Below are 56,929 nucleotides of genomic sequence, written 5' to 3'. Positions count from 1 at the left end.
GGGCCGATGCCGATAAGCCGCGCGTACTCCTGAAAACCGACCTGGGCCCGATTGTATTGGAGCTGTTCCCCGATAAGTCACCCAAAACCGTCGAGAACTTCCTGCAATACGTCAAAGATGGTTTTTATAGCGGTACCATTTTCCATCGGGTCATTCCCGGCTTTGTGGTGCAAGGGGGCGGCCTGACCTATGACTTTACCCGCAAGGAGCCGCGCGAGCCGGTCGAGAACGAATCCGACAACGGTTTAAGCAATAAACCGATGACCGTGGCCATGGCCCGCCATCGAGACCCCGACAGCGCGACGTCCCAGTTCTATATCAACCTCAACCACAACCAGAGCCTGGACGCCAAAGAGGAACAGCCGGGCTACACCGTCTTCGGCCGAGTAGTGGAGGGACACGACACGGTCATCAAGATCGTTGAAGAGCCCAAGGGCAACTACAAAAGATACCCGGATGCCCCCAAAACGCCCGTGCGAATTCTCGAGGCCAACGTGGAGCAGGAATCACCATGAGCACCACTCTACTGAGCGTCAACCTGAATAAGATCGCCCTTATCCGCAATTCCCGCGAGGGCAACTACCCCGATGTGGTTCAGCACGGCCAGATCTGCCTGGACGCGGGAGCCGACGGCCTGACCGTACACCCCCGCCCAGACCAGCGCCACATCCGACCCGACGACGTGTTGGCGTTGAGTGAACGGCTCAAAACCAAGGAGGGGGTAGAGTTCAATATCGAAGGAAACCCTCACGCCGAGGCAAACGGCCGCTACCCGGGGTTTATGGCCCTGGTGGAGCAGGCCCGGCCGGATCAATGCACTCTGGTGCCAGACAGTGACGATCAACTCACCTCCGACCACGGGTTCGACCTGACCCGCAGCAGCGAAACACTCAAGCCGATCATCGCCGAGCTGCAGGATTTCGGCTGCCGGGTAAGTCTCTTTATGGATCCGGACCTGGAGCAGATCGACCTGGCCCGCGCGGTGGGAGCCGACCGAATTGAGCTGTATACCGGCCCCTACGCCGCCGCCCATAAAGCCCACAACTCCGAGCTGGACGCCCTACTCGATCGCTATCGCCTGGCCGCCCGCCACGCCCACGAGATCGGCCTGGGCGTCAACGCCGGCCACGACCTGAATCTGGATAACCTACAAGAGTTCCTCCACATACGGGGCGTGGATGAAGTCTCCATCGGCCATGCGCTCACCGTGGACGCCCTGCAGATGGGCCTGGCCGCCGCCGTTCGCGCCTACCTGAACATTTGCCGGGGCGGCTAAGAGCCCCGGCCCCAGTCGCCATTATCGGCTATGCTTACAGTGACGCTCTCGCCCACCCGGAGGGAAACCCACCCACGGGTCTCCCTCCCGGTACGGCGAGGGCGGCCCGTATCAACAGGCCTTATCCCAAGGCCATGTTAAGGAGTCAGCAATGCATTCGATACTGGTGAGAGACTACATGCAGCGGGACACCCACGCGATCTCAGTCAATGCCAATACCGCCCAAGTGGTGGAGCGGCTGCTCAAAAGCGGCATGACCGGCGTACCGGTCATTGATGAGAGCGAGTCCGTGGTGGGTTTTGTCTCAGAGCAGGATTGCATTAAAGAGATGCTGAACGGCGCTTTCTTCTGCGACAAGCCACCGAGTGTCCGCACGGTTATGACCGCTGATGTTTTGACGGTAACGCCGAGCACCAGCATCGTGGAAATGGCGCAGACGATGCTACACCAAAAACCCAAGAACTATCCTGTGGTCAGCGACGGCAAACTGGTAGGCATCATCACCCGCCAACACATTTTACAAGCGCTGATCGACAACGACGAGGACTGCTACCTTAGCGTCTGATCCTTGTTGGATTGGCACTGAAGACACAGCTCGGCCTCGGGGCGCACCGTCAAACGCTTATAGGCGATGGGTTCATCGCACTCGCGGCAGTAACCGTAATCGTCTTCTTCCATGCGCTTCAGAGCCCGGAGCACTTGGCGCAGCTGTTGGCGGTGGGTTTCGTGCGCGGCCACCGCCATCGCCTGCTGCTGCATGGCATCCATCCGCGAAAGCCGCCCCTGCCGGCTCTGGTCCAGCTCCACCGCCTTGGTCGCGTCACCTTCGGCCAGCAAAGCCTCCAGGTCGGCCCTCAAGCTTTCCAGTTGTGCTTTGAGACGGCTCAGTTGCTCTGGGGTTAACGCTTCCGCCATTACCGCTCTCCGGCCAAAAGAATAAGTGTAGCGAGGCGGTCCCTTGACCGACAAGTTATAATACGGCCTTTGAAATCCGGCTGGCCCAACAACCATGAATAAGTCCCGAGACTCCCACCCCACCGAAGACTCCGCTGAATACCTGAACCGCAAGCGGTTTTTTGATTCGCTGCTGACCGTTTATGGCCGCAAGCCGGTGCTTGAGGCGCTGCGCGATCCGGCGGTCAAGCTCTTCCGCTTGCATTTGGCCGACAGCAACAAACCGGCGCCAGTTTTGGATGAGATCATCGCCATTGCCGGTGAGCACGGGGCGGAGGTGCTGTACCACGACCGCAAGGGGCTTTCGCGGATTTCAAAAAACAGCAAGCAGGATCAGGGGGTGGCGGCGGACCTTCAGTGCCGGGGCTATCAGACGTTGGACGCCTTTCTGGACAAACCGCCCTCTTCGCCTTTCCGCTTGATCGCACTGGACCGAGTCACCAACCCTCAGAATCTGGGCATGATCATCCGCTCGGCCTGCGCCGGCGACATCGACGGTATTCTGATTCCCCAAAAAGGCGGCGCGCAGATTGATTCGCTGGTGATTAAGGCGAGTGCGGGCACGGTGTTTCGAGCGCCTATTCTCCGGTGTCATTCGTTGCCTGAGGCGTTGTCGAGCTTGCGCGAGCGCGGCGCTGCGATCTGCGGGCTGTCGTCGCACGCTTCGCAAGCTCTGGGTGATTTCAAACCGACGAGCGACTGTGTTTATGTGTTGGGCAATGAGACGGAGGGGGTTTCCAAGGAGTCCAACCAGTACTGCAACCAGCAGCTTCGAATCCCCATGAACAATGGCGTCGAATCGTTGAACGTTGCGGTGACGGCCGCTTTGATTGCGTTTCAGGGGGTTGTTTAGAACTAGAGAGGACTTCGAATTGGAGTGCTGCGGGAGTGTAGGAGGGTCCGGGACACGCCGTAAACCCATCCATGGGGGCTCGATTACCCGCCGTCCAGGCGGGTAACGGTCCCGGACCCACCTACACTCCCTTCGCGGCTGCCAACTGAAAGCTGGTAGGAGATAGAGCCCCAACGTGATTCCACTCTCGCCTGAAGCTGCTAGAATTCAGCGAAATTCAGGTTCGTTTTAGCGCTCTGTGCTCCTACCCAATAGCCGATCCCTCAAACGCTTTTTTGAAATACTGTCTACCTCCGCCTGATCATCAGTTGGCAGCGCGGAGGGAGGGTATCCCCCTCAGAGACCGTTACCTGCCTGGACGGCAGGTAATCGAGCCCCCATGGGCCGCTCTATGGCATCCATGCCATCGCGGCATTAGTGAATCCCTTCACGTCACGGGTTTACGGCGTGTCTCTGAGGGGTATACCCTCCCGTAGCACTCCCCTACGAAGCAAGCAGAACTATATTTTGTAGCCTTCTTCTTCGTGATGGGTAATATCCAGACCAATCAGCTCTTCTTCGCGAGAAACACGCAAACCAGAAGTCACTACGCCGGTTATTTTAAGAAGAACAAACGTCACCACAGCGGTATACGCAATCGCAGCAACCACACCAATTGTCTGAATACCAAACTGCTGACCGATCGACTCCACCCCATCGGCAAAGCCCTGACCACTGAACACACCCAAGTCCGTCGACGCAAAAATACCCGCCAACAACGTCCCCAAAATGCCCCCGACACCGTGGACCGGAAACACATCCAACGAATCATCTATTTTGAAAACCCGCTTCATCGCCTGAGTGGCATAAAAACACACCACCCCGGCCGCCAGACCAATCACCAAAGCCCCGCCCGGACCGACAAACCCAGAAGCCGGCGTGATCGTGCCCAGACCGGCCACCATCCCCGTGACAATCCCCAGAACACTCGGGCGACTGAACTTGACCCACTCCATCGTCATCCAGGCCAGAGAACCGGCCGCCGCCGATATATGGGTAACCAGCATCGCCATACTCGCGTCCCCGTTGGCCGCCAGCGCACTGCCGCCATTGAAACCGAACCAGCCCACCCAGAGCATACCGGCGCCGGTGACCGTCATCGTCATATTGTGCGGAGGCATGGCCGTTTTGGGGAAGCCGTCGCGGGGCCCCAATACCAAAGCCGCCACCAACGCCGCCACACCGGCCGTGATATGCACCACGATGCCGCCGGCGAAATCCAGAACGCCCATCGCGCCCATCCAGCCGCCGCCCCAGACCCAGTGACAGATCGGAAAGTACACACCGAAAAGCCACAGCGTGGAGAAAATCAGCACCGCCGAAAATTTCATTCGCTCGGCGAAAGCACCGACAATCAATGCCGGGGTGATCACCGCAAAGGTCATCTGAAACAAGCTGAACAGACTCTCGGGAATGTCACCGGCCAGCGATTCCTTCCCCATTCCGGAAAACATGACGCGGCTGGTATCGCCAATCCACGCGTTCCCCTCACCAAAACTCAGGCTGTAACCCACCACCATCCAGATCAACGATGCCAGGCAAGCAATGGCGAAACACTGCATCAGAATTGAAAGAATGTTCTTGGAGCGAACCAAGCCTCCGTAAAACAAAGACAGGCCGGGTAAAGTCATGAACAGGACCAGTGCCGTGGCGGTCAGGATCCAGGCGGTGTTGGCACCGTTGAGCTCAGGTTGGGCCATGGCCGACAGGGGGGCAAATGCCAGCAGAAGCAGCCCCGGGGCCGCCTTTCGCTTATTCATACGCTCTTCCTCATTTGTTCTGATCGCCTTCAAAGAAGCCATCTATTGTTAGGATTTTTTGCACTCTGTCGGTGCGAATAATGGCACCGACAGAGTGCAACCCACTGAAAATGCACAAAACCTCCCATCCCTTTCGGCCGTTACCGAAAAAGAAAACGAAGGCGTTGCACAAGAGTGCAGAGCGATTTTGAAAGCACGAACCATGCCTTTTTTATTCTTCTTATTTTTCAAGGGCTTACGAATAAGAAACGCGGGAATCTCCCAATAAAGCACTATTTTTGTGCGAAAGCTGATCAGCACGCACAACAATAATGCATTAAGCGGAAGAGCTGCCCCAAGATAAAGCAATAGGTAGGGTGGGCCGCACCCTACCTATTCATTGGCGCCGGATCCGGCCCCTTTTCGGTGATCGAAAACCACTGGCCCGGGTCCTCAACTCGGCGAGCGCAGACCGATTGTCGGCATAGCTCACCAACTCATACAACTGCGCAATGTGCGCCAGGCTTCGGCCCAATGACGGCGATGTCTGCCCCACACGCTGAGCCAGCGAACGTGGGGTTTCCCCCGGCTCCCGGGTCCACCCGGCGCGATTGAGCTTACGCTCCACTCTCGCCCACTGTCGGTCAGCCGGATACGCGTACCGGGGCCGCTGGCGCCACACAATGATCAACAAAAGCCCGAGAACCAGTAAAGCCCCGGCACACATAACCGCCAACGCAATGCGCCAGAGCTCATCTCCGCCCAGCCAATCCTCCAGAAACTGCGACTGTTGGTCCTGGTCGTACCCCAACACCCAGCGGTGCCATTGGTAGTTAAACGCATCCCACCGCATCTGAAGACGCTGCACCAGCGCCAGACTGGAGCCAAAACCCCGCTCCAGCATCTGCGTATCCGTACTGGAAAGGCTCGAATCCAACCCGCGTTCAACACGCTCAGGAGCGACCGCTGCCGTCGGATCAAACCGAACCCAGCCTCGGCCGCGAAGCCAAACTTCCGCCCAAGCGTGCGCATCGCGCTGGCGAACCGACCAGTAATCCTCCACGGGGTTCTTAGTGGCCCCCAGGTAACCCACCACCACCCGGGCTGGGATGCCCGCCGCCCGCATAAAAAACACAAAGCTGCTGGCGAAGTGTTCGCAGAACCCTTCCTGAGTCTGCCAAAGGAACTCGTCCACCGTATGTTGACCCAGGGTTTGGGGTCGCAGGGTGTAGCGGAAGCGGGCGCGGTAATGGCTCATCAGGCGATCGATCAGCGCCTGCTCGGAACCCGTCTCACGCGCCCACTGCCGGGCTCGGGTCCGGGTCTGGGGGTTAAAGTCCCGGGGTAGCTGAAGTGACTGCTGTCGCTCCCAGTTTTCCAGTTCATTGGCCTGAAAGCGGTACTCGGTATGCGAGGTCACCTGGTAGGCAATCCGCTGTTGCACCGGCTCGCGCCGCAGCAAACGCATGTCGTGCCCCATCCCCAGCTGCTCCTCCCACTCGGTGGGCGCCGCCAGGGCAAACAGCCAGCGCTGCCTTGTGGGCTCCAACATAACCGAATAGCTCACCGGGGCCCCCACCGGATCGAGCAGCTGGCGCCACTGCGCTACCGAGGCGCGATCCCAATTCGCCAGCTCGGACGCGCTCTGCCGGCGACTGGGACGCCACTGACGCCCATCGAAGTAAGAGAACACCAGCCCACGCCAATAGCGGTCTTCGGGGGGTGGAACCTTGCCCTCGTCAAAAGTCACCCGAAAGGCCAGGGCATTGGATTGGGCCAGCTCTCCGATATCCCCCGGTGACATGCTATCGCTAATGCCCGTCATCGCGGCCCGCTCGTCCGAAGGCACGGACCAAAGGGCGCCGGTTCTCGGAATGGCCAGAAACAGAATCAGCATCAGCGGTACGGCCTGCGCCAGCAGCACACCGGCCTGTTTGAGACTGGGCCAAAAACGGTGGGATAGCAGCGACTGGTTCGCCGCCACCAGAGTGGCGGTCAAGGCTAGCAGAGAGAGGGTGCCATAAAGCCCTGCCAGCGGTCCCAAGTGAAACAGAAACTGAGTGGCGGCGACGAAATAGCCCAGATAGATCGTCACGAGTAAATCTCGCCGGCCCCGCAGTTCCAGCAGTTTCAGAACAAACCCGGCGAGCAACAGCCCCACCATGGCGGTCATATCAAATTTGACGCCGTAGCTGAGCAGCAACCCGCCCCCCAGCGCCGCCATCATCCCCACGCGCAGGACCAGCGAAGGGAAACCCCAGGCGCCCCTGAAAATCTGCCAGCGCCACAGTACCACCCAGAGCCATACCGCCCACAACCACAAGGGGGCATGCACCGAGTGGGGCAAGAGAATGATGACCTGGGCCACCAGCAACCAAGCCAGAGCCGTGCGGCTTACCTGTTCCCGATCAGCCACCCTACCCGCTCCTCTTGGTCATGTTGTCCGATATGCCATAAAGCGCCATCGCCTTTAGTACCCGGGCCTGATGCGGCGCCCCCGCACCCTGGCCCACCGTCACCCCCGGCAGGCGCAAGCCATATTGGGCGGAGGTCTTGCCGTAGGCCAGGGCCCAATGGCACAGCCGGCTTAACCGACTTTCCTGGTCCAGCCCGGGCAGCGCGTCCCAGTCCAGCCAGACCTGTTCACTTTGATAGCCGCTGTAGTCTTTCAGGTGCATGCCCTGCTCCCGAGCGTAATGTTTCCAAGCCACATGGGCCAAGGGGGAGCCGACCTGATACACACGAAAACCTTGAAACTCCTCCTGATTTTCCCGCGAGAGCTCGGTGCCTTCGTCCTGGGAGGTGCTGCTTTGGGGGGAGAGGTCCGTCGGCCGGGGCGCGGGGTAAACCAGCGCGGCACCATCCAACTGGACCCAGGACCAAGCTCGAAAAAATCCCAAGGGATAAACGCTTTGAATACGCAGCCGCTCCGGCAACAACCAACCTCGCCGGTGGGCTTTGTGAGAGAGACTGACACAACATTCGCCGCCGGCGGGAACATCGGTCTCGACGGTCAGGAGCCGGTCCCACCCCAGCCTTAAAGCGTCGTGACGCGAGCCGGGGGCCGCTTCCAGCAGTACATCGAATTCAGCGAATTCCCCGGCAAAGGCGGGGTGGGTGCGTACCACTGACAGGGTAAGGCCAGAGAGGTTACGAAAGGCATGAACGATGGAGACCACCATCAAGCTCAGCAACAAAAAGGCGGCACCCAGAATCAGGTTGTTTTCGTAGTTGGTCCCGAGCAACCACAGCAGAGCAATGACCAGTAAAAAGCCCCATCCCTGTGCCGTTGGCAGTACGTAAATCGACTTATGCCGCAGCTGTACGGCGGCGGCTCTGGGGGCGCGCCGGGCGATCCAGGCCCAAAACCAATTTTTTAGTATCGGTGCAACTCTCATAGCGCATCATCGTTGAGAGTGATTGGGAAGCCGCGTCAACCGCCGACCACATCGACCGCGTTCAACAGCTCGGTCACCAGGGTATGTTCGTGGCTCTCAGAGCCCGCAGAGGTGGGCGCAATCCGGTGACCGACCACCGGGGGAATGAGGGTTTGCAGGTCTTCGGCAATCACATAGCCTCGCCCGTGCATAAAGGCCCAGGTCTTGGCAACGCGCAGCAGCGCCAAGGCCCCACGGGGGGACAAGCCGGAAGGAAAATCGGGGGACTGGCGCGTGTGGTGAATAAGCCGCTGCAGGTAATCCAGCAGGCTCTCAGAGGTTTTGACTTGCCTGGCGGCCTCTTTGATTTTCGGTAGCTGAGCCGGCTTGAGCCGTGGCGTCAGCGAGGCCAAATGCGCTCGCGGGTCCCCCCCGAGTAGCATTTCCCGCTCGGCCTCGGCCGAAGGGTAACCCAGGCTGATCCGCATCAAAAAGCGGTCCAGTTGGGATTCGGGCAAGGGAAAAGTCCCCATCTGGGAGAGCGGGTTTTGAGTGGCAATGACGAAGAATGGCTCCTCCAGCTTGCGAGTTTCACCCTCGACCGTCACCTGCCGCTCCTCCATGGCCTCCAGAAGCGCGCTCTGAGTCTTTGGGGTGGTGCGGTTGATTTCGTCCGCCAACAGCAGCTGGGTGAAAACCGGGCCGGGATGAAACGAAAACTGCCCCTTGTCCCGCTCGAACACGGACACCCCAATAATATCGGCGGGCAACATATCGCTGGTGAACTGAACGCGCTGGTAGGACAGGCCCAGTACTCGCGCCAGAGCGTGGGAAAGGGTGGTCTTCCCCATGCCCGGCAGGTCTTCGATTAGCAGGTGGCCGTCGGAAAGCAAACAGGCCAGTGCCAGTTTGATTTTGTCTTCCTTGCCCAATAACACCTGGCTGATTTCATTAACAATGGCCTGAGCAAAATCCCGCATTCCGAACCGTCCTCTCGTCTATCCATCCGGTGTCTATTCGTCAGGACAGGCCCCGGGCCAGATCTTTTTTCAGGTCTTCGACATCTTCGAGCCCCACGGCCAGCCGAATCAGGTTGTCGGCAATGCCGGACTCCGCTCGTTGTTCCGGCGTCAGCCGACCATGAGTAGTGGTGGCGGGGTGGACGATGGTGCTTTTCGCATCCCCAAGGTTGGCGGTCAGCGAGAAAATACGGGTGCTGTCGATCACCTTCCAGGCGGCGGCTTTGTCACCCTTCACCTGAAATGAGAGCACCCCGCCAAAGGCCGACTGTTGTTTACGGGCCAGCTCGTGGCCTGGATGTGTGGGCAGGCCGGCGTAATACACTTGTTCCACCTCGGGCCGTTCAACCAGCCACTCCGCCAGCGCTTGAGCGTTGCGAGAGTGGGCCTCCATACGCAGGCGCAAGGTTTCCAATCCCTTTAGGAACACCCAGGCGTTAAAGGCACTGAGGGTCGGGCCGGCGCTGCGAATAAAAGCAAGCACCTCTCCCATGGTTTCCCGGTCACCGGCGACCACGCCGCCGAGACAACGGCCCTGCCCGTCGATGTATTTGGTGGCGGAGTGGATAATCAAGTCCGCGCCGAACTCTATGGGACGCTGGAGCGCCGGCGTGCAGAAGCAGTTATCCACCACAAGGCGCGCGCCCCGGCTGTGGGTCAGCTCGGCCAACTTTTTTAGGTCCACCACATCGCACAGCGGGTTGGAGGGGGTTTCCACAAACACCAGCTTGGTGTTCGCCTGGAAGCCCTGCTCCCACGCTACCATGTCCGTAGGGTCGACAAAGGTAGTGGCCACCCCGAACTTCTGCAGATACTTGGTAAAAAGCACGGTGGTGGTGCCGAAGACACTGCGGGAGCAGAGAATGTGATCACCGACCTGCAACAAGGCCATGCAGGTACTCAAAATCGCCGACATACCCGAGGCGGTGGCCACGGCACTGTCGGCTTTCTCCAGTGCGGCAATGCGCTCTTCGAAGGCCCGAACGGTGGGGTTGGTATAACGGGAATAGACATTGCCCGGTTCTTCCCCCGAAAAACGGTCCGCCGCCTCCTGAGCGTTCTCAAACACGTAGCTGGAGGTAAGAAACATCGCCTCGCTATGCTCCCCTTCCGGGGTGCGATGACAACCCGCCCTTACTGCCAAGGTGTCCAGGCCGGCCTCTCTTAAAAAATCATCCGAATCCGTCATTTCGTTCTCGTTGGAAATCTTCGTCTTGCCAATATCCGCGTGTGAAGTCTTCGCTTCAGGAATTCTCCACCACGTCGTTGTGCAGCCCGATCAACGTCGCCTCGGCCTTGCCCGCCTTTTTACTGGCCATGCTTTTGGCCCCTTCGTTGCGCTCAGCCTCCAGTTTATCCAGGTAGGCATCGTCAACGTCCCCTGTGACATACTCGCCATTGAATACCGCACAGTCAAACTCCGTGACTTGGCCGGTACCTTCGGCGGAAGCGGCAATCAGGTCGTCGAGCTCCTGGTAAATCAGCCAGTCGGCACCAATCTCCCGGCAGATTTCATCTTGCGTACGCCCGTGGGCAATTAATTCCTTCACCGTCGGCATATCAATGCCGTATACGTTGGGGTAAGTCACCGGAGGCGCTGCCGAGGCAAAATACACCTTGGCTGCTCCCGCATCCCGGGCCATTTCGATAATTTTCTGACAAGTGGTGCCACGTACGATGGAATCATCCACCAGCAGGACGTTCTTGCCCTTGAATTCGAGCTCAATGGTATTGAGCTTCTGGCGTACGGATTTTTTGCGCTGCTGCTGTCCCGGCATAATAAACGTTCGGCCGATGTAGCGGTTCTTCACCAAGCCTTCCCGAAACTTAACGCCCAAGTTGTAGGCCAGTGCCTGGCCGGCCACGCGACTGCTGTCGGGAATGGGCACCACGACATCAATATCGTGATTGGGTCGCTCGCGCAGAATTTTATCGGCCAGCTTCTCGCCCTGGCGCAAACGCGCTTTATAAACGGAAATGCCGTCCATAATGGAGTCCGGGCGAGCAAAATAAACGTGCTCGAAAATACAGGGGGTCAAGCGGGTATTCTCCGCGCATTGACGTCGATGCAGCTGCCCTTCGGCGGTGATGTAAATTGCCTCGCCCGGCGCCACGTCGGCAATCAATTCAAAGCCGAGCACATCAAGGGCCACGCTCTCCGAGGCCACCATGTACTCGGTTCCGGCTTCGGTCTCCCGCTTACCATAGACCAAGGGGCGGATGCCGTGCGGGTCCCGAAACGCAATCATGCCATAGCGGGCGATCATGGAGACCACCGCGTAGCCCCCACTGACCCGGCGGTGAACGCCGGCGATGGCCGCGAAAATATCGTCTTCGTTGGGCTGAAGTTTGCCCTGGGATTGCAGCTCGTGAGCGAACACGTTGAGCAGCACCTCGGAGTCCGAGTCGGTGTTCACATGACGCAAGTCGGTCTTAAACAGCTCTTCACTGAGCTGGTCCGCGTTGGTCAGGTTACCGTTGTGGGCCAACGCAATGCCGTAGGGCGAATTGACGTAAAACGGCTGTGCCAACGCCGGCCCCGAGCTGCCGGCGGTTGGGTAGCGAACATGACCAATGCCAATGTTACCCACCAGGCGCTGCATGTGGCGAGTGCGAAACACATCGCGCACCAGGCCGTTGGCCTTTTGCTGAGCCAGTTTGCCGCCGTCACAGGTCATAATACCCGCTGCGTCCTGGCCGCGATGCTGCAGTATGGTGAGGGCGTCATAGAGCTGAAGATTGACATCGCTCTTACCCACAATACCGACAATGCCACACATAGAATAACCACCTTTACGTCACAAAAAACAGCGCACCGTTACCGGTGCCCCACTACTCAAACCACTGAAAAAAGAACCGGGTCGTCTCTGCCGCCAGCGCGCGGGCCCAGTGCTCGAACGCCAGAAAATGCGGTATCAGGGCTGACTCCTGCCACCACTCGTCCTGATTCAAGGGGACGATGGAGGGCAAGAGAATCAACAGCGCCATGACCACCACTAAGCCCCGAGCCAGTCCGAACAACATGCCAAACAAGCGGTCCGTGCCCGAGAGCCCCGTCATCCTGACCAGCTCGCCAATGAGGTAATTTACCATGGCCCCGACTATCAGCGTTGAGGCAAACAAGATCACAAACGCCGTCATTTCGCGAATGGAGGGGGTGGGAATCAAGTCCGTGAGCAACACCGCCAGGCGATCGCCGAACAGCATGGCAATTATGAAGGCCACCACCCAGGTGACGAGAGACAAGGCCTCTTTGACGAAGCCGCGCTTGATACTAATGAGGCTGGACACCAATAATATGCCCAGAATGGCCCAATCTGCCCAATTCATTCGCTGGCCCGTCTCATTGGAAGGAAGGCTCCCCGGTTTAGGGCCGGCTACCCGGCCGTGGCGGCGCATTTTAGCAGAGGCACCGGGTATCAGATACCCCCGCTTCATTTCGGTTGACTGATTGCCTTACCCAGCCCCAAACCCGGGTTAAGGCTCGAAACGCATAATCAGGGCGTCTACTTTCAGCGCCTTATCCACCGCGGCCTTGGTCGACTCCGCCTCATCACGGCTAATTTTGGGGCCGATAAAAACCCGGCTGACCTCGCCCGCACTGGTATTGGCCGAACGAACGTAGGCTCGGTACCCCTGTTTTTGGAGTTTATCTCTCAAATCCCGGGCGCTATCGGCCGAGCGAAGGCTGGCGACCTGGATCACCCAGGCCTGGCCTTGCGCCGCTTGGCTTTGGGTGGTGTCGGGTTCCGGGGTGGGTTCCGGCCCCTCTTGCGCCGTCTCTGCGGGCGCCTGTTCCTCTGGACTTTCTTCTTGCGTCTCGTTCTGGAGCTGGGCCTCGCCCGACTCTGGTGCTGGAGAGACCTGGGCCGCGGTTTCGTCAGCCTCCTCGCGGCCTGACTCAGCGGGCGAACGCGACGCTTCTGGCATAAACATCGTCTCCGGCTCCGGTGCCGGTTCGATGTCTTCCGGGGGTTCGGGGTTTTCAAAGGTCACGGTTTCCCGGGGCGGGCGATCGGGAATCAAGGTTTTGGTGCTTACCGGCTCGACTTGCCGCTCCCTGAGAAAAGTCGGCACGAAAATCACTGCGATGGCCACCAGCACGATCGCGCCCACCAAGCGCTGTTTCAAACCGCTATTCATTCAACGACTCCGTATCTTCCGCCTCCGGCGGCTGAACCTCCGGCTCAAGACGCTCGTCGCGATCGGCCCAGGCCGCTATCGCCGCGCCCACGGTAAAAAAGGACCCCATAACCACAATGCGATCACCGGGGCGGGAGTATGAGAGCAGCCAGTCGACGGCCTGCCCCAATGTACCACAGCCGTCGGCTTCAACCCCCAGCTCCTTTAAATCCCCGGCCAACCGCCCGGGACTGGCGGCTCTGGGGACGTCCGGCAACGATGCAAGCCACCAGTGCCCCACTTCTGACACTAGCGGCGCCAAGGTCGCCACCCGATCCTTATCCACCATGATGGCGGCCAGAGCCAGCGTTCGAGGGAAGGCCTCGCGCGCCAAGCGCTCTGCAAGATGGCGGGCAGCGGCGGGATTATGGGCGACGTCCATTATGAGGGTTCGGCCCCGCCACAGGAAGCGCTGATAACGCCCCGCCAGCGTAAGGCTGGACAATCCGGCCTTCTCGGCCAGGGCATTCACTTCAAACCCCAGCTGCGCCACAGCCTGTAGCGCCGCCGCCACACTCGGCCAGGGCAGTGACGGTACCGGAAGCATCAACGACTGGGCGGTGCCGCTCTCGCCGGTCCCCCACCAGTACCAACCATCAGTCTCGATGGCAAAGCCGAAGTCGCTGCCCAGCTGCTGCAGTGCCACCCCCTGCTCCCGCGCGGTGACCAACAAGCCCTCGGGCGGTGCGGGGTCGGCACACAGAGCCGGACGGTTCGCCCGGTAGATGCCGGCTTTCTCCCGCCCGATACTGTCCCTGTCATTGCCCAGCCAGTCCTGGTGATCCAGGTCCACGCTGGTGACGATGGCCACGTCGGCATCCAGAATGTTCACCGCGTCCAATCGCCCCCCCAAGCCGACCTCCAGTACCATCACGTCCACCCGGCGGCGCTGGAAAATATCCAGGGCCGCGAGCGTGCCGAACTCAAAGTACGTCAAACTGATGTCGGGGCTGGCCTCGTCGATGCGGGCAAAGGCTTGGCACAGTTCCTCGTCGGACGCGAAGGCGCCGTCGATGACGATGCGTTCGTTGTAACGCAGCAAGTGGGGAGAGGTGTAGGTTCCGACCGAGCAACCCGCCGCCTCCAGCAGGGCACCACAGGCGGCCACGCAAGAACCTTTGCCGTTGGTGCCGGCCACGCTGATCACTCGAGCGGCGGGGGTAAGCAGATCAAGCCGCTCGGCCACCGCGCGAATGCGTGCGAGGCCGAGCTCTATTTCGGTGGGGTGGTGGCTTTCCAGCCACCGCAGCCAGTCGTCCAGACGCTCAAAGCGCATGCTTCAGACCTATCAGATTTTTTGGCTTATCAAACAGCCTCGCGCCGGGTCAATTTGGCCAACAGACGAGCGACGGTATCGCGCATGTCACGGCGGTGAATAATTAGGTCAATTGCACCTTTGTCGAGTAGAAACTCACTGCGCTGAAAGCCCTTGGGCAATTTTTGGCGAATGGTCTGCTCAATGATGTTCGGCCCGGCAAAACCGGCTCGGGCATTGGGCTCCGCCGCGTTAATATCCCCCAACAGTGCCAAACTGGCTGACACGCCGCCATAGACCGGGTCGGTCATAATGGACAAGTACGGCGTCCCCTGCATTTTCAGACGCTCAATCACGGCGCTGGTTTTGGCCATCTGCATCAGGGAGATCAGCGCCTCCTGCATACGGGCACCACCGGTGGCGGAGAAACAGACCAGCGGTATATCCTCCTCCAGGGCAAGCTTGGCGGCTCGGGCGAAACGCTCACCCACCACATAGCCCATGGAGCCGCCATGGAAGGCGAACTCAAACGCCACTGCCACAACGGGCATGCCTTTCAGTTCGCCTTTCATGGCTACCAGCGCGTCTTTCTCGCCGGTGCTTTTCTGAGCGGTACTCAGGCGATCCTTGTACTTCTTGACGTCACGGAATTTGAGCCGATCAACCGGCTCGACGTCGGTGGCCAGTTCTTCTCGGTTGCCCTCATCCAGAAACAGGTTGAGCCGCGTACGGGCGCCGATGCGCATGTGGTGATCGCACTTCGGACACACGTCCTGATTGCGCTCCAACTCTGGACGATACAGAACAGCCTGGCACTTGGGGCATTTTTTCCACAGCCCTTCAGGTACTTTGCTGCCGCGCTTGGCTTCAGAGCGCGCCATGCTCGGAACAATCTTCTCTAACCAACTCATGTCGATTCTCTCTGCGAAATCGTTGTACGGTTCAATTCAAAAATCCGGTGTCATCTCACCGGATACGCGGTGGCGTTCAGCCCGTCCTATTCATCCAGGCCGCGGCGAATATCGCCCACAATAGCGCCGACGGCGCTGGCAATCTCTTCAGGGTTCTGCTCGTGCATGCCACCCATTTTGTCCACCAGCACGCTGCCAATTACCACGCCATCCGCCAATGCGGATAATTTCTTGGCCGTCTCCGGGCCTTTAATGCCAAACCCGATACACAGTGGCAAGTCAGTCAGCTCACCGAATTCATCGAGTTTGGTTTTTACCGCGTCTACGTCCAGGTGGCCGGCACCGGTTACCCCCTTGAGGGAGACGTAATAGATAAAGCCACTGGCCAGGGAGGCCACGCGACGAGCCCGCTCCACGCTGGTGGTCGGGGCCAGCAGTAGAATGTTGTCCACATCCACCGCTTCGAGCTCGCGTTTTAAGGGCACCGCTTCTTCCGGCGGAAGGTCAACCGTCAAAAAGCCATCCACGCCCGCCTCGGCGGTCAACTGGGCAACGGTTTCATAACCCATACGCTCTATAGGGTTAGCGTAGCCCATCAGCACGACGGGCGTCTCATTATCAGTTTCACGAAAGGTTTTGACCAGCGCCAGCGTCCCGCGCAGGCTAATATTGTGCTTCAGTGCCCGCTCGTGGCCCCGTTGGATCACCGGCCCTTCGGCCATGGGGTCGGAGAACGGCACACCCAGCTCAATAATGTCCGCCCCCTGGCGCACCAGCTCGTGCATGGTGGCCAGAGTGGCCTCCGGGTAGGGATCCCCGTTGACGATGTAGGTCACCAGGGCCTTGCGCCCCTGCTCTCGCAGGGTTTGTAAACGTTTGGCAATACGACTCATGAATTCTATTTCCCGATACGGCGCTTATACTTCGATTCCGTCGATCTTGGCAACGGTGAGAATGTCTTTATCCCCGCGACCGGAGAGGTTAACCACAATATTCTGGTCCGGGCGCATGGTCGCCGCCAGCTTCTCGGCGTAGGCCAGCGCATGGCTGGACTCCAGCGCCGGCATAATACCTTCGACCAGGGTGGTCTTACGGAAGGCGCCCAAGGCCTCCTGGTCATTGATGGCCACGTAGTTCACCCGGCCCTGATCTTTCAGCCAGGCGTGCTCGGGGCCGACGCCGGGGTAATCGAGGCCGGCGGAGACCGAGTGGGTCTCGATGATCTGGCCGTTCTCATCTTCCATCAAGTAGGTCCGGTTGCCGTGCAGTACGCCGGGGATACCGGCACTGAGCGGCGCCGCATGGCGGCCGGTTTCAACGCCGTCACCACCGGCTTCAACCCCGTACATTTCCACCTCATCGTCACCGAGGAAGGGGTGGAACAGGCCGATGGCGTTGGAGCCACCGCCCACACAGGCCACCAGCGCATCCGGCAGCCGGCCGGTTTGCTCCAGGCACTGAGCCCGCGCCTCGCGGCCAATAACCGACTGAAAGTCACGCACCAGCTGCGGATAGGGGTGAGGACCGGCCACGGTACCGATGATGTAGAAGGTGTCGTCAACGTTGGTGGCCCAATCGCGCATGGCTTCGTTCATGGCGTCTTTCAGGGTGCGCGAGCCGGAGGTCACCGGAATCACTTCCGCCCCCAGCAGCTTCATCCGGTAGACGTTGAGCGACTGGCGCTGAACATCTTCCGCGCCCATATACACGCAGCACTTGAGCCCCAGCCGGGCGGCAACGGTGGCGGATGCCACGCCGTGCTGACCCGCCCCGGTTTCGGCAATCACCCGCTGTTTGCCGGTAAACTTCGCCAGCAGCGCCTGGCCGATGGTGTTGTTCACCTTGTGGGCGCCGGTGTGGTTCAAATCCTCTCGCTTGAGATAGATCTGCGCGCCGCCCACTTCCCGACTCCAACGCTCGGCATGGTACAGCGGAGAGGGCCGGCCGACATATTCGGCCAAGTCCTTGTCGAACTGGGCCTGAAAATCCGGGTCGTTTTTTAAGTCGCTGTAAATACGCTCCAGCTCATCGAGCGCGTAAATCAAGGTCTCCGATACGAACCGGCCGCCGTAATTCCCAAAGTGCCCCTCGGCATTGGGGAACTGACTGTAGTCGGTGTCGGAGTACCGCTTGTTGGGAAACGCTTGAGTCTTAGAAGTCACCATGTTCACCGTTGATGGCATTAGCAATAAACTGATTGAGTTTTCGTGCGTCCTTGACGCCGGGGGCCGCCTCCACACCGCCACTGACATCGACACCGTAGGGCTGGGTCGCGGCCGCCGCCCGGGCGACGTTGTCCGGTGTCAGGCCGCCGGCGAGTATCACCGGGCGACTGGAAGCCTTGGGAACACGCTGCCAGTCAAAGGTTTCGCCGGTGCCGCCGGGCACTCCCTTTCGATACGCATCCAGTAAGAATCCGGACGCATTCGGATACTCGGCCATGACGGCGGAGACATCCAGTTCGGGCCGCATTCGCAGCGCTTTGATGTACGGCAAACCGTACCGTTCACAGTGTTCGGCCGGTTCGTCGCCGTGAAACTGAAGCAGTTGCAAGGGCACTTGCGACAATACCGATTCGATTTCTTCCGCCGTGGCATTAACGAACAGCCCCACCAGAGTCCCAAAAGGGCCGACGGCACCGGCCACTGCTTTCGCTTCCTCTACACTGACCGCGCGCGAACTGGGCGGGTAAAAAACCAACCCCAGCGCATGGGCCCCCGCACGGAGCGCCAGGCGGGCGTCCTCTGGCCGGGTAATTCCGCAAATTTTGACTCGAAGGTCTAGGTTCATGCCGCTCCGGCGTCGTTTGTGCCATGTGAGTGCAGACGTTCGTATTTCGTGTTCCTTGCCACTCACGAAAACCGGGCCCCTGCCACCCAGCAAAACTGAGCGGAGATACTAGCAGAAATCCACGAAAAATGCTGCCGATTCAATGCCCTCCGGCGGTGGCAAACGGGTTATGGACTTTGCTCAAGGGCTCCCAGAGGCTCGGGCACAAAGAGCGGCCCGGGCGCCGTGGTGGGCAAACCGAAGCGCTCCGGATAGGCCACGTTAACCAAGTAAAGACCGAAAGGCCGGGCGGTCACCCCGCCGGCGCGGCGGTCCCTGGCCGCCAGTATCTCTCCCGCCCAGGCCACCGGCGCCTCCCCGGCACCAATGGCCATCAAAACACCCACAATATTGCGCACCATGTGATGCAGAAAGGCATTCGCCTTGACCTCCAGCACCACCAGGTCGCCGCGCCGGGCGATATGCAGGTATTCAATGCGCCGTACCGGGCTTTTCGCTTGGCACTGACTGGCCCGGTAGGAGGTGAAGTCGTGCTCCCCCACAAGCGCCTGCCCCGCCTCCCGCATGGCGTTTTCATCCAGGCGCTTGCGGGACCAGGTCACCTGCTGGTGGGTCAGCGCCGAGTAGGTTTTGCGGTCTGAAATCAGATAACGATAAGTGCGGGAACCGGCGCTGAAGCGCGCATGAAAACCGGGCTCCACCGGCCGGGCCCAACGCACGGCAATATCAAACGGTAGATTGGCCCGGGTTCCGAGTACCCAGGCTTTTTCCGGCCGCTCGGCCAGGGTGTCGAAATGAACCACCTGGCCGGTGGCGTGGACACCCGCGTCCGTTCGGCCGGCACAGACCAATGTGATCGGCTCGTTGGCCACGGCGCTCAGGGCCCGTTCAAGGTGCTGCTGCACCGTCGCCACCCCGGTCGGCTGCGTCTGAAAACCGTGGTACTGGCCTCCCAAATATTCCACCGCCAGCGCCACCCGCCTCATACCCTCCGGCCAGGGCGTATCCGCCAGGATTTCAATGTTACGGCTATAGGGGCGGCTCTTTCGGCGTGGGGTTTCAGGTTCCTGGGTTTCGGTCATAGTGGTTTACGCTCGTGCGCAAAGGGCTGGGTCAGTAAACAACAAAGCCTTGCACAGGGGCTGTGCAAGGCTTTGCGAGAGCGTTAAGAGCAATACTAGCTTTCGATGCGACCCAAAAGCTCGGCCGCCTCCTGTTGCTGCTGGTCGTTCCCCTCTTGACGCACTTCTTCGAGAATATCCCGAGCCCCATCGGCATCCCCCATGTCGATGTAGGCACGGGCCAGATCCAGCTTGGTGGCCGCCTCGTCGGTATCGGCCAGAAAGTCCAGCTCGGCGTCCATATCTTCGCCCGAGCCTTGCTCGGACCCTGACTCGGCGGAGGCCTCCTCGGCGTCGGGGGTCTCCTCTGTTTCCAGACCCGACAAGGCTTCTTCGAACATTGTGTCCTCGTCCACGTCGGCCGAAACAGACTCTTCCGGCTCTTCGGAACCCAAAGACAACTCTTCTTCCTGCGCCGGTGCGGCAGGCTCCTCATCGCCGCCCAGGTCCGCATCCAAGCCGCTCATTTCTTCATCGAAGGCCGAGAGATCCATATCCCCCATATCTACATCATCGAGATCCAGATCGGCCTCATCGCCGGGCTCTTCCCGAGCCGCTTCCGGCTCGCTGGGCTTCTCGCTCGAGGGCTCCTCAGTGGCTTCGGCCAACGCCTCATCCAGGTCGGCAAAGGCGTCTTGCCCGGCTTCCTGATCATCCTCAGAGGTAGCGTCCTGGTCCAGGCCCGCTTCGTGTACCGTGAGGTCATCCTCCCAATCGTCGGGCGCTCCAGCGCTCAGGTCATCGGCCGGCTCGAGGTGAACTTCGGTCTTGTCTTCAGAGCCTTCCTCATCCAGAAGCGACAGCTCATCGTCGAGCGCCTCCAGGTTGGCGCCGGTGGACTCGTCGGCTTCCAGGTCAAAGCTCCAATCGTCTTCGGCGCTAACGGCCTGTTCATCGCGCTCCGAGGTGAGTTCCTCTTCGTCGAGGTTCAGATCAAGCTCGGGAAACGACTCTTCCTCACTCTCACCGCTTTGCTTGTCCGTGGCCTCGGAGGCCGGAGCCTGCTCTTCCAGAGAAACAGCGCTGTCTTCCTCTTCCAGATCGAAGTCAAGGGCAAATTCATCTTCGGGGTTTACCTCCGGCGACTCTTCGAACGACAGATCATAACGGCTCGTAGAGGACTCTATGCCCCCCTCGGAGGTCACGGCCGCGGCGTCTTCTTCCGAGCCCAGCTCATCATCCAGGTCGAAGCTGAAATCATCGTCCAGACTTAGGTCATCACCACCTTCAGTGGTGTCTTTTGACTCATCCAGGTCGAAAGAGAAGTCCAGGTCATCCTGTTCGTCGGTCAAGTCGTAAGACGGTTCAGTGTCGGTAGAGGCGGGTGCGGGCTCACTCGCCCCGCTCTCTTCCAAGGCGCTGATGTCGAACTCGCCAGCGCCCGGAATCGTATCCCGCAACTCTCCGGCACGCTGAATGGCCATGCGGTCATCGGTGCCCAGCAGAACGGTGTAATAACGATCGAACGCGGGAACATCTTGTTTTTCCGCGTAGACTTCAAGCAGCTTGCTCAGGATGGCCGGGGAGCTGGGCTCTTTTTCAAGACCCTTGAGCAATAGCTCTTCCGCCTGGTCGAGTTTGCCGTAGGCGATGTAAATATCGGCTTCTCCCACCACATCGCCGGTTTCGGCCTCCACGCCGGAGTCCGCGTCCTCATCCCACGCCTCGGCCCCGGGCTCCACTTCCTCTTCCCGAGACAGGTCGATGCCGTCTTCTTCCTCGGCGTAATCGTTGGAATCGCTTTCCGCGACAAAGCCTTCCTCTTCGTAGGCCGGCTCAAAGTCCTCCTCGTATGCTTCGCCAGACTGTTCGGCCTGGGAGGCACGCCGGCGCATGAAGGCATAGACGGCCAGCAAGATGACCAATAAACCCGCCGCAATCCAAAGAAGATTGTCGACCAGGTGATCAATAATGGTTTTTTCCTCGGGGAGAGAACGCACCACGCGCGTCTTACGGTCACGCTCTTCCTCGGCGGGCGTCGCCACCGGTTCGGGTTCCGCTTGTTCGGGAGCTTCCGACGCCTGGGCTTGAGCCACGGCCGCCGCTTCTGATTCAGCGGCGGAAGAGACCGCCGAGCTTTCAGCCCGGGCGCTCTCAGCACTCTGGGGCTGGGCACCCTGCTCGCGGGCATCCTCACCTTCACCAGCGGCCTCGGAACGGTTGGCCGCGGCCGCTTGCAGGGCGCTCAGTTGCTCGTTGCTCGCCTCAATCAAGCTTTCCATTGTTTCAATCTGGGATTCGAGCTCTTCCACCCGGTTGGACAGCTCGCGGTTTTCCCGCCGGGTCTTGTCCAGCTCTTCCTCGGCGGCGGCCAACTCGGACTCAAGCTCGGCGCCGGAGTCAGTACTCTCACCACCGCCCTGACCGGCTTCACCGGAGCCGCCCGGCGCGGCGAGACGAACCTGGCCACTGGCCTCGGAGGGACCACTGCGTTCGCTGCGCCCGCGCTGCCCGGCATCAAGCTGGGCACCCATGGTGCGCTTTTCGGACCATTCGCGATTATGATCGGCCACTTCGCGCACGGCTCGCTGCTGATCCATGCCCTGAATCTCGGAGCGGTCAGGCAGACGCAGTACCTGCCCTTCTCTCAACAGGTTAATGTTGCCGTTGATGAAGGCCTCTGGGTTCTTGCGCTGGATGGCGAGCATGGTCTGGTGAACGGACAGTTCACGGCTGGGACGCACTCGCAGGGCGATCTCCCAAAGCGTATCGCTACTGCCTACCTCGTAGGTCTCTCCCGCGTAGGCCGGCTCCCGGGACTGGGACGAAGGTTCCTCGCGACGCGGCTGGGAGGTGTCTTGGCGCCTCTGTTGCTGGCGATTGGCTCGGGGGCGCTCCGCTTGGGAGGGAGCCGTCTGTACCGGCTGAGCCTGGCGCTCGTCGTCAAATGTGGGAAGATCCAGAAGGAAGGTATATTCGCGCAGCAGTCGACCGCTGGCCCAGCGGGCCTCAACCAGGAAGTTGAGGTAGGGCTCTTTGACCGGATCATTAGTGGTCACGCGAACCATCGGGCCGTCGGGGTGGTCCAACATCAACTCAAACTGGAGCTGACTATAGAACGGCAGGCGATCGAGCCCGGCACGCTCGAAATCGTCGAGCGACGCCAACCGGACGATGATTTCGTCCTTGTCGAGCCCCCGAAGGTTGGTTAGCTGGATATCCGCGCGCAGCGGTTGATTGAGCGCCGAGTGCAACTCGGACTCCCCTAACCCCAAGGCGTAACCCTGTTGGGCAGCCATCAATGTGGCCAGCCCAATCACGAAAACCAGCTTACGAAGCAGATGCATAGGATGATCCTTTATTATCTCCCTGGCCCCTTGTGCCCGACGACTGTCATCGACTATCCCATCGATATTGGCGGCACGGCGAACCCGATTGGCTTAGCAGGAGTTATAAAACCTAGAATAATTCTTCACTAATGGCTGTAAGTATTCATTATAAGTAGCTTTTTATCAACACTTAGGGCCTAGAAGTGACCGGCTTTATGGCATATTTTTATACATTCTTTGTACCTTCGCACAAAAATGGCTGATTTTTGTGCCATTTTTTGTGATTTTGCCTGCCTCATTTTAGAAAAACCCGCCCGGACACGCCCGGGCGGGTTTCGCTTAAGCCTCACCTAAGACCGATTGGCATCAGGCTTCTTTTAGGATACGCAGTACCCGACGCAGCGGCTCGGCCGCGCCCCACAGCAGCTGGTCGCCTACGGTGAAGGCGGACAGGTACTGGGAGCCCATGTTCATTTTTCGCAGACGGCCCACAGGCACGGTCAAGGTGCCGGTGACGGCAGTCGGGGTCAGGTCCCGCAGAGTGGCGTCGCGCTCGTTGGGGATGACTTTGGCCCACTCGTTGGAGTCCGCCAACATGCCTTCAATTTCGTCCAGCGGTATGTCTTTGTTGAGCTTGATCGTCAGCGCCTGGCTGTGGCAGCGCATGGAGCCGACCCGTACGCAGACGCCGTCGATCGGGACGGGGTTGTCGCTGCGACCCAGGATTTTGTTGGTCTCAGCGATGGCTTTCCATTCTTCTTTACTCTGACGGTTGTCCAGCTGCTTGTCGATGAACGGTAGCAGGCTGCCAGCCAGGGGGGCGCCGAACTGGTCGGCGGGGAAGTCGTCGCTGCGCATGGCGGCGGCCACTTTGCGGTCGATGTCCAGGATGGCGGTCCGCGGGTCGGCCAGTTCGTCGGTGACGCAGTCACGCAGGGCGCCCATTTGGTTGAGCAGCTCGCGCATGTTTTGCGCGCCGGCACCGCTGGCGGCCTGGTAGGTCATGGCGCTGACCCATTCGACGGCGTCGTTGCGGAACAGGCCACCCAGGCCCATGAGCATGAGGCTGACGGTGCAGTTGCCGCCGACGTAGTTTTTAACGCCTTTGCTGATGCTGTCTTTGATGACGTCGAGGTTGACGGGGTCAAGTACGAGGGCGGCATCATCTTTCATGCGTAGGGTGGAGGCGGCGTCGATCCAGTAGCCGGCCCAGCCGCCTTCGCGCAGTTTGGGGAAGACTTCGCTGGTGTAGTCGCCGCCTTGGCAGGTGACGATGGCGTCGAGCGCGCGCAGTTCTTCGATGTCGAAGGCGTCTTTGAGCGGCGGTACGCCGTCGACGACGTCGGGGGCTTTACCGCCGGCGTTGGAGGTGGAGAAGAAGACGGGTTCGATGTCGGCGAAGTCGTTTTCTGCCTGCATGCGCTCCATAAGGACGGAGCCAACCATGCCTCGCCATCCAATAAAACCTACTTTCATAATCTGTCTCTCTTTCTTTAAGTGAGTGAATTCTGTTTGCCTTAAAGGCTTGTGGTCTTGTTTTAGTCCGGCCTGAGGTGGGGTACAGCGTTCGAAGACCCGCCGTGAACCCGTCCCTGGGGGCTTCTCATCGGCATCCATGCCTCAGAGAGTCTTCGAACGCTGTACCCCACCTCAGCCCTCCGTGCCACACTGCCCCGTAGGGCGGATCGGTCCGACGTTTCGGAACCTAAGGGGCATCCGCCGATGCCGGTCCCGACAACGCCACTTACCCTTTAAGCGCCTCAACCACGGCATCCCCCATTTCCTGGGTGGAGACCTTGCGGCTGCCTTCGGTGACGATGTCCGCGGTCCGCAGGCCTTGGTCGAGCACTTTGCCCACGGCCGCTTCGATGGTGTCGGCGGCTTCTGTCATGGACAGAGAATAGCGCAACATCATGGCGGCGGACAGTATCGTTGCCAGCGGGTTGGCGATGCCCTGCCCGGCGATGTCCGGCGCGGAGCCGTGGCAGGGTTCGTACATGCCGCGGCCGTTTTTGTCGAGCGAGGCCGAGGGCAGCATGCCGATGGAGCCGGTGAGCATGGCGGCGGCATCTGAGAGGATGTCGCCGAACATGTTGCCAGTGACGATGACGTCGAATTGTTTCGGCGCCCGGACCAGTTGCATGGCGGCGTTGTCGACGTACATGTGGGTCAGTTCGACGTCGGGATATTCCGGTGCCAGGCGGTCCATGACTTCGCGCCACAGCATGGTGGCTTCCAGTACATTAGCTTTGTCTACCGAGCAGACTTTTTTGTTCCGCTTGCGGGCCATTTCGAACGCGGTGCGGCCGATGCGTTCGATTTCGCTTTCGCTGTATTTGTAGGTGTTGAAGCCTTCTCGCTCACCGTTGTCGAGGGTGCGAATGCCGCGGGGCTCTCCGAAGTAGATGCCGCCGGTCAGCTCACGCACAATGAGGATGTCGAGTCCGGAGACGACGTCGGGTTTGAGGCTGGAGGCTTCGACCAGTTGCGGATAGAGCATGGCCGGGCGCAAGTTGGCGTACAGTTCCAGCGAGGAGCGTATTTTGAGCAGGCCTTTTTCGGGGCGGACGGCGCGGTCGAGTTTGTCCCATTGTGGGCCGCCGACGGCGCCGAGCAGTATGGCGTCGGATTGGCGGGCTTTTTCGAGGGCTTGGTCGGCCAGCGGTACGCCGTGTTTGTCGATGGAGCAGCCGCCCATGAGGTCTTCGTCGAAGCTGAGGCCGAGTTGGAATTTGTCGTTGACTAGGTCTAGGACTTTTTTGGCTTCGGCGACGATTTCGGGGCCGATGCCGTCACCGGGCAGTAGTAGTATCTGTTTTCCCAAAACTTTGTTCTCCAAATTACTGTTTGTATGTCGTTGTGTCATGCGGTTGTTCTCGATACCGCCATTTCAGCATTTATTTGAGTTCCGGCTCTGGCAGGAGGAGTGGTTGCAAGACACGCCGTAAACCCATCCCTGGGGGCTCGAATCGCGTGTCCCGCGCTCCACGGTCTTGCAACCACTCCTCCTGCCAGAGCCTCCGTGCCACCTCAAGCTAATCAGTTGTAGCCACTGCTTTCCCAATCAAGTTTCAACAACATGACGCGCGCAATGTGTGGCACTGAGGTCCGTGGAGGGCGTATACCCTTTCAAGACCGTGGAGCGCGGGACACGCGATTCGAGCCTACATGGACGTATTTACGGCGTGTCTTGAAAGGGTATACGCCCTCCATGGACCGGACGCCCAGCCGCCACCCAACTGAAAGCTCAACGAAGGCCGTCAAATAACCAGGGTGCCTCTTGGCGGCGTTGGGCTTCATACGCTTTGATGGCGTCTTCGTGCTCCAAGGTCAAACCGATGTCGTCCAGACCGTTCAACAAACAATGCTTGCGGAATTCGTCGATCTCGAACTCAAACGTCTCACCTTTGGGCGTTGTGACGGTTTGCGCCTCCAGGTCGATAGTCAGCTCATAGCCTTCCTGAGCGTACATTTCCTGGAACAAGCGATCGACGATGTCGGTATCCAACACAATCGGCAACAATCCGTTTTTGAAGCAGTTGTTGTAGAAAATCTCCGCAAAACTGGGCGCGATAATGCAGCGGAAACCGTAATCGTCCAGCGCCCAGGGGGCGTGTTCGCGGCTGGAGCCGCAGCCGAAGTTTTCACGGGCGAGCAACACTTTCGCGTCCCGGTAACGCTCGAAGTTCAGCGGAAAATCCGGGTTCAGCGGGCGGCCGCTGCAGTCCTGATCCGGCTGGCCTTCGTCCAGGTAGCGCAGTTCGTCAAACAAGTTTTTGCCGAAACCGGTACGCTTGATCGATTTCAAAAACTGCTTGGGAATAATCATGTCGGTATCGACGTTCGCCCGGTCCATGGGCGCGGCGATGCCGGTTATTTTGGTAAAGGATTTCATGCCGCTTGCCCTCCGGTTATATCACGTACATCGACAAAGTGGCCGGCGATGGCCGCCGCGGCCGCCATGGCCGGGCTAACCAAGTGGGTGCGACCGCCGTAACCCTGACGCCCCTCAAAGTTGCGGTTGGAGGTGGAGGCACAGTGCTCCCCTGCCCCGAGTTTGTCGGCATTCATGGCCAGGCACATGGAGCAGCCCGGTTCGCGCCACTCGATGCCCGCCTCGACGAAGATTTTGTCCAGCCCTTCTTTCTCGGCCTGGGCTTTCACCGAGCCGGAGCCCGGCACCACGATCGCTTCTTTGACCGAGTCGGCCTTGCGATGCCCTTGAACCACGGCGGCGGCGGCGCGGATGTCTTCGATCCGGGAGTTGGTGCAGGAGCCGATAAAAACTCGATCCAACTGGATGGAGCGCATCGGCTGGCCGGCACTCAAGCCCATGTATTGAAGCGCCCGCTTCATGCTTTCGCGCTTGACCGCGTCCTGTTCGGCATCGGGGTCCGGCACGTTGTCGTCAATGGAGACGACCATTTCAGGCGATGTACCCCAGCTGACTTGCGGTTTGATGTCTTCACCGCGCATTTCCACGACGCGGTCAAAGTGGGCGCCCTCGTCGCTTTTGAGGTCGCGCCAGGCTTCCACGGCTTTTTCCCAGTTTTCGCCCTTGGGGGCATAGGGACGACCTTCGACATAGTCGATGGTGGTCTGGTCCACGGCCACCATACCGGCGCGAGCGCCCGCTTCGATGGCCATGTTGCACACGGTCATACGCCCTTCCATGCTCATGTTTCGGAAGACATCACCGCCAAACTCAATGGCGTAACCTGTGCCGCCGGCCGTACCGATTTTGGCGATGATCGCCAACACCACGTCTTTTGAAGTCACGCCGGGTCCAAGCTCACCGTCAACGCGAACCAGCATGTTCTTCATTTTTTTGGCCACCAGACACTGAGTCGCCATGACATGCTCGACCTCGCTGGTCCCGATCCCGTGAGCCAAGGCCCCGAGAGCGCCGTTGGTGGCGGTGTGGGAGTCGCCGCAGACGATGGTCATGCCCGGCAAGCTGGCACCGGATTCGGGACCGATAACGTGGACAATGCCCTGGCGCTGGTCATTGATCTTGTACTCGGTAATGCCGTATTCGTCGCAGTTGTCGTCCAGGGTTTGTACCTGAATGAGCGACACCGGGTCCTGAATGCCCGAGACGCCGGAGGCCCGCTCTTTCAAGGTGGTGGGCACGTTATGGTCCGGGGTCGCCAGGATGGAATCCGCCCGCCAGGGCCTGCGACCGGCCAGACGCAGTCCCTCGAACGCCTGGGGCGAGGTGACTTCGTGGATGATGTGCCGATCGATATAGATCAACGCGGAGCCGTCGTCGCGCTTTTGCACGAGGTGGGCATCCCAAAGTTTGTCGTAAAGAGTTCTCGCACTCATAGCCGCTCGATTCCAAATCACAGTTGCTGTTTAAATTGCTTTAGTGGGGCTATTTTAAGGGCGACCCACCAATAAAACAAATTTATAATTTTTATCTATTGCATTCCATTATGGAATGGATAGACTTGTGCCCCATGGATACTCAACACCTACAGGCCTTTGTGGCCGTGGCGGAAACCGGCTCTTTTTCCGCCGCCGGGCAGCGGCTGCACCTGACCCAACCGGCCGTCAGCAAGCGCATTGCCACTCTCGAGCAGCAGCTCGACAGCCCGCTATTTGACCGGGTGGGCCGTCAGATCAGCCTCACTCACGCCGGCCTCTCCCTCCTGCCCAATGCCAAGCGCATTCTTCAGGAAGTGGCCGACGCCGAACGGGCCATTACCGACTTGCGTGGCGAGGTCCGGGGGCGGCTCAGCATTGCCACCAGCCACCATATCGGCCTGCACCGGCTGCCACCGACGTTGCGACATTTCACCGAGCGTTATCCCGACGTGAAGTTGGACTTGCACTTTCTCGACTCCGAGCAAGCCTATGAGGAGGTGCTTCAAGGCCGTTTTGATCTGGGCATTGTCACTCTGGCACCGGAACCCGATCCGCGAATGACCGAGGAGGTGATTTGGCGTGACCACCTTTACTTCGCCGCGGCCCACAACCACCCACTGGCCGCACACGACACCGTTACCCTGGAAGACCTGAGCCCCTGGCAGGCCATTTTGCCCGACACCAATACCTATACCACCGGTCTGATTCAGGCATTATTCAGCGAGCGCGGCTTGCCACTATCGGTGGGTATGGTGACCAACCACTTGGATACTCTAAAAATGATGGTCTCAATCGGCCTGGGATGGGGGGTGCTGCCGCAAACTTTGCTGGGCGACGGCCAGGTGCAGGTGCTCACCACCGAGCAACCCATGATCACCCGAAACCTGGGGGCGATTCATCACCGTCAGCGCAGCCTGAACAACGCAGCGCGCGTTTTTCTACAATTGCTCAAAGGTTAACGCCAAAACCACGCAAATCGGAACCTTCCAAGGCCGATTCCGTCGTACTTTCCACGGATACCTCTGCTAAAATACAACACAATCCATTCACCCGACCAACCATGGGAAAATGTTATGAAAAAAGTGTTACTCGCGAGCGGTCTGATCGTGGCCGCTCCTTTCGCCTCCGCGGACTTCCTCGGTGTCTACGCTGGCGCCGGGCAGTGGCAAAGTGACTACTCTGGCCAACTGGGTGATGCCGACAACGACATTGGCGTCAATGAGCTCGGCTTGAAAGAAAGCGACAACAACTATGTCTATGTCGCGTTCGAGCACCCGGTTCCCCTGATTCCCAACGGCCGCATTCAATACACGGACCTGAGCAGTCAGCAGTCAGCCACTGTTACCGACACTTTCACCCTTGACGGCGAGACCTTTGTCCCCGGCGATGTAGAGTCTGATGTCGACCTGACGCATATCGACTACACCCTGTACTACGAGCTGCTCGATAACTGGGTAAACCTCGATCTCGGCCTGACCTTTCGCCAGTTTGACGGTCACGTTTATGCAGAGGGGACAGCCAACGGTTTAATCAACGAACAAAACGTCACTCTGGATGAGACACTGCCGATGGCCTACGGCAAGGCACAATTTGACCTGCCGCTGACCGGCTTCTCCGTGGGCGCGCAAGGCAACGTGGTCAACTACGACGACGACAGCCTGACCGACCTGAGTGTCAACGTCAGCTACAATTTTGTGGACTCTGTATTGGATCTGGGCGTTGAGCTGGGCTACCGGCAGATGAACCTGGAAATCAATGAAGACGTTACGGCGGATGTAGAACTGAAAGGCCCTTATGCGGCCGTAAATCTGCACTTCTAAGCGACGCGGATTACCATTATCGGCCCCTGCTGTGCAGCGGGCCGGTTATCGGCGCAAATGGAGGGTGAAATCATCCGCGTCCAAGTGGGCGGGAAAGGACTCGCGGTAGTTCACCAGCCGCTCGGCACTCACCGTCTCGGTAAAGCAACCGTTCCGATCTTCCAGGTCCAGCACCGTTTCCCCATCCGGCCCGTAAATGCCGCTATCCCCTGAATACTTTTGGGATTTTTCATCCTCTCCGATACGATTTACCCCTACCACATAGCTGAGGTTCTCGATCGCGCGAGCCTGTAACAGCCGCCGCCAATGAAGCGAGCGCGCCGCGGGCCAGTTGGCCACATACAGCGCCATATCGTAGTCGTTGCGGTTCCGACTCCACACCGGAAAGCGCAAGTCGTAGCAAATCATGGGGAGAATTCGCCAGCCCTTGAGCTCTACAATAAGGCGCTCACTGCTCCCGACATACCGTTTATGCTCCCCCGCCATTCGAAACAGGTGGCGCTTGTCGTACTGGAGGTAATCGCCTGAGGGTTTCATCCAGATCAACCGATTACTGTACTGCTCACCGTGACGTACCACAACCGAGCCGGTCACCACCGCATCGAGCTCGCGCGCCCAACGGGCCAGCCATTCGTAGGCACGGCCGCCCACTACTTCGGCATGATTGCGCGCCGAGGCACTGAAGCCAGTGGTAAAAACCTCGGGCAACACCACCAGATCACTGCCCCGCGCCCGACGCAGCAAAGGCTCGTAGGCCGCCAGGTTGAGCTCGGGGTCATCGGGGGTGATAAAGGTTTGTATCAGCGACAGTTTAAGGTCTTGCATGACAGGCGCTCCTGAAATCAGAACAGTGCCCGGTAATCATGAGAACGGGGGCCGCCGGGCCTATTGGCCCAGCATGCCAGAGTCACAAGCTATGCGGAAGGTTTTCAGGGGCTCGCGGGTATAACGGGCGTCTCGGTGTGAACATCGGCATTCTGCCCGCGGTGGCGCAAGCAGTGGTCCATTAGCACCAGCGCCAGCATGGCTTCGGCAATCGGGGTTGCGCGAATGCCCACACAGGGGTCGTGCCGCCCCGTGGTTACCACTTCCGTGGGCTGACCGTGCCTATCGATGCCCCGCCCGGGCACACGCAAACTGGACGTCGGCTTCAACGCCAAGTGCGCGATGATGTCCTGTCCCGAGGAAATGCCGCCGAGCACCCCGCCAGCATTATTGGACAAAAAGCCTTCAGGGGTCATTTCATCCCGATGCTCGGTGCCCTTCTGCGCCACCGAGGCAAAGCCGGCCCCGATTTCCACGCCTTTCACCGCATTGATACTCATCAGCCCGTGGGCAATGTCCGCGTCCAGTCGGTCGAAGATCGGCTCGCCCAACCCCGGCTTGACGCCGCTGGCCACAACAGTAATACGCGCCCCGACGGAGTTGCCCTCTTTCGCCAACGCCTGCATGTAGGTTTCCATCTCGGGCACCTTGTCCGCATCCGGACAAAAGAAGGGATTCTCGGCGATTTGATCCCAATCGACTTTTTCAATCTCAATTGGGCCCAACTGAGACAGGTAGCCGCGCACTTCAATACCAAAGCGCTCGCGTAGATACTTTTTGGCAATGGCCCCCGCCGCCACTCGCATGGCCGTCTCGCGCGCCGAGGAGCGGCCGCCGCCGCGATAATCGCGAATACCGTACTTGTGTTGGTAGGTGTAGTCCGCGTGGGCTGGACGGAACTGATCCTTAATCTTGGAGTAGTCCTTTGAGCGTTGGTCGGTGTTTTCAATCAGTAGACCGATGGGCGTGCCCGTGGTTTTCCCCTCAAACACACCGGAGAGAATGCGCACCTGGTCCGCCTCCCGGCGTTGGGTGGTGTAACGGGAAGTACCCGGTTTGCGCCGGTCCAGGTCGAGCTGGAGGTCTTCCTCTGATAGCGCCAACCCCGGGGGGCAACCATCGACCACGGCTCCCAGAGCCGGGCCGTGGCTTTCGCCAAAGGTGGTCAAAGTAAAAAGCTTGCCAAAACTGTTGCCGGACATAGTCGGTTCCGAAATTCTCTAGTGCCAATACGCGATTAGCGTGGATTATACCTCAGAAAAGGCGGCGAGCGCCCTCGCCGTCAAGACAAAAACCCCGTGCCCGCCTCGCTCAAATTCAACCCAGGTAAACGGCAGTTGGGGAAAGGCCTGTTCGAGGGCGGTCTGGGAGTTGCCTACCTCGACCACCAGCACCCCCTCTTCGGTCAAATGGTCTTTGGCTTGGGCCAACAGCCGACGGGTGAACGCAAGCCCATCGCTGCCGGAGCCGAGGCCCAACTCGGGCTCGGCGTGGTACTCGGGGGGCATGCTCGCCAAATCATCGGCGTCTACATAGGGCGGATTACTCACGATCAGGTCATAGCGACGACCCGACAACCCGGAAAACAGGTCCGACTCGAAGGCCGCCACGCGATCCAGCAGGTGGTGCTCCCGGACATTGCGTCGAGCCACCTCAAGGGCGTCCCGGGAAAGGTCGCTAAGGTCGATATGGGCTTCGGCAAAGGCGTAGGCGCACGCAATGCCGATGCACCCGCTGCCGGTGCAGAGGTCGAGTATGTGCTCCGGCTCCCCTTCCATCCAGGGCTGGAACCCCACTTCAATGAGCTCGGCAATTGGGGAGCGTGGTACCAGTACCCGCTCGTCCACATAAAAGCGCAAACCACAAAACCAAGCCTCTCGCGTGAGGTAGGCGGCGGGCACGCGCTCGGTGATACGCCGTTGCAGCAGCTTCGCCACCGCCTGCCGTTCGGGCTCGGTGAGCTTGGCATGAAGCCATTCCTGTCGGCTCCCATGAACCGGGAGGTGAAGCGCATGAAGTACCAGTTGGACGGATTCGTCCCAAGCGTTATCGGTGCCGTGCCCGAAGTGGAGGCCTTCAGCGGAAAAACGGCTGGCCCCCCAGCGAATAAAATCAAGGATAGAGGTCAACGGTGCCCACTCGGGCGGTTCCTGCGAAGACTGCACTCAGTTGGTCCTTTTACGTCGTTCAAAAGCGCTATTGTAACGGTTCTCGCCGCTGGGTGTGTTACTTCCGTATTCAATTGAGCCCTAATGCGGGCACGCTCTGGAGGCCGCACCCGGCGTGCTGACCGCCCCCGCCAGCGAAGTTGAGCGCTGCCGTGGCATGATCCAAGGGGCTCACCGTGGCGTAAAAAAGCTTTACCAAACCGGCTGCTTGTCGTAGGGTAACCGCCCTCTAAAAAGGCTTGCAGGCCCCTTACCAGGGTTGAGGACAACACCATGAAAGAACATTTTGCCCGGATCATCGAAGGCATCGGCGAAGATCTGACACGCCCGGGGCTGGCCGACACCCCCGAGCGGGCCTCCAAGGCCTTCCAGTTTCTGACCAAGGGCTACGATCAAAGCCTTGAGGATGTGGTCAACGGCGCCCTCTTCCCGTCCGACTCCAGCGAAATGATTATGGTCAAGGACATCGAGCTATACTCGCTGTGCGAACACCACCTATTGCCTTTCATCGGTAAAGCGCACGTCGCCTACATTCCCACCGGCCACGTACTGGGGCTGTCCAAGATCGCGCGTATTGTCGACATGTACGCGCGCCGGCTGCAAATCCAGGAACAACTGACACTGCAGATTGCCGAGTCCGTTCAGAACATCACCGGCGCCTCCGGTGTTGGGGTGATTATTGAGGCCCAGCATATGTGCATGATGATGCGCGGCGTGGAAAAGCAGAACTCTCTGATGAAAACCTCCGCCATGCTAGGCAGCTTCCGCAGCAACCAAGCCACGCGGACCGAGTTCCTGTCGCTCTTGCGCTAATCGTCCTGGGCTAAACGTACCACCTCCACCCGCGCGTTGCGCTCGCCCCGGCCGGCGGGCGCCAGGCCTCCAAGGCCGTAGACCGAAACGCGCTCCTCATCAATGCCTTTTTCCTTGAGCGTCTGGCGAACTTTCTTGGCATAAGCCAGAGAGTGGGCTTTTTGCTCCTCCAGCGTTCCCGCCCCATAATCATGGCCCACAAGGGCAATGCGCCAGTGTTTTTCCTGCCGCAACAGGGCCGCGAGCGCTTCAATGGCGCTGCTGGAGACACTCACTTCCCACTCGTCCTCACTGCCCGTCACCTCAAGGCCGGGTAACACGAAAAAATGCGCTTGCTGCAAGTTGTGGCGGAAGATGGCCGGGTCCAGGGCCAGCGTTTGGCTGCTGTCTTCGGGCGTTCGCACTAGGTCCAACTGGATATAAACTCGCCCGTTACCGCGGCGCACGGCGTAGAGGGTCGCGTAAAAAACTCTACCGCTCTGAGCCACCTCGTACACACCGTAGTATTGGTGCTGATCCATCCCGTATAACTGAATAACATTGAAGTGGTTGTTGGCCCAGTTGATACTGCCCCCGCACTCACGCTGCTCACAGGCAAACAGCTCACGCAGCGCGAACGAGGCCAGTTGCTTGCGATAAAATTCAAAGCCTTCACGCGCACTGTAACCTTCCGCCAGCTCCACCGTGCGGCGACTCACATCGCCCGCCACCCGCTGCTCGCGCTCCGCCGACCAGGTGCCCCCCACTTTTTTGTAGGTGGAGAGCGCCAGCACATAAGTGCTATCGGGGTGATATTCGCGGACCACGGCCCGCGCTTCGGGAAAGTCCTTAAGCCCCAAAAAGCTCGGCGGCTGAACCGACCCCTGCCCCCACGCCAGCGGCACCAACCCAAGCATTAGTATTGGAGCAGCCCTGAGCGGGGAAAAAACAGCCCTGAGCGAGATAAAGACAGCCTTGAGCGGGGTAAAAACAGCCCTGAGCGGAGCAGCAAAAGACTTGAGCGTGAGAGTAACCGCCATCATTTTCTGAAACATTCGGGAAACCGGGCTCATGCGTGCGTTCAAAACCTCTCCAATGCTATCGACTACTTCGCGCTGAGCGCCTCGCCGGCAAAAAATCGCTGTAAACAGGCGGCCACCGCCGGTGCCTGCTCTTCCATATGCAAATGGTGCCCTCCCGGCATTTCCAGCCACTGCAAGCGCTCGGGAAACCGCCGCAAGGCATCGCGGTAATGTTCAAACAGCTTCGGAATACCGGAGTGCCCGAGTATCAGACACATCGGCGCCGTGGAGCGTTCCAAAAACGCTGCCAGGTGGGCCTCGGTCAACTTCACGAAGGAAGGCAGCATCAGACGCGGATCGGTGCTCCAGGAATAACCTCCCTCAACGGGTTTGAGACCGCGCTCGGTCAGCGCTCGGGCCGCCCGGTGGCTGAGCGGAAACATGCCCCGCTCCCGCGCTCGTATGGCCCGATCCATATCCTGATACACCGTTAGCGTTTTTCGCCTTGAAGTCTGGCTCTCCAAAATGGCGCGGGCCAGCTGCCGGGGCGCATCGCCGGGTTGATGCACTTCCGGCCACAATGACTCCACCAGGCCAAGCGCTTGAATACGTTCGGGAAAAGTTCCCGCCGCTAACATTCCAATGATACCCCCGCGGGAGTGCCCCAACAGGCTGAATGACGACCAGCCCAACTGGTCCGCTACGGCGAACACATCGCCCACATCTTCCCATATGGCGTATGGGCCTCCACCGGGGCGGTGATCGCTACGGCCGTGGCCGGCCAGATCCAACGCCACCAAATGCACGTTGCCGAGCTGCTCGGCCAACGCCTCAAAACTGGCGCTGTTGTCCAGCCAACCATGCAATGCCAATACAGGAGGCGCGTTGACATCTCCCCACGCCTGGGCACTCAACGACACCCCATTCAGATCAAACCGATGCTCCCGCTTCATTGACTCTCCGACTCGGTCATTGTCTTGGGCTTCCACCACAGTGCTTCACGCTGTAACGGCACTGAGTCGGGCAGGAGCGGGTTTTCCAGGCTAAGGACCTTTCGCTGGTCAAAACGCCCCTTGGAAAACATCACCTGGTGACTGGGGTGGTTAAAAAACAACTGCTCAAAGCTGCCATCCGCCAGCGCCAGCTCCAAACCGCGTTTCAGACGCTGCGCCAGGGCTTGGTTGTGGCGGCCCACAAAAAAATAATTGGCGGCGGGGTAATGTAGCACCAAGGTCGGCTCAACCACCAGCCCAAGCTCTGGCCGTAAGGCCAGCTCCGCCCAGGGTTCATTCAATGCTCGGGGTATGTAATCAACTCGACCGTGTCGCAACATGGTAAACAACGACTCATAACCACTGGTAGTAACCGGCAAACCGTTGTGCCGAAGAATGGTCGTATCCGGCCAACTGGAACCCTGGCCCGCCACTTTCTCCGCTAGCTGCTCAATGGATTCTATCGCGGCGAACTCCTCCCGGTCTTCTGAGCGTATCACCAACAAACGATAACCGATAAAGCCTCGCCCCAACGGAATTCGAACCGGCCGTAAGTGCTCTTCCCGAGAGCGGCTGGTCATACTCCAAAGCACATCGACCGTTTCGTCGGCGGATAGCATGCGCAACAAACGCCCCTGGGGTACTTTTTTATACACGGGCTGCAGACGGAATGGCCCGAATTCAGCTTCGGTTTTAGTGAGCGCCAGGCGCAGCAGATCGACAAAATAGTCGTTTCGTTGCTCCCGCTCTTCTCTATCCTCTAGGTAACGGACCAGCGCCGGCTCTTGCGCGGACAATAGCGGCCCAGAGGCCACCAGCAAAAGCAGCCCAAGGCCACCCCCTCGGAGGCCCCACCTTGCACAACGGCGGGATAAGGCGCCAGGGGAGAGCACTCACCCCTCCCGGTGGTGCAGCCAACGCAACTGCCCAAGGCCGGCAGCGACCACATCTACCGCCACACAGGCCACGGAGCTCGTTCCCATACTGTAGCGACCCGGCTCGGCGCCGGTCAGATAATGGAGCAACTCGCCGACCAGCGGCATGTGACTGACCAACATCAGCGAAGACTCCTGGCAAGTTTGAATTTGCTCACATAGTGGCTCCACTCCCGCCTCCGGAACCAGCAGGTCCGTGAGCACAGGTTCAGCGCCGCGATCAAGCACCTCGTTGACGATGGCCGCTGTTTGCCGGGCTCGCCGATAGGGGCTAGTCCAAACATGCTCCAACCCGACCAGCTCATCGGTCAGGGAAGTGATCATTTGGTGCACATCCGCCTCGCCGCGCTGCGTCAATGTTCGCTCGGAATCGCTCGCCGCGCGGGGTTCTGCCTGGCCGTGCCGCATAATGAACAGCGTTTTCATAACACCACCTTACAACGGTTGGGTATCGTCCTTGTCAGTCCTCTCAGGGGCAGCCTTGGGCGTCTTTTTAACGGCCTTGGCTTTGGCCGTGGTTTTGCGGCGAGGACGGCTTTTGGGAGGTACGGGTTCAGGCTCAGGTTCCGGCCAGTCGCTGAAGGGAAACGGTTTCTCTTCCCGGACATAGGTCAGAAACTGCAGAACCCGGTAGATATAAAGCGCCAGTGATTCGCCAAAGTCACGCAGGTTCTTATTGGCACTACCACTCAGTAGCGCAAACAAAAACTGAAGAACGATAATCACTCCCATCACAAAGCTGGCCACATGCACCAGGACCGCAAATAACAGCATATACACCAGGCGGAGCCAGTGCTCCCCCGAGGTGATATTGGTTTTCAAAGATTCGGTGTCCATCAGTCCCCTCCCATATATTCGACATCGTGGTTTTGCTCGCCCAACATCAGCTTGCGAGCGACATCGGCAATCGCCTCTTCTTCGAACAGTACTGCATACAGCCCGGTGACCAGAGGCATATAGACACCGAGCTCATCCGCTTTCTGTTTGACCTGACGGAGGGTATTCACCCCTTCGGCCACCTGACCCAACCCCTCGATAATTTCCTCGAGCGGTTTGCCTTCGCCCAGGGCATAGCCTACCCGGTAGTTGCGGCTCAAGTCAGAGGTACAGGTCAGAATCAGGTCCCCGACCCCCGCCAACCCTAAAAAGGTCATGGGGTTGGCGCCCATGGCCGCGGCAAAGCGCCCCATTTCGGCCAAGCTTCGGGTGAGCAACATCGCCTGGGTGTTCTGGCCCGCCCCCAGAGCGGCGGCCATACCGCAAATGATCGCATAAATATTCTTAAGCGCCCCGCCCAGTTCAACGCCATAGCGGTCCGGGTTGGCGTACACACGAAACGTCTCCGAGCGCAAGCACTCCTGAACCCGCTTTATCAGCGTCTCATCGTCACTGGCCACCACTGTGCCGGTCTGCTGTTTGGCCACCACCTCCTTGGCAAAGTTGGGGCCGCTCAGCACCCCGATAGCATGCTTGGGCAGCTCCTGCTCCAGAATTTGGCTCATCAGCGTAAAGCCTTCCGGCTCAATCCCCTTGGCCGTGCTCACCACCATAGCATCAGCACGAAGCAGGGGCGCTATTTGTCCGGTAACGGCACGAAAAGAGTGGCTGGGAATCGATACGAACACCAGATCACTCCGGCTTACCGCCCGCTCCAACTCGGCCGTGACCTCCAATCCATCGGCCAGACGGTGGCCGGGAAGGTAACGCTTGTTCTCCCGACCGCTCTGAGTCTCGGCCGCGCTGGCGGGATCCCGCATCCACAGATAAGTCCGATGGCCATTATCGGCCACAATATTGGCGATTGCCGTTCCGAAGCTGCCGCCACCAAGTACGGTCACCGTCAAAAGTTCTGTCATAGAATTACATCCGTCCTGCATTTCTCAATTCAAGGCCTAAGTGTAGCCTCCCTGGGGCGAGCAAGTGATGACCACCGCCACGGCCGCTTTCCGACACAAAAAATTCACAACTCCATTGTCCACATTTTCTGTGGATAACTTAGTGGATAGTTTTTGGGAAACTCCCCCAAGGCCGCATCAACTCTGACCACTGCACAGATTGTCCAAATTTTAACCTAGCTAATTTTTCCGTTATTTTTCAACAACTTACGTTTGTCAACATGAATAAAAGGCTTTTACCCAGGGATTGTCGAAGGGGTTGACAGTTCTCGCACTGGCAATGTGCATAAACCAGTTAGTGAACCTTAACCGCAAAACTCCCGTAGCCACAAAACTTTCACATTGCAAGGCTAGAATAGAGCGCGAGGAAAGCGCCCGTCACCCAAAAACGCCCCTGAAAGTGGCGCCCATCCCCTCAAACAGCGTCTCCGTGTTTAGGATACACCTGTCGTCAATCTCTACTTAGTGAGGCGTAGCCGCCATCCACATACACGAGCGGGTCGACCTTAAGCTCTCCCAGAACCACTTCCACAATACGAGCGATCACAATGTGATGGGTGCCATAGGTGGTCACCTGGTCCGACTCACAAAAAAACGTGGCCTGAGCGTTGGCCAAATAGGGCACAGAATCCCGCCCCTGACGCCAATCACCCAAACTGAAACGAGGCTCGTCCCCGAGAAAGCCGGCGCACAAGTTGGAGATGTCCCGCTGATCCGAGGCCAAGATGTTGATAGCAAAGGGCGTGCCCAGGGTAGAGAGATGCCCTTCGAGGGCGAGCTGTCTATTCACACACACCAGCAGCGAGGCGGGGTCATCCGAAACCGAAGTGACCGAGGAAACGGTCATGGCAAATCGCTCCCCACTGTCGGTGCGCGTAGACAGAACCGACACCCCCGAAGCCAGCCGGCGCATGCCCAGCTTCATGGCGGTGCTCAAATCTTCGCCCTGGTGCTTTGGTGTTTCTTGCATGTTGACTCCTCTTCCTACAGAGCGGCTATTCTGACGAGCCACCGAGGTGGACACAAGTACTCGCGGGATTCGAACCCAAATTCCCGTTGACGGAGCCCTACACCATGGGTATTATGCGCACCTCGCGAATGGACGGCGTCTGATGTACGGCGGAGTGTAGCGCAGCCTGGTAGCGCGTCTGCTTTGGGAGCAGAATGTCGGGGGTTCGAATCCCTCCACTCCGACCACTCGCCTGCGAGACTTCCCAGCCATGCGCCCGTAGCTCAGCTGGATAGAGCACCCGCCTTCTAAGCGGGTGGCCGCAGGTTCAAGTCCTGCCGGGCGCGCCATGTGGGCCTCTCCTCGGGGGCAACGTCTGGCGAGAAGCTCGAGCAGAACCGTCGCTTCTCACGCGAGCAAAAAAGGGCTGGATTCACTCCGCCGGTTTCGGTAGAGTACGCGCCCTGAAAAACGCACTGCAATGGTGGCTGTAGCTCAGTTGGTAGAGCCCTGGATTGTGATTCCAGTGGTCGCGGGTTCGATCCCCGTCAGCCACCCCACTCCCCCGCTTTTTGCTCCCCCCTGCCCCAAGTCTTCTGCCCCTCAGGTTCGTCTTTGCCTGAACGGAGCACTGTGGGACAATAGCGCCCCTTTTTCAGTCTGCATGAGGAATTCGGTCCATGCCCGCACAGCTACTTGATGGTAAAGCCCTCGCCAAGAAAACCGAACAGGAACTGTCCCAGCGCGTTTCCGAGCTGAAATCGCGCAGTGGCGGCCGAACCCCCATTCTCGCCACCCTTTTGGTGGGCGATGACCCGGCCTCCGCCACCTACGTCAAAATGAAAGGCAACGCCTGCGAGCGCATCGGCATGGAATCCCTGCGGGTCGACATGCCGGCCAGCACCACCACCGATGAACTGCTCGCCAAAATTGACGAACTGAACAATGACCCCAACGTCCACGGCATACTCCTTCAGCACCCGGTCCCGGAACAGGTGGACGAGCGCCGCTGCTTCGATGCCATCAGCCTGGCCAAGGATGTGGACGGCGTCACCTGCCTGGGCTTCGGGCGCATGAGCATGGGCGAGAAAGCCTACGGTTGCGCCACACCCAAGGGCATTATGCGCCTGCTTGAAGCCTACGAAATCCCCCTGGAAGGCAAACACGCGGTAGTGGTCGGACGCAGCCCGATTCTGGGCAAACCCATGGCCATGATGCTGCTAAATGCCAACGCCACGGTCACCATTTGCCACTCCCGCACCAAAAACCTGCCGGAGATTATCGGCCAAGCCGATATCGTAGTGGGGGCCGTGGGCCGCCCCGAGTTCATCAAAGCCGAATGGATTAAAGACGGCGCCGTGGTCGTGGACGCGGGCTACCACCCCGAACACAAAGTGGGCGATATCGAACTGGCGCCCCTGACCGACCGGGTCAGTGCCTATACGCCGGTACCCGGCGGTGTGGGCCCCATGACCATCAACACCCTCATTTATCAGTCGGTGGATTCGGCCGAGAGCAGCATCGGCGGGTAACCCCGCCCTTTGACGATGCGACTCGATAAATACGTCAGCCAGTGCACCGGCCTCTCGCGCAAATCCGTGAAGCAGGTGCTGCACCAAATGCGGATTGCGGTGGATGGCGAGCCCGTGCGAAACGCCGGGCTCGGGCTATCGGGAGAGGAAACCGTCACCCTGGACGGCCACTTACTCACCCTGCCCGGCGCACGCTATCTGATGGTTCACAAACCCGCCGGCCTTGTGTGCGCCACCGAGGATGCCAGTCAACGCACGGTACTGGATTTACTGCCCGGCACCCTGGCCTCCGGGCTGCAAATTGTCGGTCGGCTCGACAAGGACACCACCGGACTGTTGCTCCTTACTGACGACGGCCAGTGGAACCATCGCATTACCTCGCCACGCCGGACTTGCGCCAAAGTCTATTGCGTCACCACCGCCGACCCGATTGCCCCCTCTGCCATCCAAGCGTTTCGCAACGGCATCGTCCTGAAAAACGAACCCAAGCCGACCCAACCGGCGGAGCTGGTCATTGAGGGTTCGCACCAGGCGCGGGTGACCCTCACAGAGGGGCGCTACCATCAGGTAAAGCGCATGTTCGCCGCTTTGGGCAATCGCGTCACCGCCCTTCACCGGGCATCGGTGGGCCGCATCCAGTTGGACCCAGAGCTGCCCGAAGGGCACTACCGTACATTGACCGAGGAAGAGGTGAACAGTGTCTGAGCCAGGCGATGTGGCCACCGAATGGCTAATTGAGGTGCTCGCGCAAGAGCCCCACTTTAATAGACTCTGGTGCCTGGATGAGAACAGCGCGGCCCGGTTTCCCAGTGCCGGCTCGGAGACGCTCACGGTCATTAGCAACCGGTGGGATGCGGCCGAACAGGCTCGCCGCGCCGGTCTCACAGCACTGTTTAGTGACTTTGACGAGCAGGCGCTCGACCACGCCTGCTTTGACCGGGTGTACTGCCGGGTGCCCAAGGAAAAGCCCCTGGCCCACCATCTGATCAACCTCGCCGGCCGCCAACTCAAACCCGGCGGTGAACTGGTGCTCTGCGGTCATAAAGCCGAAGGCACTAAAACTTATATCAGTAAGGCGGCCCGCTACCTGGGCGCTTCGAACAAAGCCCACAAACAGGGCGAGCTATATACCGCCCGCCTTACACGCGGTGACGCCCTGGGAGCCGTTCTGCCCGACAACGATTACCCCCAGGCACGCCCCATTGCCGACTATCAGGGCATAACGCTTTACAGCAAACCCGGCCTGTACGGTTGGCAGAAAATCGACCGTGGCAGCGAACTATTGTGGCTACAGGCTCAACCCATTTTGGAGCAGCAAAGGCCCGACACCCTGCTCGACCTGGGCTGTGGCTATGGATATCTCGGGTTGATGACAAAAGCCTTGCCGCTGAAGCGCCGGGTGATGACCGACAACAACGCCGCCGCCGTGGCCATGGCCCGGCTCAACGCCGAGCGCAATGGGGTAAACGCCGAAGTGGTTGCCGATGATTGTGCCCTACACATCGACGAGACCTTCGATGCCGTGCTATGCAATCCGCCCTTTCACCAAGGCTTCACCACCCGTGGCGACCTGACCGAGCGGTTCTTGCACAGCGCTCATCAACACTTGAAGCCGGAAGGCATCGCGCTGTTTGTGGTGAATCAGTTCATTCCACTGGAGCGCAAAGCCCAGGGGCTTTTCAGCCGCATTGAGACACTGAGTGACAACGAAGGGTTTAAAGTCGTGCGCCTGGGGCTATAAGGGTTTTCGGTGGTAGCGCAGCCGGCAGTGCGCTCGGCGAGCGTCCAGCTCCGGGTGTGCTTTCAGCCGCCGCTCAAAATCACCCCAATCGGGCATCTGCCTAAAGAAGGCGCCAATGGCGTTCTCGTAATGGGGCGTGGTTAGCACCTGCCCGTCGGCCCAATGCCGGCGCAATGGCGGCTCCCGCCAAAGGGCGGCCCGACGCAACTGCCGCTCGCTTTCAAAGTTCATTACCAACGCCCCCTCGGGCGAGAGCACGCGCATTAACTCCCGGCACCAACCCGTGTCCACCGCAATGGCCCGAACCGCCTCCCCCTCCACATGGCCGAACAGATCATCGATCACCAGATCAAAGCTCGGCCCGCGATAGGCCGCCAGCCACTGCCGAGCATCCGCCTCCAACAGGCAGACGTTGTTGGCCGCCGCCCCGAAATGGCCGTGGGCCACCTCCAGGTGCACCGGATTCAGCTCCACGCCCACGATCAGGTCCGGCGACAAAAAGGTATTAAGCTGGCGAATAACGGCTCCGCCGCCCACGCCCAACAGCAACACCCGGGCCGGCCGTCCGGCGGGCAGTGCAAACGCCGGCAGCAGTAGCAAGTCCCAAACGCTGCCAGTCACCGGCTGGGCCGGATTGTACTGACTGTGAAACACACCATTGCTATACAGCCGCAGCGTGCCACCGGCGCTGCGTACCTCATACCGCACCCCCGCTTCGTGCCGCAACCAACGTAGCGCCATTACTGGCCGCGCTCGAGAATAGCCATGGCGGCGTTGATACGCTGCAAGCGCGCCTGGGACCCGCCCCGGTCCGGGTGATGGTCCATGGCAAGCCGCCGGTAACGACGTTTAATCTGCTCCGGCGCTACCGGGTCCTCCAGATCCAGCTCCGCCAAGGCGTCGGCCCGCTCCTGGGCATCCGGCGCCCTGCCCCGTTCCATGCGCCGCCAGAAGCCCGCGAGCAGCTCCACTACCGTATCCTCGGTGGCCGCATCGTATTGGCTCCAGTCCAGGTAAAAGTCCCGCAGAGCGCTGTCACCCTCCTCGGCCAGGGCTTGAGCGCTCTCCCCTTCGCGCAGGGGGCGACGATAGGTGGCCAACGGAGAGATCACCAGGGCCCAGCCCTGCTCGGCCATCACCGGCTGCAGGCGGTAGAGCGCATTGAACACCTGGAAATGCACCCGAAACAGGGAGAGGGGGTGAAAGCTGTAATCCCGCGCCACCAGCCCCTGGGCCTTTAGGCCCTTAATCAGGGTAAATTCGCTTTGCGGGGTCTCACCGGCACGCTCCAGCAGCGACTGCACCGGCGCCAGCAGCGGGTTACGTTCGGCCTGTTCGGGCCAGTGGGAGGACTTATCAGACATGGCCCCAGTATAGGGCAAGAGGGCGTATTAAGCAGCCCAAAGGCGCCGATGACTCCTTCGCCCACCGATGCTAACCCGTTGAAAACGCCCGGAATTTACGCTCAACTGGGCACGAATTGCACAATTTGCACAAAGACCCACCAGAACCGACATTTTTTCCTAAAAAAGGGTTGACCACGACAAAAGCGGACTATAGGATACGCACCACTTCCAGACAGGAAGGCGCTACTCCGCCTTAGCTCAGTTGGTAGAGCAAATGACTGTTAATCATTGGGTCGCTGGTTCGAGCCCAGCAGGCGGAGCCAAATTACTAGCCACGCGCTAGACCGAAAAACCACCCTACCCTGGGTGGTTTTTTATGCCCGCGTTTTCTGCTCCAACATCACTCCCGTTTTCTTACTCGCAAGGCTCCCTCTTCCCCTTCGGCCCGCGCGGTCCGTTCGGGGTCCAGTCTGCTTGCGGGTTATCCAGAAACGAGCCCAGGCTGGACTCGGCGCAGGTGTCCGACCAGAGGACGGAATGGCCGATGTCGTCCGCCACGTAGAGTTGGGCGGAGGGCCAGGATTGGGCCAAGTCGCGGGCCCATTGGGCGGGGGTGACCGGGTCCAGTTCGCCAGCCATGATTAAGGTGGGAACGGCTAGCGGTTTTAGTGGTTCAAGGGGCTTTTCCGCCGCGCCCAGCCAGCGGCAAACGTGGGAGTCCCACCGTTCCAGGTATTGGCGGTATTGCGGGTATTGTTCCAGTTGCGCGGCGTATTCCGCTTCGGTGCCCAGGGTGTGGTCCAGGCAGTCCACAGCCATAAAGGTCAGATAGGAGAGGCCGCCATTCAGGGCTTGGTTGGTAAAGGCTTCAATGAGAGGCGAGAGTTTTTCCGCGTCCCGTTCGGCGGCGCCTTTTAGGCCCTCGACAATGTCGGGCCAGCGGCGGCGGTCGTAGATGGCACCGAACACGGCGGTGAACAACCGCCGGTCATCCACGGCCACGGGGTGGCTTTCGCTCCCGTACCAGGAAGGAATGGTCAGGTGCATGGGCTCATTTGCGAGGGATTCCAGGGCCCGGGCCAGGAGCTCGTCCAGGTCCGGCACGGCTTCGGCGCACCCTACCCGCCCTTCGCACCAGGCGAGAAAGCGCTCGACGCTCTCGGTGACAATACCGGGCCAACTAATCAGGCCCCCTTGGTCCGGCGGATAAACCGAGTCCAACACCAGGCTGCGGACTCGGTTGGCTTGCCGGACGGGTTTTAGGTCGGCGGTAGCCAGCGCCAGGCGGGTGCCGTAAGAAACGCCCACTAGGTTGTACTCGTCATAGGGAAGCAGGCGCATGAGGGCGGCCAGGTCTTGGGCGCTGCGTGCCGTCCCGAACTGCTCTGCCCGAAAAGCGCCGGAGGCCTCGAGCCGCTCAAAGCAGCGCTGCAGAATGGCCCCCGCCTCGCGGTTTTCTTGCTGCTCGGAGATGGCTTCGGCGAGAACGGCCTCGCTGTAGCGATCGTATTCCGGGCAGGTGAGCGCGGGGTCGCTTTTGCCCACGCCGCGCCGGTCGATCAATATGACGTCGCGCCGGCTCCGGGTGTATAGCTGCCAGGATTGCCAAAACTCGATGCCCTCATCGGTGAGGTCTGCCGAGCCACCGGGGCCGCCGGGCAGGTAGATAATGGGGTCCGCCCGCCGCTGGCGCGCGTCGGATTTGAGTATTGCCACCGGCAACCGAAAGCGCCGCGCTCCTTCGGGAGTGTCGTAGGTAGGGGTCAGCAAGTCCCCGCAACGGACTTCGGTGCGCCAGTCCGTGGCAAAATCACAGGCCCGTTCGCGCCATTGATAGCCGGTTGGGTCGGGTTTTTCAGAGGGGTCGGGCTCCGACCGAGAGGCGAACCACGACCCCGCAAGCATGCCCCCGATCAACATCATACCGAGGCCGAGCCACAGTATTTTTCTCATCACGCCTTACGGGACTCCGCCTGTAGCAGCCGCCGGTAGTCCTCGGCGGGCATTGGCCGGGCCAGCAGGAAACCCTGCAAATAATCCACATCAAGTTCGCGCAAGATTGCTTTCTGCCCTTCAGTTTCCACGCCTTCAGCCACCACTTTAAGCTCCAGTGCACGGGCCATGGTCACGCTTGCCTCGACCAGCGCGCGGTCCTTGGGAGAGTGCTCCAGCGTTTGGATAAAGCTGCGGTCTATCTTTAGGTAGCGAAACGGGTGATCGCGCAAATAACTCAGGGAGGAATACCCCTGGCCAAAGTCGTCCATGGATATGGATACGCCCAAGGCAATCAGGCGATGAAGCCATTCCGACACCTCATGCACGTTGTTAAGCAATACCCCTTCGGTAATTTCCAAAATAACAGAGCGCGGGTCAATTCCCGTAGAGGCCAGTGCCTGTTCAACATCGCGCACAATGCGGCCGCCGGCAAAGTGCACGGGGGAAATATTGACGGCGATGGTTAAAGGCACGCCCAGTTCTTTCATCAGGGCAGCACTTTGGCTAAAAGCGCGCTTGAGCACGAAGTTACCGAGAGTGCGTACCTGCCCGGTTTGCTCGGCGACAGGAATAAATTCAGAGGGTGGGATGGCGCCGTCATCCGCTGGCCAGCGCACCAGCGCTTCCGCCCCCGTATAGCGGCCCAACCGCGTGTCGTAAATCGGTTGAAAGTGAACCGTGAGCGCTTCCTGTTCCAGAGCGTCGCTCAAGCGCTGCTGCAAATCGAAACGATGCAAAAGGGTTTCGGCAAACGCCGGACTATAGAAGGTACAGCAGTTTTTATAGCGCTTGCTCTGATGCAACGCCAAGTCCGAGTTGCGAGTCAGCTCCGGGAGCGTCGCCCCATCCTCGGGGTAGCAGGCGATGCCGGCGCTGGCGGTAATATTCAATTCCATACCCTGCAGCTCAAACGGTTTGGCGAGCGAGTCCTGCAATGTGGTGACTCTTCGTCCGATACGGTGACGTCCCTCAACGCCTGCGCATAAGAGCATAAACTCGTCCCCACCCTGGCGGATCAGTTGCTCGCCCGTCTCCAGTTGGCGCTCCAACCGTCGTGCGACGGCGACAATAAGCTCGTCTCCCGCCCGCTGATCGAAATTATCGTTGACGCGCTTGAAGTCATCCACATCCAGCAAAACCATGCCAAAACCACTGCCCACCCGCTCGGCCTGCCGAATCATACGCCGGGCCCGGCGCAACCCAAAGCGCCGGTTGGGTAAGCCGGTAAGATAGTCGGTGTAGGCTTTGCGGCGAAGCAGATTCAGGTGGCGTCGCTTCATTTCCAACTGACGGGCCGACGCTCCACTCAACTTAGCCGCAAGAAAGTAAATGAGCACGCTCGAAATGCCGACAAACAGCCAGCCCTTGGCCGTCTGCCAGAACAGAAAGCTGGTGGAGTCATCGGCAACCCACCCGAACAACAATCGGTCCGAGAGCAAGATCCACAGGGTGGCGAGCGAAAAGTAAATGAGAGCGATCCGAACCGGGGTCATAGAGGCGTAATTATTAGGGGCTGTGTTGGCCTGAGCATAGCAGCCCTATGCCCTCGAGGCCATATGTATCCGGGTTTTTGCTCCGCAACAATCTAGCCCGCCGGTATCGCTCCCGGCGCTGGTTGCTATACTCTCAACAGGTGTCCGCCAGGGTTGCGCAGTGACGGGAAATGCCCCTATGGGCGCCCAGCTCGGCGCTCCTGATGCCGGCCCCCGCCTCCGCGGTTAAGCGGAGCGGGTCTCCCTCTCTGGGTCGGCCATCAACCTTCAAACGGCAACCCAGCGGACACCCTCTCTATATCCCACTGACGCCCGTCTCATCGTACAGGCGCTAGTCCTGAGCATGGCGGTACAAGGCCGGCAAGTCGCTTTCAAACAAAGTGGCCGGGTGATCGTAGAACTCCAGGAAGTCCGCTTCGGCCGGGTGTCCGGGGTAAGGGACGTAGAAGTGTTCCTTATTCTCGCGCGCGCGGTTGGCGTTGCGCCAGAGCTGGACATAAGCCATTTGCCGCGTCCATTCATTGGCTAGCAGCCCACTTAGCAAACGCTCCGTAAAAAAATCGGCTTCGAAGAGGGTATCTTGGCCGCCCTCGGTCACGGCGGGCAGTTTGTGGCGTTCGGCGGCAAGTTTCGCCAGTTCTGTCAGGCTCGCGACAAACTGCTTGAGGTTTTCGGCTTTTGGAGCCTCGTTGCTTCCGTGCCCCAAGTCCCAATAGTTATCAATGCCCAGAATATCGACATAACCATCGCCGGGATAGCCGTAAAGGTAGGCGGTCTCAAAGTCATCCAACGCCAGGCGACTGCGATCGGGGGAGAAAGCGAAAAGCAGATTGTCGAGACCCTGGGTTTGCGTTAAGTAGTCAACGGTAAAGCGCCAGAGCTCGATATAGTCTTGCTCGGCGGTGGCGCCCTTGGCCCACCAAAACCAATCACCGTTGTGTTCATGCCACGGGCGAAATATCAGGGGCATCGGCCCCCGCCCACCCTCCGGCAGGTCCACCTCAAGGGAACGGACAAAGGCTGCGAAGCGGTCCAGGGAGGCTTTCAGGGCCCTGTGATCCTCGCCGCCGGGCAGCAGTGAAGCGGCGCCGGTGTCGGTGTTCCAGGAGTCCGCTCCGGTGCCCGGATGGGTCATATGCCAGGACACCGTCACCACTCCCCCGCGCTCAAAGGCTTCCAGCATCCACTGACGCATTCGCTGAAAGCTGACGCCATCGAGGTTGCTGTCATCGCCCCGTTCCAGGTGCCCGACATCCCAGCCATAAAGCGCCGGAAAATCTCCCGTTACTCGCTTGACGTCGGACTGGTCGGGCTGGTTCTCCCACTGGACGCCATAAGCGGTGGTGTCCTGATGGCCAAACAAAAAGCCTTGGTTTTTGATGTCATGCAAGTTGGCCAGCAGCGCCCGGGTCGCAGGGGTGGCCTCGGCATTGGCGGGCTCGACGGAAGGGTGCGCGGTCTGCGGCTGAGTGGGTTGGCAAGCGGCCAGCGCGACCAACAAAAACACCGCTAGAAGCCAGCGGCTCAGAGAATGAAAAAACTGGGTCATAGAACACCTTTCACCGTTATTTGTGTTAGCACCTATTGTAACCGGTTACAGATGCAACGCAAAGCTTTTTGCACCTGGTGGCTCTTTAGGCTAGAACGTGGGCAATGGTGAAGAGAGTTCTGCGAAGAACAGGCGCCGCCGTTGCAGCGCCATAGTGACTGTGGCACCCCCGGCCGGAGTCAATCGAACAGAGAACGAACCTTGTCCACGGTTTCTTTATCGTCGTCCGACAGACGCTCTTCAACCTCGTCTTTGAGCGCCCCTTCGGCTTCTGACTTCACTTCCTCCTCAACGCGGGCACGAGCCCGCTGCAGCAGTGGGTCCAGTATGGCGCGGGTGAGCTGAGCCGGGGTCAAGCCCTGCTCCCGGTCACCCAGATCGGTCAGTTGAACATCCTCCATGGCCAACTCGCGCTGACCGAGCTCTTCGGAACGAAGGTCCAGAGAGGCGTTGGTGAAATTAAGCTTTTCCACCATAAACCGCACATCGGGGCTGGCGGTGGTGGATTTGGGCGGCTCTTCGGGCGAGCCCGGGCGCATCTGGTCGAGGAGCGTTTTGACGTTGATGTTCGTCAGGCCCTTATGCTCGGCGTTAAGGCGTGCGCCATCGACGGTAATTTCGCGAATCACTACCACGTCTTCGGTGATCGAGCCGGGTCGAATCTGTAGCACCGCCTCATCCACCAGGAAGATGGGGCGGTCCGAATACCCCTCGGGGTTGGCGATGGTCAGACCATGGATCGCTCCCCGCCCCTCCGTCAGTTCAATATTGACGCTATCGACCTGAACATCGGTTTTGGTAACCATGGGCCCAACCGATTCGATGGCCGCTTCCACCAGAGTGTTCAAGTTTTTATAACCGATAAACAAAGCGATGGCGATGACGACCAGCAGCGCCACTACAATGCTGGCGATAATTTTTATAGCTTTCATGAGGCACCCTCTTTTCTCGCGTCGCATGGCCTGAGGCCGCTAAAAGCCTTATCATAGCGCCCAGTTTGTAACAGCGCCAACCTTAAAACCCCGCTGGAGCCTGGGCCCGTATGTTTGACGACGCTTTTGCCCTGAAGTTGCTGACCATTATGGTCTTGCTATTTGTCACCCTGATTGGAGTCGGTCTGCTGACCGTTGCCGGCATGTACGTGGTGGACGTCACCCAGCGCCGGCATACCATTCGGCGTAACTACCCGGTCATCGGTCGCTTTCGCTACTGGTTCGAACATCTGGGCGAGTTCTTCCGGCAGTACTTCTTCGCCATGGACCGCGAGGAAATGCCGTTTAACCGCACGGAGCGGGCCTGGGTCTACCGGGCGGCAAAGAACCTGGACCTGAACCTGGCCTTTGGCTCCACTCGCGACCTGAACCCGGCGGGCACGGTGCTGTTTATGAACTCAGCCTTCCCGACTCTGGAGCGGGACGCCGCCCTGCCCTCGGCGGTGACCATTGGCCCCTACTGCCGCCAACCCTACACCACCAGCGAATTTTTTCATATTTCCGGCATGAGCTACGGTGCCCTTTCACACCCGGCCGTGCGCGCCCTCTCCCGGGGCGCGGCCAAGGCCGGATGCTGGCTGAACACCGGCGAAGGGGGGCTGTCGCCCTACCATGAAGAGGGGGGATGCGACCTGGTTTTTCAACTGGGCACGGCCAAGTACGGTGCCCGTAACCATAAGGGCGAACTCTCCGATGAGCGCCTTTCGGCCCTGGCCTCCAAGGACGCCGTCAAGATGTTTGAAATCAAGTTGAGCCAAGGGGCCAAACCCGGCAAGGGCGGTATTTTGCCGGGCGAGAAAGTCTCGGCGGAAATTGCGGCGATTCGAGGTATTCCGGAAGGCCACCCGTCCATCAGCCCCAACGGCCACCCGGACATTCGGTCGGTGGACGACCTGCTCGATATGGTGGACCACGTGCGCCAGGTAACCGGCAAACCGGTGGGTTTTAAAACCGTACTGGGGGAAAAGCAATGGCTGCGGGATATGGTCGCGGCCATTCGCGTGCGCGGGGCTGATCGCGCACCGGACTTTATTACGCTCGACAGCGCGGACGGCGGCACCGGTGCCGCGCCCCAACCGCTGATGGACTACGTCGGCCTGCCGCTAAAGGAAAGCCTGCCCTGGCTGTGCGACCTGCTGCAGGAAGCGGGCCTGAAAGAGCGTGTAAAAGTGATCGCCTCGGGCAAGCTCATCAATCCTTCCATGGTCGCCTGGGCCATTGCCTGCGGCGCTGACTTTATCAACAGCGCCCGAGGCTTTATGTTTTCACTCGGCTGCATTCAAGCCATGCAGTGCCACAGAAATACCTGCCCTACCGGCGTCACCACCCACGACCCCAAGTTGCAACGCGGCCTGGACCCGACCGACAAGGCCGAACGCGTGGCCCACTACCAGCGCAACCTGACCTACAGCGTGGGGCTGATTGCCCACGCCTGCGGCGTCGCCGAGCCGCGGCTGCTGCGGCGTCGACACGTTCACATGGTGCTGCAATCGGGCCTGTCCCAGCCGCTGGATGAACTTTACCCCGAACCCGTTACTCTGATAGGCGACGGCGAGTTCTCGTCCGCCCAGAAATCCAAAGCAAACCAAACGTCCAACGTACAAGAGGTAAACCATGAATCCTAAAGCGCTGCTGAGCCTTGGGTTGCTACTCTCACTCTTCGCATCGTTCTCTCAAGCCCAGGAAGCCACCGTGAGCGACTTCGCTTGGATGGACCGCAATCATATGGCCCAACAGGTTGAGAGCATCGAAAAACTCGCTCGAACCAAACTCGGCACACCCATCCGCGAAAACAAAAGCGACCTCAACACCCTGCAGCGAATCATCGACCGGGAGCTGATCGACCGGGAGGAAACACTCAAGCTTCAGGCCCTGGGCGCCGTGTTGGGCAACGTCATGGCCAGTGAAGTCGATGAACTGGAATGGAAAGTCTACGAAGACGCCCTGGGCCGCAGCCGCGCCCTGTGCATCGAAGACACCCGCCAGTGCCTGTTTCCGATCACCATGCTCTCCCGTCGCATGGAAGCCGGCATCAAGCCCGACGTCGAGCGGGTCTACAACGAAGCCATGGAACTGGTCGAACCCTACCTTCCCAAAGCCCCCTACGGTGGTCCGTAACTGACCCACCGCGTCGAGGGATAGATGTGGACGAGCGGCAAAAGGGCCCGCTCGTCCGCTACCGGGGCGACCCGCCCGTTACAGCTCCGCCTCTGAGTGCCCCTGAGCCACCAATGCCTTCCGAATATTCGCCGCCGCCGCGGCCAACTCCTCGGCCTCGGCACCGCTGGCATGATCGAAACTCAAATCCCCCATGGAATCCAACGGCACCAGATGAATATGCGTATGAGGCACCTCCAGCCCGGCAATCATCATCCCTACCCGCTTGGCCGGATAGGCCTCCTTCAGCCCTTTGGTCACCTTCTGGCTGACCTGCGTTAAATGGCTCAGCAACTCGGGCGACAAGTCATCCCAGTGGTCCACCTCCTCGCGCGGCACCACCAGCACATGCCCCTCGCGAATGGGCTGAATGGTCATAAACACCACCGCCTTGTCGTCTTTCCAGACGAAGTGGCCGGGAAATTCGCCGGAAATCACTTTGGTAAATACGCTTGCCATGGGACGTCTCCTTCTTAACGATGGGTTTGTTGGAGTAAGGATAACATTGGTTGTACGGGAGAAAGCGCACGTTCAACGCCATGTTTCGCGAGTTGGATATCGCAGCTCCGTAGAGACGCCTGCAAGGCGAATGCATGGGCCCAAGACCCGCCGTGAACCCGTCCATGGGGGCTTCTCATCGGCATCCATGCCTCAGAGAGTCTTGGACCCATGCATTCGCCTTGCAGGCTAGAATAGGTAGGTGCGGCGTGGGGTGTGCTGTTTTCGGACCGTGGAGCGAGGGACTCGCGATTCGAGCCTACAGGAATGTATTTACGGCGTGTCCGAAAACAGCACACCCCACACCGGACCGGGCCACTGGCACCAAACTCACCCTAGACATCCAAAAGAAAATACTGGCAACTGACTAAAAATCCGCCTATACTGCGCGCCTCTTCAGTAAAGCCCTCTATGCGTTTGGGGAAATGGTGTTACAGGGCAGCGCTGAAATCGACACGGACCCGTCCGGCTGAAACCAGCCCTAGCGAACACAACCGGCCACCGCCCGTTACCACCTCGCTAAAACGTGCCGCGATAAGGCCCCGGAACCGCCGAGATCGCACCCCCTGTTCACCGACAACACCCCAACATCACCGCGCCCATATTCCCGCAGCCCCAGCCGGCCGCCGCGCGCCTATTGCATATTGAGGCAACACATGACCGAACAAACCCCCGTCCTATTTACCGACCTGGGCCTCTCCGACGACGTACTCCAAGCCATCCAAAGCGTCGGCTACGAACAACCATCCCCCATTCAGGCCGCCGCCATACCCCCGCTGCTGGCCGGCAAAGACATCCTCGGCACCGCCCAAACCGGCACCGGAAAAACCGCCGCCTTCGCCCTGCCCCTGCTGTCCAAATTCGACAGCAAACAGCGCGAACCGCAAATCCTCGTGCTGGCACCGACCCGCGAGCTCGCCATCCAAGTGGCCGAAGCCTTTAAGCGCTACGCCAGCGGCATCCCCAACTTTCAAGTACTGCCCATCTACGGCGGCGGAGACATGGGCGGGCAACTTCGCCAATTGAAGCGCGGAGCGCAAGTCGTGGTGGGCACACCCGGTCGAGTCATGGACCACCTGCGCCGCGGCACCCTGAACCTGTCCAAGCTGCAAAGCCTGGTACTCGACGAAGCCGACGAAATGCTGCGCATGGGCTTTATTGACGATGTACAGTGGATTCTGGAACACACTCCGAGCGAGCGCCAAACCGCGCTGTTCTCCGCCACTATGCCGGCGCAAATCCGCAAGGTCGCGAACACCTACCTGCGCGAGCCGGAACAAATAAAAATAGCCAGCCAGACCTCCACCGGTGACAACATCGAACAGGTCTACTGGATGGTCAGCGGCACGAACAAACTGGACGCCCTGACCCGCATTCTGGAAATCGAGCCGTTCGACGGCATGATCATCTTCGCCCGCACCAAAAACGCCACGGTGGAGCTGGCAGAGAAGCTCGAAGCGCGCGGCTACGCCGCCTCGGCGCTCAATGGTGATATGAACCAGCAGTTGCGCGAACGCACGATCGAGCGCCTGAAAAACGGCAAACTCGACATCGTGGTCGCCACCGATGTGGCCGCCCGCGGTATCGACGTGGAGCGTGTGAGCCACGTACTGAACTACGACATTCCCTACGACAGTGAAGCCTACGTTCACCGCATCGGCCGTACCGGTCGCGCGGGCCGTACCGGCAAGGCGATTCTGTTTGTCGCGCCCCGCGAGAAGCGCTTGCTATACACCATTGAAAAAGCGACCCGTCAGCCGATCAAGCATATGGAGCTGCCTTCGGGCGAAACGGTGACCGCCCACCGGATTGATCAGTTCAAGCAGACGCTGCAGAACGTGTTCGATCAGAGTATTGATCTGAGTTTTTACAATGAGTTGCTGGCTGATTTCAGTCATCAGACGGATCGCTCCCCGGAGGAGATTGCCTCGGCGCTGGCGTACCTGGCTCAGAAAGAGCGGCCCTTGCAGGTGAAGTTTGCGGAGATCAAGAAGCCTTCGACCAAGGGTAAGAATAAGCTCGAACGTGAAGCGAACGCCCCGAGACAGAATAAGCCACGGGTGCCGGAAAGTGATTTGCAGCGCTACCGCATTGAGGTGGGCCGCAGCCATGAGGTTCGCCCGGGGGATATCGTGGGTGCGATTGCCAATGAGGCGGGGATTGAGAGTCAATTTATCGGTCACATTAAGCTGTTTGATGAGTTTTCAACGGTGGATTTGCCCAAGGGGATGCCGTCTGAGGTAATGCGGGTGTTGAAGGGTGTGCATGTGCGCAATCGTCCGTTGAATATCAGTGAGGATAATGGTCCGCGTACAGCCGGCCCTGCGCCCAGTGGGGACCCCAAGCGTCGCGGCCCGAAGCCGGATACGAAGCGTGGCCCGAAGAAGTTTGATGCGAAGGCGAAGAAGCCCAAGTCGAAGGTTCGGACGAAGGATCAGAAGAACAAGGGCTATCGTGGGAAGAGTGGTGTTTAATTGTAGAACGCTCTCAACTGTTGTGGTCCCGTGAGCTCCTCCGAGGCAAACTGCAGGTAACGCGTAGGGTGCGGTAAGCGAAGCGCACCCACCAACAATGGTTGCGGTTGGGATTTTGGCGTGATGTTTTTTGGTAGGTGGCGCTTCGCTTACCTACCCTACCCCCTACGTAGCTTTTTGGTTAGTAGTGGCACTGAGGTTCGAGTGGGGGATACCGGACCCAGATTTAAAATACCAAAACGCTACTCATCAAACATCTGAATCATGTAGCCGCCTTCGATGGCGGCTTGCATGGCTTTGTCGGCCTCGATCACTCGGGGGTCTTTTCTGAGTTTTTCCTCGACAAACTTGCGCTTCTCGATCTCAATATCGGTGAAGCCCGCGCGCATCAAATAAATTTTGCACAGCTGCTCCGCGCCGAACAGATCCAGAAAATCAATGTACACAATAAACGGCTTCTTATCGCCCTTCTTGATATCGTCGCGGTCCACACGAGCGGTGCCATTGGCGGAAAAAATATACATAAACGTCTCTCACTCGCGCCGAAGCGCTATACCGTCATAATGACACGCACCGCGTCCAGACGCAGCTGCGCACGATTCAAATACTTCTCCGAGTCGGACAGCTGACGCTCAAGCGCCTCGATTTCACTTTGTCGCACATTCGGATTGACCTCGGCCAAGGACTTCAAACGGGACAGTTCCGCCTCCAACGCTTGGCGCACGCTGTTTTTTGCGGCCGTGACCAGCTTTTCCTGCTGCGGCGCGGCCAGGGCTTCGGCCTGGTCGATCATGTCGGACAGTTGCGGGCGGGCGTGGCGGACCACGTCCTGGGCGCTGGGGCGCGGGACTTTTTGTAGCAAGGAGTCCAGCTTGCCTGCCTCCAGCGCCGAGCTCAGATCCTTGCCTTTCGGGTCGAGCAACACTCGCAGCACCGACTGGGGCAGGTAGCGATCCAGTTGCAGGGCGCGAGGCGCGGGGCAATGGAGAACGAACAACGCTTCCAGAAGCAGCGTGCCGGGCTTGAGCGGGGGCAGCTTGATGGTGGCCAGAGCAGTGTTGCCGAACTCGCTATGGGCGACCATCTCCTGGGCGCCGTGCACCAGGGGGTGTTCCCAGCTCAGAAACTGCATGTCTTCCCGAGACAGGGCGAGGTCGCGGTCGAAGGTGACGGTCATGCCCTCTTCCGACAAACCGGGGAAATGGGACACGCGCATATGCTCGCTCGGATGAACCAACCAGGCGCCTTCCGAGTGCTCTTCCTGATCGATACCAAAGGCGTCAAACACCCGTTCCAGGTACGCCGGCAAGGTCTCGTCGGACTGACTCAACGCTTCCACCAAAGGCGCCGCTTTCTCCGGCTGGCAGGAGTTCAGCTCCAGCAGGCGATCCCGTCCGGCTTGCAGTTGCTGGCGCAGTGTATCGGCGCGGGAGCGGGTCTCCTCCAACAGAGTGTCGAAGGTGGCGTCGTCGGCGTCGGTCAGCGCCGTTAGCAAACGGTTCTCAAATTCGTCGTACAGTGTGCGGCCAATCGCGCAGGTGTGTTCAAAGGCGTCCAGCCCTCGGTGGTACCAGTACAACAGATGTTCCTGGGCGGTAT

The 56,929-nt window shown here is 59.5% G+C and carries 51 protein-coding genes, 4 tRNA genes and 1 pseudogene (2 of these 56 cut by a window edge); 17 read left to right on the top strand and 39 right to left on the bottom strand.

Annotation, left to right across the window (positions count from 1 at the left end):
- The 3 genes from AAE514_RS00785 to AAE514_RS00775 form a co-directional block, all read left to right on the top strand.
- On the top strand, positions 1-515 hold the 3' portion of the coding sequence (locus AAE514_RS00785; protein ID WP_347329572.1) for a peptidylprolyl isomerase. Its footprint begins 115 nt before the window's first position; 515 of the gene's 630 nt are visible here — the last part of the coding sequence; its start codon lies off the left edge, out of view; the stop codon is at positions 513-515.
- A complete protein-coding gene (locus tag AAE514_RS00780) occupies positions 512-1,276 on the top strand; it encodes a pyridoxine 5'-phosphate synthase (protein WP_347329571.1) in 765 nt (254 codons plus the stop codon). Before AAE514_RS00785 ends, AAE514_RS00780 begins: the two co-directional genes overlap by 4 nt.
- Before the next feature lie 151 nt (positions 1,277-1,427).
- Positions 1,428-1,841 carry a CBS domain-containing protein gene (locus AAE514_RS00775; protein ID WP_347329570.1) on the top strand — a complete coding sequence of 138 codons (414 nt, stop codon included), beginning with the start codon at positions 1,428-1,430 and terminating at the stop codon, positions 1,839-1,841.
- Here AAE514_RS00775 and AAE514_RS00770 read toward each other — a convergent pair.
- A complete protein-coding gene (locus AAE514_RS00770) occupies positions 1,826-2,191 on the bottom strand; it encodes a TraR/DksA family transcriptional regulator (protein ID WP_347329569.1) in 366 nt (121 codons plus the stop codon). The two genes, AAE514_RS00775 and AAE514_RS00770, sit on opposite strands and share 16 nt — an antisense overlap.
- A gap of 94 nt (positions 2,192-2,285) precedes the next feature.
- Here AAE514_RS00770 and AAE514_RS00765 point away from each other — a divergent pair, with 94 nt between their 5' ends.
- Positions 2,286-3,083 (top strand): TrmH family RNA methyltransferase, encoded by a 798-nt coding sequence (locus AAE514_RS00765; RefSeq protein WP_347329568.1) that lies wholly within the window; start codon positions 2,286-2,288, stop codon positions 3,081-3,083.
- A gap of 500 nt (positions 3,084-3,583) precedes the next feature.
- Here AAE514_RS00765 and AAE514_RS00760 read toward each other — a convergent pair whose 3' ends face one another.
- The 19 genes from AAE514_RS00760 to leuC all read right to left on the bottom strand — a co-directional run bounded on the left by AAE514_RS00760 (position 3,584) and on the right by leuC (position 28,113).
- Positions 3,584-4,822 (bottom strand): ammonium transporter, encoded by a 1,239-nt coding sequence (locus AAE514_RS00760; RefSeq protein ID WP_347329780.1) that lies wholly within the window; start codon positions 4,820-4,822, stop codon positions 3,584-3,586.
- 436 nt (positions 4,823-5,258) lie between these two features.
- A complete protein-coding gene (locus AAE514_RS00755) occupies positions 5,259-7,277 on the bottom strand; it encodes a transglutaminase TgpA family protein (protein ID WP_347329567.1) in 2,019 nt (672 codons plus the stop codon).
- A 1-nt stretch (position 7,278) separates the two neighbouring features.
- The gene (locus AAE514_RS00750) at positions 7,279-8,259 is read right to left on the bottom strand and encodes a DUF58 domain-containing protein (protein ID WP_347329566.1); all 981 of its coding nucleotides are present in this window, start codon (positions 8,257-8,259) and stop codon (positions 7,279-7,281) included.
- 35 nt (positions 8,260-8,294) lie between these two features.
- Positions 8,295-9,218, bottom strand: a complete 924-nt coding sequence (locus AAE514_RS00745) for an AAA family ATPase (RefSeq protein ID WP_347329565.1) — start codon at positions 9,216-9,218, stop codon at positions 8,295-8,297.
- Between the two features lie 40 nt (positions 9,219-9,258).
- Positions 9,259-10,446, bottom strand: a complete 1,188-nt coding sequence (locus tag AAE514_RS00740; protein ID WP_347329564.1) for an O-succinylhomoserine sulfhydrylase — start codon at positions 10,444-10,446, stop codon at positions 9,259-9,261.
- A gap of 55 nt (positions 10,447-10,501) precedes the next feature.
- Positions 10,502-12,037 carry an amidophosphoribosyltransferase gene (purF, locus tag AAE514_RS00735; RefSeq protein WP_347329563.1) on the bottom strand — a complete coding sequence of 512 codons (1,536 nt, stop codon included), beginning with the start codon at positions 12,035-12,037 and terminating at the stop codon, positions 10,502-10,504.
- Positions 12,038-12,089: 52 nt separating this feature from the next.
- The gene (locus AAE514_RS00730) at positions 12,090-12,587 is read right to left on the bottom strand and encodes a CvpA family protein (protein ID WP_347329562.1); all 498 of its coding nucleotides are present in this window, start codon (positions 12,585-12,587) and stop codon (positions 12,090-12,092) included.
- Between the two features lie 147 nt (positions 12,588-12,734).
- On the bottom strand, positions 12,735-13,400 hold the full coding sequence (locus AAE514_RS00725) for an SPOR domain-containing protein (protein WP_347329561.1): 666 nt from the start codon (positions 13,398-13,400) through the stop codon (positions 12,735-12,737).
- Positions 13,393-14,715 (bottom strand): bifunctional tetrahydrofolate synthase/dihydrofolate synthase, encoded by a 1,323-nt coding sequence (gene folC, locus AAE514_RS00720; RefSeq protein WP_347329560.1) that lies wholly within the window; start codon positions 14,713-14,715, stop codon positions 13,393-13,395. The genes AAE514_RS00725 and folC overlap by 8 nt, the downstream gene beginning before the upstream one ends.
- A 29-nt stretch (positions 14,716-14,744) precedes the next feature.
- Complete coding sequence (gene accD / locus AAE514_RS00715; RefSeq protein ID WP_347329559.1) at positions 14,745-15,605, bottom strand: acetyl-CoA carboxylase, carboxyltransferase subunit beta; 861 nt, start codon at positions 15,603-15,605, stop codon at positions 14,745-14,747.
- Between the two features lie 86 nt (positions 15,606-15,691).
- Positions 15,692-16,498, bottom strand: a complete 807-nt coding sequence (gene trpA, locus AAE514_RS00710; RefSeq protein ID WP_347329558.1) for a tryptophan synthase subunit alpha — start codon at positions 16,496-16,498, stop codon at positions 15,692-15,694.
- Positions 16,499-16,522: 24 nt separating this feature from the next.
- Positions 16,523-17,770 carry a tryptophan synthase subunit beta gene (gene trpB / locus AAE514_RS00705; protein WP_347329557.1) on the bottom strand — a complete coding sequence of 416 codons (1,248 nt, stop codon included), beginning with the start codon at positions 17,768-17,770 and terminating at the stop codon, positions 16,523-16,525.
- The gene (locus tag AAE514_RS00700) at positions 17,757-18,395 is read right to left on the bottom strand and encodes a phosphoribosylanthranilate isomerase (protein ID WP_347329556.1); all 639 of its coding nucleotides are present in this window, start codon (positions 18,393-18,395) and stop codon (positions 17,757-17,759) included. Before AAE514_RS00700 ends, trpB begins: the two co-directional genes overlap by 14 nt.
- A gap of 167 nt (positions 18,396-18,562) precedes the next feature.
- Positions 18,563-19,477 (bottom strand): tRNA pseudouridine(38-40) synthase TruA, encoded by a 915-nt coding sequence (gene truA / locus AAE514_RS00695; protein WP_430623866.1) that lies wholly within the window; start codon positions 19,475-19,477, stop codon positions 18,563-18,565.
- Between the two features lie 95 nt (positions 19,478-19,572).
- A complete protein-coding gene (locus tag AAE514_RS00690) occupies positions 19,573-22,803 on the bottom strand; it encodes a FimV/HubP family polar landmark protein (protein ID WP_347329555.1) in 3,231 nt (1,076 codons plus the stop codon).
- A 348-nt stretch (positions 22,804-23,151) separates the two neighbouring features.
- On the bottom strand, positions 23,152-24,261 hold the full coding sequence (asd, locus tag AAE514_RS00685) for an aspartate-semialdehyde dehydrogenase (protein WP_347329554.1): 1,110 nt from the start codon (positions 24,259-24,261) through the stop codon (positions 23,152-23,154).
- A gap of 268 nt (positions 24,262-24,529) precedes the next feature.
- The gene (leuB, locus tag AAE514_RS00680; RefSeq protein ID WP_347329553.1) at positions 24,530-25,609 is read right to left on the bottom strand and encodes a 3-isopropylmalate dehydrogenase; all 1,080 of its coding nucleotides are present in this window, start codon (positions 25,607-25,609) and stop codon (positions 24,530-24,532) included.
- A gap of 423 nt (positions 25,610-26,032) precedes the next feature.
- Positions 26,033-26,680, bottom strand: coding sequence for a 3-isopropylmalate dehydratase small subunit (gene leuD / locus AAE514_RS00675; protein ID WP_347329552.1), 648 nt, complete (start codon positions 26,678-26,680; stop codon positions 26,033-26,035).
- Entirely contained in the window at positions 26,677-28,113 is a 1,437-nt protein-coding gene (leuC, locus tag AAE514_RS00670; RefSeq protein ID WP_347329551.1) for a 3-isopropylmalate dehydratase large subunit, read from the bottom strand. Before leuC ends, leuD begins: the two co-directional genes overlap by 4 nt.
- A gap of 134 nt (positions 28,114-28,247) precedes the next feature.
- On the opposite strand from leuC, the gene AAE514_RS00665 reads away from it, so the two are divergent.
- Together AAE514_RS00665 and AAE514_RS00660 are read left to right on the top strand one after the other, a co-directional pair.
- Positions 28,248-29,114 carry a LysR family transcriptional regulator gene (locus AAE514_RS00665; RefSeq protein WP_347329550.1) on the top strand — a complete coding sequence of 289 codons (867 nt, stop codon included), beginning with the start codon at positions 28,248-28,250 and terminating at the stop codon, positions 29,112-29,114.
- 114 nt (positions 29,115-29,228) lie between these two features.
- Positions 29,229-29,975 (top strand): TIGR04219 family outer membrane beta-barrel protein, encoded by a 747-nt coding sequence (locus AAE514_RS00660; RefSeq protein ID WP_347329549.1) that lies wholly within the window; start codon positions 29,229-29,231, stop codon positions 29,973-29,975.
- 45 nt (positions 29,976-30,020) lie between these two features.
- Here the strand turns inward: AAE514_RS00660 and AAE514_RS00655 are convergent, their stop codons facing one another.
- The 3 genes from AAE514_RS00655 to prmB form a co-directional block, all read right to left on the bottom strand.
- Entirely contained in the window at positions 30,021-30,800 is a 780-nt protein-coding gene (locus AAE514_RS00655; protein WP_347329548.1) for an amidohydrolase, read from the bottom strand.
- Between the two features lie 104 nt (positions 30,801-30,904).
- Positions 30,905-32,002, bottom strand: a complete 1,098-nt coding sequence (gene aroC, locus AAE514_RS00650) for a chorismate synthase (protein WP_347329547.1) — start codon at positions 32,000-32,002, stop codon at positions 30,905-30,907.
- Positions 32,003-32,047: 45 nt separating this feature from the next.
- On the bottom strand, positions 32,048-32,965 hold the full coding sequence (gene prmB, locus AAE514_RS00645) for a 50S ribosomal protein L3 N(5)-glutamine methyltransferase (protein ID WP_347329546.1): 918 nt from the start codon (positions 32,963-32,965) through the stop codon (positions 32,048-32,050).
- A gap of 273 nt (positions 32,966-33,238) precedes the next feature.
- On the opposite strand from prmB, the pseudogene folE reads away from it, so the two are divergent.
- Positions 33,239-33,781: pseudogene (folE, locus tag AAE514_RS00640) on the top strand (GTP cyclohydrolase I FolE); the annotation flags it as partial.
- On the opposite strand, the gene AAE514_RS00635 reads toward folE, so the two are convergent.
- The 7 genes from AAE514_RS00635 to AAE514_RS00605 all read right to left on the bottom strand — a co-directional run bounded on the left by AAE514_RS00635 (position 33,778) and on the right by AAE514_RS00605 (position 39,574).
- Entirely contained in the window at positions 33,778-34,677 is a 900-nt protein-coding gene (locus AAE514_RS00635; RefSeq protein WP_347329544.1) for a DUF4892 domain-containing protein, read from the bottom strand. The pseudogene folE and the gene AAE514_RS00635 overlap by 4 nt on opposite strands.
- A 188-nt stretch (positions 34,678-34,865) precedes the next feature.
- A complete protein-coding gene (locus AAE514_RS00630; RefSeq protein WP_347329543.1) occupies positions 34,866-35,735 on the bottom strand; it encodes an alpha/beta fold hydrolase in 870 nt (289 codons plus the stop codon).
- Complete coding sequence (locus AAE514_RS00625) at positions 35,732-36,595, bottom strand: substrate-binding periplasmic protein (RefSeq protein ID WP_347329542.1); 864 nt, start codon at positions 36,593-36,595, stop codon at positions 35,732-35,734. Before AAE514_RS00625 ends, AAE514_RS00630 begins: the two co-directional genes overlap by 4 nt.
- A 72-nt stretch (positions 36,596-36,667) precedes the next feature.
- Entirely contained in the window at positions 36,668-37,135 is a 468-nt protein-coding gene (gene sixA, locus AAE514_RS00620; protein WP_347329541.1) for a phosphohistidine phosphatase SixA, read from the bottom strand.
- 9 nt (positions 37,136-37,144) lie between these two features.
- Positions 37,145-37,546, bottom strand: a complete 402-nt coding sequence (locus tag AAE514_RS00615) for a DUF4389 domain-containing protein (RefSeq protein ID WP_347329540.1) — start codon at positions 37,544-37,546, stop codon at positions 37,145-37,147.
- Entirely contained in the window at positions 37,546-38,565 is a 1,020-nt protein-coding gene (locus AAE514_RS00610; RefSeq protein ID WP_347329539.1) for an NAD(P)H-dependent glycerol-3-phosphate dehydrogenase, read from the bottom strand. Before AAE514_RS00610 ends, AAE514_RS00615 begins: the two co-directional genes overlap by 1 nt.
- A 490-nt stretch (positions 38,566-39,055) precedes the next feature.
- Entirely contained in the window at positions 39,056-39,574 is a 519-nt protein-coding gene (locus tag AAE514_RS00605; RefSeq protein WP_347329538.1) for a flavin reductase family protein, read from the bottom strand.
- Between the two features lie 150 nt (positions 39,575-39,724).
- On the opposite strand from AAE514_RS00605, the gene AAE514_RS00600 reads away from it, so the two are divergent.
- The 6 genes from AAE514_RS00600 to AAE514_RS00575 all read left to right on the top strand — a co-directional run bounded on the left by AAE514_RS00600 (position 39,725) and on the right by AAE514_RS00575 (position 42,826).
- Positions 39,725-39,801: transfer RNA gene (locus AAE514_RS00600), tRNA-Pro, on the top strand.
- A 25-nt stretch (positions 39,802-39,826) separates the two neighbouring features.
- A tRNA-Arg gene (locus tag AAE514_RS00595) sits at positions 39,827-39,903 on the top strand.
- 134 nt (positions 39,904-40,037) lie between these two features.
- Positions 40,038-40,113 (top strand) — tRNA-His (locus AAE514_RS00590).
- Positions 40,114-40,233: 120 nt separating this feature from the next.
- Positions 40,234-41,085 carry a bifunctional methylenetetrahydrofolate dehydrogenase/methenyltetrahydrofolate cyclohydrolase FolD gene (gene folD, locus AAE514_RS00585; protein ID WP_347329537.1) on the top strand — a complete coding sequence of 284 codons (852 nt, stop codon included), beginning with the start codon at positions 40,234-40,236 and terminating at the stop codon, positions 41,083-41,085.
- A 15-nt stretch (positions 41,086-41,100) separates the two neighbouring features.
- Entirely contained in the window at positions 41,101-41,790 is a 690-nt protein-coding gene (locus tag AAE514_RS00580; protein WP_347329778.1) for a pseudouridine synthase, read from the top strand.
- The gene (locus tag AAE514_RS00575; RefSeq protein ID WP_347329536.1) at positions 41,783-42,826 is read left to right on the top strand and encodes a class I SAM-dependent methyltransferase; all 1,044 of its coding nucleotides are present in this window, start codon (positions 41,783-41,785) and stop codon (positions 42,824-42,826) included. Before AAE514_RS00580 ends, AAE514_RS00575 begins: the two co-directional genes overlap by 8 nt.
- Here the strand turns inward: AAE514_RS00575 and AAE514_RS00570 are convergent.
- Both AAE514_RS00570 and AAE514_RS00565 read right to left on the bottom strand, forming a co-directional pair.
- On the bottom strand, positions 42,821-43,567 hold the full coding sequence (locus tag AAE514_RS00570) for a spermidine synthase (protein ID WP_347329535.1): 747 nt from the start codon (positions 43,565-43,567) through the stop codon (positions 42,821-42,823). The two genes, AAE514_RS00575 and AAE514_RS00570, sit on opposite strands and share 6 nt — an antisense overlap.
- Positions 43,567-44,190 carry a DNA-J related domain-containing protein gene (locus AAE514_RS00565; RefSeq protein ID WP_347329534.1) on the bottom strand — a complete coding sequence of 208 codons (624 nt, stop codon included), beginning with the start codon at positions 44,188-44,190 and terminating at the stop codon, positions 43,567-43,569. The genes AAE514_RS00570 and AAE514_RS00565 overlap by 1 nt, the downstream gene beginning before the upstream one ends.
- A 229-nt stretch (positions 44,191-44,419) precedes the next feature.
- Here AAE514_RS00565 and AAE514_RS00560 point away from each other — a divergent pair.
- A tRNA-Asn gene (locus AAE514_RS00560) sits at positions 44,420-44,495 on the top strand.
- A gap of 91 nt (positions 44,496-44,586) precedes the next feature.
- Here the strand turns inward: AAE514_RS00560 and AAE514_RS00555 are convergent.
- From AAE514_RS00555 to AAE514_RS00540, 4 genes are all read right to left on the bottom strand, one after another.
- Positions 44,587-46,125, bottom strand: coding sequence for an alpha/beta fold hydrolase (locus AAE514_RS00555; RefSeq protein WP_347329777.1), 1,539 nt, complete (start codon positions 46,123-46,125; stop codon positions 44,587-44,589).
- Entirely contained in the window at positions 46,125-47,660 is a 1,536-nt protein-coding gene (locus tag AAE514_RS00550; protein ID WP_347329533.1) for a putative bifunctional diguanylate cyclase/phosphodiesterase, read from the bottom strand. Before AAE514_RS00550 ends, AAE514_RS00555 begins: the two co-directional genes overlap by 1 nt.
- Before the next feature lie 331 nt (positions 47,661-47,991).
- Positions 47,992-49,209, bottom strand: coding sequence for a glycoside hydrolase family 26 protein (locus AAE514_RS00545; RefSeq protein ID WP_347329532.1), 1,218 nt, complete (start codon positions 49,207-49,209; stop codon positions 47,992-47,994).
- A 179-nt stretch (positions 49,210-49,388) separates the two neighbouring features.
- Positions 49,389-50,141, bottom strand: coding sequence for a DUF748 domain-containing protein (locus AAE514_RS00540; protein ID WP_347329531.1), 753 nt, complete (start codon positions 50,139-50,141; stop codon positions 49,389-49,391).
- Between the two features lie 110 nt (positions 50,142-50,251).
- On the opposite strand from AAE514_RS00540, the gene AAE514_RS00535 reads away from it, so the two are divergent.
- Positions 50,252-51,826: an FMN-binding glutamate synthase family protein gene (locus AAE514_RS00535; RefSeq protein WP_347329530.1), complete on the top strand. Its 1,575-nt coding sequence runs from the start codon at positions 50,252-50,254 to the stop codon at positions 51,824-51,826.
- Entirely contained in the window at positions 51,816-52,319 is a 504-nt protein-coding gene (locus tag AAE514_RS00530) for a DUF3806 domain-containing protein (protein ID WP_347329529.1), read from the top strand. Before AAE514_RS00535 ends, AAE514_RS00530 begins: the two co-directional genes overlap by 11 nt.
- Before the next feature lie 78 nt (positions 52,320-52,397).
- Here the strand turns inward: AAE514_RS00530 and AAE514_RS00525 are convergent, their stop codons facing one another.
- On the bottom strand, positions 52,398-52,817 hold the full coding sequence (locus AAE514_RS00525) for an HIT family protein (protein ID WP_347329528.1): 420 nt from the start codon (positions 52,815-52,817) through the stop codon (positions 52,398-52,400).
- A 695-nt stretch (positions 52,818-53,512) separates the two neighbouring features.
- On the opposite strand from AAE514_RS00525, the gene AAE514_RS00520 reads away from it, so the two are divergent.
- Entirely contained in the window at positions 53,513-55,330 is a 1,818-nt protein-coding gene (locus tag AAE514_RS00520) for a DEAD/DEAH box helicase (RefSeq protein WP_347329527.1), read from the top strand.
- 242 nt (positions 55,331-55,572) lie between these two features.
- On the opposite strand, the gene AAE514_RS00515 is transcribed toward AAE514_RS00520, so the two are convergent.
- Positions 55,573-55,854, bottom strand: coding sequence for a hypothetical protein (locus tag AAE514_RS00515; protein WP_347329526.1), 282 nt, complete (start codon positions 55,852-55,854; stop codon positions 55,573-55,575).
- A gap of 26 nt (positions 55,855-55,880) precedes the next feature.
- A protein-coding gene (rapA, locus tag AAE514_RS00510; RefSeq protein WP_347329525.1) for an RNA polymerase-associated protein RapA crosses the window boundary here: on the bottom strand, positions 55,881-56,929 show its 3' portion. The gene runs 1,870 nt beyond the window's last position; only the last 1,049 of its 2,919 coding nucleotides appear in the window; its start codon lies off the right edge, out of view; its stop codon occupies positions 55,881-55,883.

This window comes from Marinimicrobium locisalis (genome assembly GCF_039822625.1).
GTDB lineage: Bacteria > Pseudomonadota > Gammaproteobacteria > Pseudomonadales > Cellvibrionaceae > Marinimicrobium > Marinimicrobium locisalis.
The sequence above is the reverse complement of the archived record's forward strand: the minus strand, read 5'-3'. Positions and strand labels throughout refer to the sequence as shown.

Coding starts and splice junctions, on each gene's coding strand:
- AAE514_RS00780 (WP_347329571.1), top strand. CDS start 512: ATGAGCACCACTCTACTGAGCGTCAACCTGAATAAGATCGCCCTTATC.
- AAE514_RS00775 (WP_347329570.1), top strand. CDS start 1,428: ATGCATTCGATACTGGTGAGAGACTACATGCAGCGGGACACCCACGCG.
- AAE514_RS00770 (WP_347329569.1), bottom strand. CDS start 2,191: ATGGCGGAAGCGTTAACCCCAGAGCAACTGAGCCGTCTCAAAGCACAA.
- AAE514_RS00765 (WP_347329568.1), top strand. CDS start 2,286: ATGAATAAGTCCCGAGACTCCCACCCCACCGAAGACTCCGCTGAATAC.
- AAE514_RS00760 (WP_347329780.1), bottom strand. CDS start 4,822: ATGGCCCAACCTGAGCTCAACGGTGCCAACACCGCCTGGATCCTGACC.
- AAE514_RS00750 (WP_347329566.1), bottom strand. CDS start 8,259: ATGAGAGTTGCACCGATACTAAAAAATTGGTTTTGGGCCTGGATCGCC.
- AAE514_RS00745 (WP_347329565.1), bottom strand. CDS start 9,218: ATGCGGGATTTTGCTCAGGCCATTGTTAATGAAATCAGCCAGGTGTTA.
- AAE514_RS00740 (WP_347329564.1), bottom strand. CDS start 10,446: ATGACGGATTCGGATGATTTTTTAAGAGAGGCCGGCCTGGACACCTTG.
- purF (WP_347329563.1), bottom strand. CDS start 12,037: ATGTGTGGCATTGTCGGTATTGTGGGTAAGAGCGATGTCAATCTTCAG.
- AAE514_RS00730 (WP_347329562.1), bottom strand. CDS start 12,587: ATGAATTGGGCAGATTGGGCCATTCTGGGCATATTATTGGTGTCCAGC.
- AAE514_RS00725 (WP_347329561.1), bottom strand. CDS start 13,400: ATGAATAGCGGTTTGAAACAGCGCTTGGTGGGCGCGATCGTGCTGGTG.
- folC (WP_347329560.1), bottom strand. CDS start 14,715: ATGCGCTTTGAGCGTCTGGACGACTGGCTGCGGTGGCTGGAAAGCCAC.
- accD (WP_347329559.1), bottom strand. CDS start 15,605: ATGAGTTGGTTAGAGAAGATTGTTCCGAGCATGGCGCGCTCTGAAGCC.
- trpA (WP_347329558.1), bottom strand. CDS start 16,498: ATGAGTCGTATTGCCAAACGTTTACAAACCCTGCGAGAGCAGGGGCGC.
- trpB (WP_347329557.1), bottom strand. CDS start 17,770: ATGGTGACTTCTAAGACTCAAGCGTTTCCCAACAAGCGGTACTCCGAC.
- AAE514_RS00700 (WP_347329556.1), bottom strand. CDS start 18,395: ATGAACCTAGACCTTCGAGTCAAAATTTGCGGAATTACCCGGCCAGAG.
- truA (WP_430623866.1), bottom strand. CDS start 19,477: ATGACCGAAACCCAGGAACCTGAAACCCCACGCCGAAAGAGCCGCCCC.
- AAE514_RS00690 (WP_347329555.1), bottom strand. CDS start 22,803: ATGCATCTGCTTCGTAAGCTGGTTTTCGTGATTGGGCTGGCCACATTG.
- asd (WP_347329554.1), bottom strand. CDS start 24,261: ATGAAAGTAGGTTTTATTGGATGGCGAGGCATGGTTGGCTCCGTCCTT.
- leuD (WP_347329552.1), bottom strand. CDS start 26,680: ATGAAATCCTTTACCAAAATAACCGGCATCGCCGCGCCCATGGACCGG.
- leuC (WP_347329551.1), bottom strand. CDS start 28,113: ATGAGTGCGAGAACTCTTTACGACAAACTTTGGGATGCCCACCTCGTG.
- AAE514_RS00665 (WP_347329550.1), top strand. CDS start 28,248: ATGGATACTCAACACCTACAGGCCTTTGTGGCCGTGGCGGAAACCGGC.
- AAE514_RS00660 (WP_347329549.1), top strand. CDS start 29,229: ATGAAAAAAGTGTTACTCGCGAGCGGTCTGATCGTGGCCGCTCCTTTC.
- AAE514_RS00655 (WP_347329548.1), bottom strand. CDS start 30,800: ATGCAAGACCTTAAACTGTCGCTGATACAAACCTTTATCACCCCCGAT.
- aroC (WP_347329547.1), bottom strand. CDS start 32,002: ATGTCCGGCAACAGTTTTGGCAAGCTTTTTACTTTGACCACCTTTGGC.
- AAE514_RS00635 (WP_347329544.1), bottom strand. CDS start 34,677: ATGCTTGGGTTGGTGCCGCTGGCGTGGGGGCAGGGGTCGGTTCAGCCG.
- AAE514_RS00630 (WP_347329543.1), bottom strand. CDS start 35,735: ATGAAGCGGGAGCATCGGTTTGATCTGAATGGGGTGTCGTTGAGTGCC.
- sixA (WP_347329541.1), bottom strand. CDS start 37,135: ATGAAAACGCTGTTCATTATGCGGCACGGCCAGGCAGAACCCCGCGCG.
- AAE514_RS00615 (WP_347329540.1), bottom strand. CDS start 37,546: ATGGACACCGAATCTTTGAAAACCAATATCACCTCGGGGGAGCACTGG.
- AAE514_RS00610 (WP_347329539.1), bottom strand. CDS start 38,565: ATGACAGAACTTTTGACGGTGACCGTACTTGGTGGCGGCAGCTTCGGA.
- AAE514_RS00605 (WP_347329538.1), bottom strand. CDS start 39,574: ATGCAAGAAACACCAAAGCACCAGGGCGAAGATTTGAGCACCGCCATG.
- folD (WP_347329537.1), top strand. CDS start 40,234: ATGCCCGCACAGCTACTTGATGGTAAAGCCCTCGCCAAGAAAACCGAA.
- AAE514_RS00580 (WP_347329778.1), top strand. CDS start 41,101: ATGCGACTCGATAAATACGTCAGCCAGTGCACCGGCCTCTCGCGCAAA.
- AAE514_RS00570 (WP_347329535.1), bottom strand. CDS start 43,567: ATGGCGCTACGTTGGTTGCGGCACGAAGCGGGGGTGCGGTATGAGGTA.
- AAE514_RS00565 (WP_347329534.1), bottom strand. CDS start 44,190: ATGTCTGATAAGTCCTCCCACTGGCCCGAACAGGCCGAACGTAACCCG.
- AAE514_RS00555 (WP_347329777.1), bottom strand. CDS start 46,125: ATGAGAAAAATACTGTGGCTCGGCCTCGGTATGATGTTGATCGGGGGC.
- AAE514_RS00550 (WP_347329533.1), bottom strand. CDS start 47,660: ATGACCCCGGTTCGGATCGCTCTCATTTACTTTTCGCTCGCCACCCTG.
- AAE514_RS00545 (WP_347329532.1), bottom strand. CDS start 49,209: ATGACCCAGTTTTTTCATTCTCTGAGCCGCTGGCTTCTAGCGGTGTTT.
- AAE514_RS00540 (WP_347329531.1), bottom strand. CDS start 50,141: ATGAAAGCTATAAAAATTATCGCCAGCATTGTAGTGGCGCTGCTGGTC.
- AAE514_RS00535 (WP_347329530.1), top strand. CDS start 50,252: ATGTTTGACGACGCTTTTGCCCTGAAGTTGCTGACCATTATGGTCTTG.
- AAE514_RS00530 (WP_347329529.1), top strand. CDS start 51,816: ATGAATCCTAAAGCGCTGCTGAGCCTTGGGTTGCTACTCTCACTCTTC.
- AAE514_RS00525 (WP_347329528.1), bottom strand. CDS start 52,817: ATGGCAAGCGTATTTACCAAAGTGATTTCCGGCGAATTTCCCGGCCAC.
- AAE514_RS00520 (WP_347329527.1), top strand. CDS start 53,513: ATGACCGAACAAACCCCCGTCCTATTTACCGACCTGGGCCTCTCCGAC.
- AAE514_RS00515 (WP_347329526.1), bottom strand. CDS start 55,854: ATGTATATTTTTTCCGCCAATGGCACCGCTCGTGTGGACCGCGACGAT.